The organism is Paenibacillus sp. FSL E2-0190 (assembly GCF_037992965.1).
Lineage (GTDB): Bacteria > Bacillota > Bacilli > Paenibacillales > Paenibacillaceae > Paenibacillus_AQ > Paenibacillus_AQ odorifer.
This window is the reverse complement of record NZ_CP150306.1, coordinates 5,651,309-5,708,979: the sequence shown is the minus strand read 5'-3', so window position 1 is coordinate 5,708,979 and position 57,671 is coordinate 5,651,309. Positions and strand designations below refer to the sequence as shown.

40 protein-coding genes, 2 tRNA genes, 2 pseudogenes and 1 other annotated feature (2 of these 45 running past the window's edge) are annotated in these 57,671 nt (G+C 46.2%); of the genes and pseudogenes, 30 read left to right on the top strand and 14 right to left on the bottom strand.

Going from position 1 to position 57,671, the window contains the following annotated elements; genetic code table 11:
- Both NST25_RS25105 and NST25_RS25100 read right to left on the bottom strand, forming a co-directional pair.
- Window positions 1-1,883 carry the 5' portion of a glycosyl hydrolase family 18 protein gene (locus NST25_RS25105; protein WP_340033587.1) on the bottom strand. The gene continues 508 nt to the left of window position 1, outside the view, so only the first 1,883 of its 2,391 coding nucleotides appear in the window; the start codon lies at window positions 1,881-1,883; its stop codon lies off the left edge, out of view.
- A 60-nt stretch (window positions 1,884-1,943) separates the two neighbouring features.
- Complete coding sequence (locus tag NST25_RS25100; protein ID WP_340033585.1) at window positions 1,944-3,905, bottom strand: glycosyl hydrolase family 18 protein; 1,962 nt, start codon at window positions 3,903-3,905, stop codon at window positions 1,944-1,946.
- A 601-nt stretch (window positions 3,906-4,506) separates the two neighbouring features.
- Between NST25_RS25100 and NST25_RS25095 the strand changes: the two genes are divergently transcribed.
- From NST25_RS25095 to NST25_RS25080, 4 genes are all read left to right on the top strand, one after another.
- The gene (locus NST25_RS25095; protein WP_076129202.1) at window positions 4,507-4,941 is read left to right on the top strand and encodes an NfeD family protein; all 435 of its coding nucleotides are present in this window, start codon (window positions 4,507-4,509) and stop codon (window positions 4,939-4,941) included.
- Window positions 4,941-5,876 carry an SPFH domain-containing protein gene (locus NST25_RS25090; RefSeq protein WP_076129203.1) on the top strand — a complete coding sequence of 312 codons (936 nt, stop codon included), beginning with the start codon at window positions 4,941-4,943 and terminating at the stop codon, window positions 5,874-5,876. Before NST25_RS25095 ends, NST25_RS25090 begins: the two co-directional genes overlap by 1 nt.
- Before the next feature lie 102 nt (window positions 5,877-5,978).
- Window positions 5,979-6,434 carry a cupin domain-containing protein gene (locus NST25_RS25085; RefSeq protein ID WP_036686965.1) on the top strand — a complete coding sequence of 152 codons (456 nt, stop codon included), beginning with the start codon at window positions 5,979-5,981 and terminating at the stop codon, window positions 6,432-6,434.
- A gap of 155 nt (window positions 6,435-6,589) precedes the next feature.
- Window positions 6,590-7,426 (top strand): aldo/keto reductase, encoded by an 837-nt coding sequence (locus tag NST25_RS25080; protein ID WP_036686969.1) that lies wholly within the window; start codon window positions 6,590-6,592, stop codon window positions 7,424-7,426.
- A 99-nt stretch (window positions 7,427-7,525) separates the two neighbouring features.
- On the opposite strand, the gene asnB is transcribed toward NST25_RS25080, so the two are convergent.
- Window positions 7,526-9,370: an asparagine synthase (glutamine-hydrolyzing) gene (gene asnB, locus NST25_RS25075; RefSeq protein ID WP_076129204.1), complete on the bottom strand. Its 1,845-nt coding sequence runs from the start codon at window positions 9,368-9,370 to the stop codon at window positions 7,526-7,528.
- A 144-nt stretch (window positions 9,371-9,514) separates the two neighbouring features.
- Between asnB and NST25_RS25070 the strand changes: the two genes are divergently transcribed.
- Both NST25_RS25070 and NST25_RS25065 read left to right on the top strand, forming a co-directional pair.
- Window positions 9,515-9,871, top strand: a complete 357-nt coding sequence (locus NST25_RS25070; protein WP_076305144.1) for a hypothetical protein — start codon at window positions 9,515-9,517, stop codon at window positions 9,869-9,871.
- A gap of 209 nt (window positions 9,872-10,080) precedes the next feature.
- Window positions 10,081-10,154: transfer RNA gene (locus tag NST25_RS25065), tRNA-Arg, on the top strand.
- A 2,377-nt stretch (window positions 10,155-12,531) separates the two neighbouring features.
- Here the strand turns inward: NST25_RS25065 and NST25_RS25060 are convergent.
- Entirely contained in the window at window positions 12,532-13,440 is a 909-nt protein-coding gene (locus tag NST25_RS25060; protein WP_340392717.1) for a serine hydrolase, read from the bottom strand.
- Between the two features lie 443 nt (window positions 13,441-13,883).
- On the opposite strand from NST25_RS25060, the gene NST25_RS25055 reads away from it, so the two are divergent.
- The 7 genes from NST25_RS25055 (at window position 13,884) to NST25_RS25025 (ending at window position 24,905) form a co-directional block, all read left to right on the top strand.
- Entirely contained in the window at window positions 13,884-14,897 is a 1,014-nt protein-coding gene (locus NST25_RS25055) for a LacI family DNA-binding transcriptional regulator (RefSeq protein ID WP_076129206.1), read from the top strand.
- Window positions 14,898-14,921: 24 nt separating this feature from the next.
- The gene (locus NST25_RS25050) at window positions 14,922-15,671 is read left to right on the top strand and encodes an alpha/beta hydrolase family protein (RefSeq protein ID WP_340033580.1); all 750 of its coding nucleotides are present in this window, start codon (window positions 14,922-14,924) and stop codon (window positions 15,669-15,671) included.
- Between the two features lie 62 nt (window positions 15,672-15,733).
- Complete coding sequence (locus tag NST25_RS25045) at window positions 15,734-16,657, top strand: ABC transporter permease subunit (RefSeq protein ID WP_036687012.1); 924 nt, start codon at window positions 15,734-15,736, stop codon at window positions 16,655-16,657.
- Window positions 16,658-16,674: 17 nt separating this feature from the next.
- A complete protein-coding gene (locus tag NST25_RS25040; protein WP_036686985.1) occupies window positions 16,675-17,574 on the top strand; it encodes a carbohydrate ABC transporter permease in 900 nt (299 codons plus the stop codon).
- A 57-nt stretch (window positions 17,575-17,631) separates the two neighbouring features.
- Window positions 17,632-19,236: an extracellular solute-binding protein gene (locus NST25_RS25035; RefSeq protein WP_076129208.1), complete on the top strand. Its 1,605-nt coding sequence runs from the start codon at window positions 17,632-17,634 to the stop codon at window positions 19,234-19,236.
- A 109-nt stretch (window positions 19,237-19,345) separates the two neighbouring features.
- Window positions 19,346-21,514 (top strand): beta-glucosidase BglX, encoded by a 2,169-nt coding sequence (gene bglX, locus NST25_RS25030; protein WP_076129209.1) that lies wholly within the window; start codon window positions 19,346-19,348, stop codon window positions 21,512-21,514.
- A 46-nt stretch (window positions 21,515-21,560) separates the two neighbouring features.
- The gene (locus NST25_RS25025) at window positions 21,561-24,905 is read left to right on the top strand and encodes a cellobiose phosphorylase (RefSeq protein ID WP_340392714.1); all 3,345 of its coding nucleotides are present in this window, start codon (window positions 21,561-21,563) and stop codon (window positions 24,903-24,905) included.
- A gap of 58 nt (window positions 24,906-24,963) precedes the next feature.
- Here NST25_RS25025 and argS read toward each other — a convergent pair whose 3' ends face one another.
- Window positions 24,964-26,829, bottom strand: coding sequence for an arginine--tRNA ligase (argS, locus tag NST25_RS25020; protein WP_340392712.1), 1,866 nt, complete (start codon window positions 26,827-26,829; stop codon window positions 24,964-24,966).
- A 40-nt stretch (window positions 26,830-26,869) separates the two neighbouring features.
- Window positions 26,870-27,088: a binding site (T-box leader), on the bottom strand.
- A 249-nt stretch (window positions 27,089-27,337) separates the two neighbouring features.
- On the opposite strand from argS, the gene NST25_RS25015 reads away from it, so the two are divergent.
- From NST25_RS25015 to NST25_RS25000, 4 genes and pseudogenes are all read left to right on the top strand, one after another.
- A complete protein-coding gene (locus tag NST25_RS25015; RefSeq protein WP_036687001.1) occupies window positions 27,338-27,697 on the top strand; it encodes a hypothetical protein in 360 nt (119 codons plus the stop codon).
- A gap of 45 nt (window positions 27,698-27,742) precedes the next feature.
- Window positions 27,743-29,389: a collagen-like protein gene (locus tag NST25_RS25010; RefSeq protein WP_340392711.1), complete on the top strand. Its 1,647-nt coding sequence runs from the start codon at window positions 27,743-27,745 to the stop codon at window positions 29,387-29,389.
- Window positions 29,390-29,772: 383 nt separating this feature from the next.
- Window positions 29,773-30,498 carry a collagen-like protein gene (locus tag NST25_RS25005; protein WP_179088797.1) on the top strand — a complete coding sequence of 242 codons (726 nt, stop codon included), beginning with the start codon at window positions 29,773-29,775 and terminating at the stop codon, window positions 30,496-30,498.
- Window positions 30,499-31,060: 562 nt separating this feature from the next.
- A pseudogene (locus NST25_RS25000) lies at window positions 31,061-32,610 on the top strand (exosporium glycoprotein BclB-related protein).
- Window positions 32,611-32,683: 73 nt separating this feature from the next.
- On the opposite strand, the pseudogene NST25_RS24995 reads toward NST25_RS25000, so the two are convergent.
- From NST25_RS24995 to NST25_RS24960, 8 genes and pseudogenes are all read right to left on the bottom strand, one after another.
- Window positions 32,684-35,566: pseudogene (locus NST25_RS24995) on the bottom strand (DEAD/DEAH box helicase).
- Between the two features lie 14 nt (window positions 35,567-35,580).
- Entirely contained in the window at window positions 35,581-36,024 is a 444-nt protein-coding gene (locus NST25_RS24990) for an SWIM zinc finger family protein (RefSeq protein ID WP_340392710.1), read from the bottom strand.
- 81 nt (window positions 36,025-36,105) lie between these two features.
- Complete coding sequence (locus NST25_RS24985) at window positions 36,106-36,612, bottom strand: TetR/AcrR family transcriptional regulator (protein ID WP_340392709.1); 507 nt, start codon at window positions 36,610-36,612, stop codon at window positions 36,106-36,108.
- Window positions 36,552-36,797, bottom strand: a complete 246-nt coding sequence (locus NST25_RS24980; protein ID WP_340392708.1) for a hypothetical protein — start codon at window positions 36,795-36,797, stop codon at window positions 36,552-36,554. The genes NST25_RS24985 and NST25_RS24980 overlap by 61 nt, the downstream gene beginning before the upstream one ends.
- 57 nt (window positions 36,798-36,854) lie before the next feature.
- Window positions 36,855-37,904: an ABC transporter permease gene (locus NST25_RS24975; RefSeq protein ID WP_340392707.1), complete on the bottom strand. Its 1,050-nt coding sequence runs from the start codon at window positions 37,902-37,904 to the stop codon at window positions 36,855-36,857.
- Window positions 37,901-38,632: an ABC transporter ATP-binding protein gene (locus NST25_RS24970; RefSeq protein ID WP_076129437.1), complete on the bottom strand. Its 732-nt coding sequence runs from the start codon at window positions 38,630-38,632 to the stop codon at window positions 37,901-37,903. The genes NST25_RS24975 and NST25_RS24970 overlap by 4 nt, the downstream gene beginning before the upstream one ends.
- A 658-nt stretch (window positions 38,633-39,290) precedes the next feature.
- Window positions 39,291-39,500 carry a hypothetical protein gene (locus tag NST25_RS24965; RefSeq protein ID WP_143762429.1) on the bottom strand — a complete coding sequence of 70 codons (210 nt, stop codon included), beginning with the start codon at window positions 39,498-39,500 and terminating at the stop codon, window positions 39,291-39,293.
- 25 nt (window positions 39,501-39,525) lie between these two features.
- A complete protein-coding gene (locus NST25_RS24960) occupies window positions 39,526-39,687 on the bottom strand; it encodes a hypothetical protein (protein ID WP_340392706.1) in 162 nt (53 codons plus the stop codon).
- A gap of 378 nt (window positions 39,688-40,065) precedes the next feature.
- Between NST25_RS24960 and NST25_RS24955 the strand changes: the two genes are divergently transcribed.
- From NST25_RS24955 to pstA, 4 genes are all read left to right on the top strand, one after another.
- Window positions 40,066-41,502, top strand: coding sequence for a stalk domain-containing protein (locus NST25_RS24955; RefSeq protein WP_340392705.1), 1,437 nt, complete (start codon window positions 40,066-40,068; stop codon window positions 41,500-41,502).
- A 54-nt stretch (window positions 41,503-41,556) separates the two neighbouring features.
- Window positions 41,557-42,417, top strand: a complete 861-nt coding sequence (locus tag NST25_RS24950; RefSeq protein ID WP_038573065.1) for a phosphate ABC transporter substrate-binding protein — start codon at window positions 41,557-41,559, stop codon at window positions 42,415-42,417.
- Between the two features lie 82 nt (window positions 42,418-42,499).
- Window positions 42,500-43,447 carry a phosphate ABC transporter permease subunit PstC gene (gene pstC / locus NST25_RS24945; RefSeq protein ID WP_036685038.1) on the top strand — a complete coding sequence of 316 codons (948 nt, stop codon included), beginning with the start codon at window positions 42,500-42,502 and terminating at the stop codon, window positions 43,445-43,447.
- Window positions 43,444-44,325, top strand: coding sequence for a phosphate ABC transporter permease PstA (gene pstA, locus NST25_RS24940; protein WP_076129433.1), 882 nt, complete (start codon window positions 43,444-43,446; stop codon window positions 44,323-44,325). Before pstC ends, pstA begins: the two co-directional genes overlap by 4 nt.
- Before the next feature lie 1,008 nt (window positions 44,326-45,333).
- Here pstA and NST25_RS24935 read toward each other — a convergent pair.
- A tRNA-Arg gene (locus tag NST25_RS24935) sits at window positions 45,334-45,407 on the bottom strand.
- 279 nt (window positions 45,408-45,686) lie between these two features.
- On the opposite strand from NST25_RS24935, the gene NST25_RS24930 reads away from it, so the two are divergent.
- From NST25_RS24930 to lon, 9 genes are all read left to right on the top strand, one after another.
- Complete coding sequence (locus tag NST25_RS24930; RefSeq protein ID WP_036685042.1) at window positions 45,687-46,532, top strand: hypothetical protein; 846 nt, start codon at window positions 45,687-45,689, stop codon at window positions 46,530-46,532.
- A 98-nt stretch (window positions 46,533-46,630) separates the two neighbouring features.
- The gene (gene tig / locus NST25_RS24925; RefSeq protein ID WP_076129431.1) at window positions 46,631-47,965 is read left to right on the top strand and encodes a trigger factor; all 1,335 of its coding nucleotides are present in this window, start codon (window positions 46,631-46,633) and stop codon (window positions 47,963-47,965) included.
- A gap of 386 nt (window positions 47,966-48,351) precedes the next feature.
- Window positions 48,352-48,942, top strand: coding sequence for an ATP-dependent Clp endopeptidase proteolytic subunit ClpP (gene clpP / locus NST25_RS24920; protein WP_076129430.1), 591 nt, complete (start codon window positions 48,352-48,354; stop codon window positions 48,940-48,942).
- Between the two features lie 12 nt (window positions 48,943-48,954).
- Entirely contained in the window at window positions 48,955-50,211 is a 1,257-nt protein-coding gene (clpX, locus tag NST25_RS24915) for an ATP-dependent protease ATP-binding subunit ClpX (protein ID WP_036685052.1), read from the top strand.
- A gap of 112 nt (window positions 50,212-50,323) precedes the next feature.
- A complete protein-coding gene (gene ispG / locus NST25_RS24910) occupies window positions 50,324-51,451 on the top strand; it encodes a flavodoxin-dependent (E)-4-hydroxy-3-methylbut-2-enyl-diphosphate synthase (RefSeq protein WP_036685055.1) in 1,128 nt (375 codons plus the stop codon).
- Window positions 51,452-51,656: 205 nt separating this feature from the next.
- Window positions 51,657-52,328: a BlaI/MecI/CopY family transcriptional regulator gene (locus NST25_RS24905; protein ID WP_340392704.1), complete on the top strand. Its 672-nt coding sequence runs from the start codon at window positions 51,657-51,659 to the stop codon at window positions 52,326-52,328.
- Between the two features lie 29 nt (window positions 52,329-52,357).
- Window positions 52,358-52,501 (top strand): hypothetical protein, encoded by a 144-nt coding sequence (locus NST25_RS24900; protein ID WP_179086850.1) that lies wholly within the window; start codon window positions 52,358-52,360, stop codon window positions 52,499-52,501.
- Between the two features lie 1,072 nt (window positions 52,502-53,573).
- Complete coding sequence (gene lonB, locus NST25_RS24895; protein WP_038573063.1) at window positions 53,574-55,283, top strand: ATP-dependent protease LonB; 1,710 nt, start codon at window positions 53,574-53,576, stop codon at window positions 55,281-55,283.
- Between the two features lie 234 nt (window positions 55,284-55,517).
- On the top strand, window positions 55,518-57,671 hold the 5' portion of the coding sequence (gene lon, locus NST25_RS24890; protein WP_076129428.1) for an endopeptidase La. 210 nt of this gene lie beyond the right edge of the window; the window shows 2,154 of its 2,364 coding nt (coding positions 1-2,154); the start codon lies at window positions 55,518-55,520; its stop codon lies beyond the right edge, outside the window.

Below are 57,671 nucleotides of genomic sequence, written 5' to 3'. Positions count from 1 at the left end.
ACAGTTGGCGTTGGCGTCACGGTTGCCGTCGGAGTCGGTGTCGGTGATGCAGACGGTGTTGGTGTTGGCGTAGGTGTAATGCCTCCGTACAGTTTATCGTATTCCTGTTGGGACGAGTTTCCGTTCAGGGTGATTCGCTGTGGACCGCCTGAAAAGTTCAGCTTCATCATACCCGGAATTTCAAGTGAAGCTCCATTCGCAATAGTTTGAGTAGCTGTACCTGTAATACGGTAGCGGTTGAAATCCCAGGCCGTGGAGATTTGCTCAACGCTACCGGCTCCCCATGCCGAGGTTAGGGTTGTAGTTGTTGGCAGGTCGAACTCCAGCTTCCAGCCACCGGAAATATCTGTGCCGGTATTGTTCGTTATTTTTAATGAATAGGTATAGTTCGGATGATCATAGGCGCCGCTGAAGCTGAGGTTGAAGTTTTTAGGTTCAGGCAACTGCGGCTTAGGAGCTCCGCCCGGCGGCGAGGCTGTCTTCAGCTGATCATAGGCAAAATCGGTCAGAGAATTGCCATACGTATAAGTGCCATCGCTCTGCTCAGAGTAATCGCCCGTTAGTTCCCAGAACATCATACCTCCCAAGCCTTTTTGCTTGATGTAATCCAGCTTGTAGCCAAGCGATTCCTTATCTTCATACGTAAGAAAAATCTTCTTGTCTGCGTTGAACAAGTACGGTGTTTTGGTAACAGGATCGAAGTAGCGCTTATTCGCTGGATCTTTGAGCAGATTTAGCACATGCCAGATCGGATTTGCACCAGCAGGCTGCTCTGGTGCGGGATCATTCCAGATCCCGTATTGGCCATCTGCTCCCCCACCGGTTGTCGGAGCTGTGCCGTAAAGGCCGGTATTGTTGATGCCTCCATTCACATTTTTCCAGCCTCGTGAATAATAAGGAACTCCGATCACGATTTTTTCCGGAGGAAGCGTTCCAAGATAGTATCGGACCGCCCAGTCGGTATTCAGAACCGGAGTACCCAGCGCAGCAGTTTCAGTATCGCGGGAATCCGGGTACAGTGCAGAATGCGGCCCAACATATCCATTCCAAGCCCCATGGAAATCATAGGTCATAAGGTTCGCCCAGTCTAAATACTGATTGGCTTCCCCAAGCTTCATGCCCCCAAGAATCCAGGAAGAGGCGGTGGCCGCAATGGTCAGGTCATATTTCTGATTGTCTTGTGAACCTGCCAGATCGAGCTTTTCGCGAAGTTTTTTCATAAGAAGAACATAGTTGTTGTAATTTACGGTACGCAGCGGTTCTGCCACGGCAAAATCGTTAGGATTACCGGACTGCCCAGTGCCAGAAGGGTACTCCCAATCGATGTCTACTCCGTTGAACTGATAGGTACGCAGAAAATCCACAACACTATTGGCAAAAGCTTCTCGCCCGGCTTCTGAATTCGCCATGTTGAAGAACCCTCCGGAACCCGACCAGCCGCCAACAGAAATCAGGGTGCGGACATCAGGATAGAGCTGTTTGTACTTAACCAGTTGGTTAAAATGCCCCTTAAAAGGCAGGGTGGTCAGCTGACCGGGATAGTCTTTTTCGATTGCAGCTGTACGGTCCATGAGATCAATCTTGTTCGTTTGAGGATTTACCTTGGCGAAGGCGTAGTTAATATGGGTAATTTTATCCCACGGAATCTTGTCTACGGTGTAAAATCCTTTGTTCTCCTGATCGCCCCACTCTGGGAAGTAAGCAACGATTTTACGAGGGTGATCAGCTGCTGGAGCGGGAGCGGAAGGTGTTGTTTCCGCGGCATGGGCCACTGGTAAGGATGCACCTGTCCCGGTGTAAAGTGGAACCAGAACGATTAGGCTCATTAGCGCAGCAAGGTAACTTATGGATATTTTGCGCTTAGCACGTGCTTTTGCAATCATATTTAATATACCTCCAAAGGGGGATAATGTTATTTCAGGAACGATGCTTCCTGCAAGTCTTTAATTGAGCTTCCATAGCGCAGGTGTGGTGGCTGGCTCCCAGCCCTGAAGTGAAGTGTGGGGCTGCAAGCAGGTATATGTTTTTCCGTTGTAAGCGACGACATCACCTGTTTTGTACGCAACGCCTGTTCCCCAGCTAGACCCTTCCGAAGTAGGCGTAGCGGTAGGTAAAGGAGTTTGTGTAGGTGCAACGGTTGCAGTTGGCGTTGGCGCTAAAGTAGGCGTAGGTGCAACGGTTGCGGTAGGCGTTGGTGCTACCGTAGGTGTTAAAGTTGGGGCCACAGTTGCAGTTGGTGTTGGTGTCGCTGTTCCGCATACGCTGATGAATTTCCAGACCCCATCAGTTCCGCTAAGATCAGGACGATCCCCTTGCGTCCACCATTTGGCTTCATAGACTGAGCCATTGTAGGAGACACGCTGTCCGCCAGTGTATACGGTTGTTGCACCCCAGGTCGCTGCAGAACATTGTCCCGGTGTAGGCGTTGGGGTTGGCGTCACGGTTGCAGTTGGCGTTGGTGTTGGTGTTGCAGTTGGAGTTGCAGTAGGTGTAGCGGTTGCAGTTGGTGTAGGTGTTGGTGATGTGGATGGTGTCGGTGTCGGCTGCACCACTCCGCCACCAAGATCGGCGTTTAGTTTATTGGTTAGTGTTTTGTTCCGGTCACCACTTGTTTCCCAGAACATAGCACCTGCAAGACCCTTGGACTTCAGGTAGCTGATCTTGTGGCCAAAGGATTCTACGTCGTCATAGCTGATAAAGGTTTGATTTGTTGGATTATAGAGATAAGGCACTTTGGATGTATCATTCCAATAGCGGATATAACCGTTTTTGTTGATATAATTGGCTTCGAGATCATAGAAATCATAGCTGCCTTTTTCCCATGTACCCGTTGGTGAGATGCCAGCGGACACCTGATATTGGCCGTTTCCTGAAGCAGGAGCTCCGCCCCAACCACGACCGTAATAAGCCATGCCAAGTACAAGCTTGTTCGCAGGTACACCATTCGCAAGATAGGAGGTTACCGCTTTATCGATGTTAAAATTTTGCGGTTCGGTTAAGCCCGAAGCGGAAGCTGCGGGATCATAGTACAACGGAGCATTATGTCCGGTGGTGGTGTTCCAGCTCCCATTAAAGTCATAGGTCATAATATTGATCCAGTCGACAACGGAAGCAATGCCGGCCAGATTATTATTGTTGATATACGTTGGGCCTGCCCCGGAAGCAATGGTCAGCAGATAGGTTTTTCCATCCGCCGCGCCGGCTGTATTCAGCTTTTCGCGAACTTTTTGCAGCAGCAGTACATAGTTTTCTTTATCTTCAGGACGGTAGCTATTGCCTGCGAGTCCACCACTTACTGGATATTCCCAGTCGAGATCCACGCCGTCCATCTTGTATTTTCGAATAAAATCAACCGCGGAATTGGCAAAAACCTCACGGGTCGCAGCTGTCGCAGCTACATCCGAGAAACGGTTCGACCAGGTCCAGCCTCCAACGGAGATTAGGGTCTTCAGGTTCGGGTTCTTTTCCTTCAGCTTCCATAGCTGCTTCAGGTTACCTTTGATGGGATCATCCCATTTGTCATCCCCGAAGCTTTTTCCAGTGTCAATCCACGGGTCACCAAGAACAATCGTACCGTTCGGAACGCTGATGGCTTGGCCTTGCTCATTCTGGCAAGACCAGGTCACCGGATTAGGGCCGGTGGGGTCGGGATTGCCATGGATTCCATTCCAACAAATATCCGCAAAAGCGTAGTTAATGACATTCATTTTGGTAGGATCGATATCAGTTACATTGTAAGAACGCCCGTAAGCGGCCCATGAAGCGTAATAACCAACCAGTTTGTAATCCTGTGCGGCGTTGGCTATTTTGGGACTGCCGCCCAGGGTGGAAAAGAGTGTCAGAACAAGCGCGGCGATCATCGCAATTGCAAAGGTTTTGCGTGAAGCTTTTTTCGTGAAGATCATTGAATTTCTACCTCCTAGATTCAAAGTGTAGTTCGAAATTCTTTTCGGCAAGATGTCCTGACCTTCACCTCCCGTCGGTTGTAGTGCACCATCACCCTTGGCGTTTCTATCATTCTATTGAAGATCAATTCGTAGATTCAGCAGCAAAAAAGCAGCGGTCCAAATCAAGCCTTACCCAATCAGTAAGCGCTTTCTTTTATGCTTTTTGTGTGCTGCTGTTTCATGGATTTTTAAAGATGTAACATGCTGTGTATGGTTTGAATGAATAGAGGAGGATGTTTGGAAGTTGGATAATTAGGATGAATTAGATATAAATGGGTGATGGTAACTCTTATTCTCAAGCATAGCTTGCAATTGCGCTAGGGATAAAATCAGGTGATATAGGGGGACAATTTTCTAATTTATAGTGACTCTTCAAAAAGTGAACCCTTTTGGATTTGTATACTCGCTTTTATCAAGAAACTCATGAAGAAACACATAACCACCGATGTAATGAATATAAATCATATACATGCCTGAGATATTTTTTTATGGAACTATGCAACGCATCGATGTTTCTTTTCGTTATAGTAGTATCATACGGAAGGTGGTGGGCTCACCGATGGTTGTGTGGGTGTTTTGGCTGATCGCAGCCGGTGTCCTGTTTGTTGTTGAGATGATGACGCTTACTTTTTATTTATTGTGGCTTAGTATTGGTGCTTTGGCCGCAGGTTTGGTGTCGCTGATTGTTCCCGAAGCCATTTTGTTTCAGGTGGTCCTTGGATCACTGGTCGCACTTGGTCTGACTATATTCTCGAAACCACTGGTTTCTAGATTTCGCCATTCACGTGGGTTCAAGGATACAGGTACAGAAATCATCGGTAGGCAAGGAGTAGTTGTTGAGCCGATAGAGCAGGGACGTTACGGGCAAGTGAAGGTAGGCGGAGATACGTGGAGCGCGAGCTCTGATCAGAATCTGGGCAAGGATGAGGTTGTAAGAGTAGTGAAAAGAGGCACGACGATTATCGAAGTAGAACGATGGGGGGAAATGAACTAATGCAATGGGCAATTATCGCAATTATTATTGTAGTGGTCGTAGTTTTTGTGGCATTAACAGTCAAAATCGTACCACAGCAACGGGTAGGCGTAGTGGAAAGGCTCGGTAAATTTAATCGTCTGCTGACACCGGGGTTGAACATTCTGATTCCTGTAATTGATCAGGTGCGCACGTACCATGATTTACGGATTCAACAAGCGAATGTACCTCCGCAAACGGTAATTACAAAGGATAACGTGCAGGTGCAGATTGATACGATTATTTTCTACCAGGTGGTTGGACCAGAGGAAGCTACTTATGGTATTTCTGATTATGTGTATGGGGTAAGAAACATTTCGACGGCAACAATGCGGCAAATCATCGGTAAGCTGGAATTGGATGAGACCTTGTCTGGACGGGAAAAGATTTCGACGGACATCCGTCTTGCTCTCGATGAAGCTACTGAGAAGTGGGGCGTACGGATCGAGCGTGTGGAAGTTATCGATATCAAACCGCCATTGGATATTCAGGAAGCGATGGATAAGCAGATGAAAGCAGAGCGGAGCAAACGTGCCATTGTTTTGGAGGCGGAAGCTGCCAAGCAGGATATGATCCTACGCGCTGAAGGGGATAAACAAAGTAAGATTCTAAAAGCAGAAGGCGATAAAGAAGCGCGTATCCGTCAAGCAGAGGGTTCTCGCCAGGCGCAAGAACTGGAAGCACACGGTGAGGCTAAAGCGATTCAAGCCGTGGCAGAAGCAGAAAAATCACGCATTGAGCTGATTCGTTCGGCAGGTCTGGATGAGCATGTTCTGGCTTATCGTTCCTTCGAGGCTCTGGCTGAGATTGCCAAAGGTCCTGCTAATAAAGTGTTCTTGCCAACAAGCGCTGTTGAAACGCTGGGAAGTCTTGGAGCGATTGCAGAAGTCTTCAAAGCGAGCAAGGACAGTAAATAGATTTTACAATTCGAGCTTATTCCGTTAAAGTAAAAAGCAAAAACAACCTTATGCATACGAAGCTATTGTTGTTCATGCTAACTTTGAAGGAGAGAAGCTACTGTGACGCAAAAAGAAATTTCACCGCTAGTTGAACTGCTTGGATTACAGCCTCACGTTGAGGGTGGTTGGTACAAAAGACTTTGGAATTCGGAATTTGAAATTTCGCAGGAAGTGTTAGGCGATAGCTATTCTGGATCACGTCATTCGGCATCTTCAATTTATTTTTTACTTCACGAAGGCGAACAATCTGATTGGCATACTGTATTGTCCGATGAAGTTTGGTTGTGGCATTCCGGTAGTCCAATCGTGCTAAGTCTCGGAGGTAATGGAGATAAGCCTGAGGATGTGCAGGAAGTTATTCTGGGCCTCGATATTGCTGCAGGCCAGCAGCCACAAGTGGTTGTTCCAGCGGGAGTATGGCAAGCTGCGCGCTCGTTAGGCAAAGAGCCGACGCTGGTATCCTGTATTGTTTCTCCTGAATTCCATTTTGATGATTTCAAACTAATTGAGAAATAAAGAAGAGCGGGGGCGCTTACGCCTCCGTTTTTTTATAAGGATTTGGGGAATGATGAAGCCATCTGCTATACTTTTTATGGTAGCGTTTGCTTCTTAAGTGGATAAATAGGTTAAGTATGTTTAACGAAATAACAATAAGCTTGGAGGGTTAAGCGATGAGTGAATTAAATGCACCGTTCTCGGGTGGTCCTACTTTAAATGACGGGGTGACCATGCCGTGGCTGGGTCTTGGCGTGTATAAGACTAAAGATGGCGAAGAGGTTATTCATGCGGTCAAAACCGCAGTGGAATTAGGATATCGCAGTATTGATACGGCAGCCGGATACAATAACGAAGAAGGCGTAGGACAAGCTATTCGTGATTGTGGAGTGGCCCGGGATGAGTTGTTTATTACGACTAAAGTACGAAATCCTGATCAAGGTTATGAGTCTACGCTAAAAGCGTTCGAGGATAGCCGGCGCAAGCTGGGTCTGGACTATCTAGATCTGTATCTCATACACTGGCCGGTGGCAGGAAAATATCGTGAGACATGGAAGGCCTTAATTCATCTGCAAAAAGAAGGCCTCATCAAATCTATCGGCGTGAGCAATTTTCAGGTTCATCATCTGAAAGATATCATCGAGGATACCGGAGTGGTGCCTGTGGTGAATCAGGTGGAATTCCATCCGCTGTTGACTCAGCGCGAGCTGCTGAAATATGCCAATGAACAGGGCATTCAGCTTGAAGCATGGAGTCCATTAATGCAGGGGAATCTTGATCTACCGCTCTTAAAAGAGTTGGCTGAGAAGTATGGCAAGACCCCTGCTCAAATTGTACTTCGCTGGGATTTGCAGCAAGGTGTCATTACGATACCTAAATCCGTACATGCGGATCGAATCAAGGAGAATGCGGGATTCTTTGACTTTACGCTTAGTGATGAGGATGTCAAAGCTATCGAGGGCTTGAACAAAGACCATCGATTTGGCCCGGACCCGGACAACTTTAATTTTTAAAGATCGTAGAGTAATTATTGCAAATACAAGCCAAACAGCAAGCCACCGGATACGGGGACTTGCTGTTTGGCTTGTCGGTTACCTCAGTTCTCTACGTGCTTATTGGATGGAGACGTTATATTTACGCAGCCAGAGATCCACTTGGGCGAGGTAAGCAAACAGCTGAGGACCGGACATGAGCTGGCCGAACCAAGGCAGATTGGTTGAGGATTCCGGGGAAGCGGCGATCTCACGGATTTTGGCAGCATCAATTAGCGGAAGTAGGGGGGAAGTGGAGTCATCCAGAATGTTTAATACCTGAGTTCGTACCGCATTTAAATAGGCAGGATTATGAGTTTTGGGGTAAGGGCTTTTTTTGCGGTAGAGCACATCGTCTGGAAGAATGCCTTCAAGAGATTTACGTAAAATCCCTTTTTCACGGCCCCCCAGATTCTTGATTTCCCACGGAATATTAAATACATATTGAACGAGTCGGTGATCACAATATGGAACACGTACCTCTAGCCCTGCGCCCATGCTCATTCGGTCTTTACGGTCTAGCAGAGTAGGCATGAAGCGGGTGATATTCAGATAGGACATGACGCGCATTTGTGCTTGTTTTCCCGTCTCTCCATCCAACTTCGGAACTTCAGCCACCGCATCACTATATCTGTCACCCAAATATTCCAGTGGACGAATCCACTCGTTAATTTCTGGGGAAAGTAGACTTGCACGCATTTTCGGAGCAACTGACCAAGGAAAAGTGCCTGAGGAGAGCATTTCCTCACGGTGGAACCAAGGGTATCCCCCAAAAATCTCATCCGCCGCTTCACCGGAAATAGCTACTGTCGCGTTCTTTTTAATCTCCCGGCAAAATAAGTACAAAGAAGAGTCCACATCGGTCATCCCTGGTAAATCCCTAGTGTACAAAGCATTATCCAGCGCTTCTACAAGCTCCGGAGTATCGAATGAGATGTAGTGGTGATTTGTATTCAATTCATCGACCATTCGTTTAATCCAGGGCCCATCTGCTCCCGGCTGGAAAGTATGACTTTTGAAATGTTTGTCGTTATCTACATAGTCTACGGAATAAGTATCCACTTGTCCCTGACCATTCCGGTTGTAGTAATCCACTGCAAGTGCCGTCAGCGCACTGGAATCCAGCCCTCCCGACAAAAGAGAGCAAACAGGGACGTCTGAGACCAGTTGGCGTTCGAGTGTATCTTGGAGCAGTTCACGCACCTTAGCGGCTGTCTCTGCTTCATTGTCAGTATGCTTTGCGCTCTCCAGCTTCCAATAAGCATAACTGCGCAGACCTTCACGGCTATAGATCATAGCATGACCTGGACGAAGCTCTTGCATATCCTTATAAACACCATGACCCGGTGTACGCGCTGGACCGATGATGAAGATTTCTGCGAGACCTTCAGGACCCACGATTGGTTGTACCTTGGGATGCTGCAGCAACGCCTTAGGCTCTGAGCCAAAAACTAGGACATCATCAACCTTGCTGTAGAACAGGGGTTTCACACCTAAACGGTCACGTGCAAAAAAGACTTGGTCCCGCAGACCGTCCCATACTGCAAAAGCAAAGATTCCATTGAGCTTCTCTGCGCAATCCGGGCCCCATTCGATATAGGAATGCAGCAGCACTTCTGTATCGCACTGGGTGCGGAATTGATGCCCTCGCTGCTTAAGTTCCTGTTTGAGTTCGAGGGCGTTATATAATTCGCCGTTGTAAACAATCGCGTATACCTGTTCCTCATGGCGGGTGATCATGGGCTGGGCACCGTTCTCCGGATCGATAACGCTAAGTCTGCGGTGACCGAAAGCACAGGGGCCTGAGATCCAGGTTCCGGCTGCATCGGGGCCGCGGTTTGCTAAAGTTTCAGTCATTTTGACCAGCAGCTGCGAGTGCTGAGTGAGATCTCCGCGCCACTGGATAAATCCGGTTATTCCGCACATGATGGTTCATCCTCTCTTTTGTGCGATTGTTGTCCTTACTTTTTTGCCAAGTAATACAGATATATGCCGAAGGAAGGCATAAAATGTATGTCCTTATCCGAACACTAGGGGAGAGGGGAATTTGCCAGGAGGGAAGGATGACAGGTGTATTATATTAAAGACGCCAAAATTCGCAGAATGATGGAGTACGATGGTGCGCCTTGTGCAGAAGTGGGTGTTTTGCCGGGTGCTGTTAGTGATCCTGCGCTTTTGGTGTATATCGTTGAGGATCGGCGTGAAGAAGGATATGAGATTGTCCGTATTCTGACTAATGATGCTGATACCTCCACCGATTGGTTTGATAACAATATGCATGACGCTTTTCAAGATGTGACCTCGAGTGCATTTACAGGCAGTAACTTCATGTCGCCAGAAGATGAGCATTCCAAGTTTCAACGAGAAGTACTCACTTTTGGGGATTTAAAAAAGCAGCTGGAGAAGCGTTTTCGAAAGCTGGAGTAAATATCGAAGGTTTGTAAAACGCACACTGGAATGGCTGAAAAAGACGGCAGAAATGCCGTTTTTTTCATTTCCTGTGGTTACGCTGATGTGTGAAAAAGCTGCACCGGAAACACTTTTATTATTTTTCTAAGTTGTTTTGACTTGAAAAATCCGCTGAATAAGGTATAATAAATATCGTTGCGTCAATACATAGTATTTATTTCTTATATGTCCCGGTAGCTCAGCTGGATAGAGCATGCGCCTTCTAAGCGCACGGTCAGGGGTTCGAATCCCTTCCGGGACGTCAATTAACAGCCTTCCTTCGGGAAGGCTGTTTTTGCGTGCGCGAGTTTTAGTTCGAGGTCACACACGGGGTGCTTTGTCTTCCTTCTTGATCTAAACGTCGAAATTCGATTCACCGTTGAACATCAAACTTCCAGCATCTAGCCCACATTTGTACATACGCAGCAACTATCGGACCCAGATGACCTTAAATGCTGAAAAGTGCCACATTTGCGATGTCATCGGACTCCATCGTCGCTATTGGTGCCAAACGTGCCCCAAAAGAGCCGCTTTCTCAAGAATAGCTGCTGTGGAGTCCGAAACGTTTCTCAAAAGGCGATAAATGAGTAAATAACGTCACCTGAGTCCGCGAGCCTCCTCGGTCTGAGTAATGCTGGTTACTTGGTGTGTTGAGCTGCTAACCATCATTGAACATCAAACTTCCAGCATCTAGCCCACATTTGTACATACGCAGCAACTATCGGACCCAGATGTCCTTAAATGCTGAAAAGTGCCACATTTGCGATGTCATCGGACTCCATCGTCACTATTGATGCCAAACGTGCCCCAAATGAGCTACTTTCTCAGCAATAGCTGCACTGGAGTCCGAAACGTTGTTCAAAAGGCGATAAAAGAGTAAATAACGTCATCTGAGTCCGCGAGCTTCCTCAGTCTCAGGAAATACTGGTTACTTGGTGTGATGAGTTACTTATTTTGCACATACGCAGCAGCTATCGGACCCAGATGACCTTAAATGCTGAAAAGTGCGGATTTGCGATGTTATCGGACTCCATCGTCGCTATTGATGCCAAACGTGCCCCAAAAGAGCTACTTTCTCAGGAATAGCTGCACTGGAGTCCGAAACGTTGCTCAAAAGGCGATAAAAGAGTAAATAACGTCATCTGAGTCCGCGTGCCTCCTCAGTCTCAGAAAGTGCTGGTTACTTGGTGTGATGAGTTACTTATTTTGTACATACGCAGCAGCTATCGGACCCAGAGGACCTTAAATGCTGAAAAGTGCGGGATTTGCGATTTTATCGGACTCCATCGTCGCTATTGGTGCCAAACGTGCCCCAAATGAGTCGCTTTCTCAGGAATAGCTGCACTGGAGTCCGAAACGTTGCTCGTAAGGCGATAAAACAGTAAATAACGTCACCTGAGTCCGCGTGCCTCCTCAGTCTCAGAAAGTGCTGGTTACTTGGTGTGATGAGTTACTTATTTTGTACATACGCAGCAGCTATCGGACCCAGATGACCTTAAATGCTGAAAAGCGCCACATTTGCGATGTTATCGGACTCCATCGTCGCTATTGGTGCCAAACGTGCCCCAAATGAGCCACTTTCTCAGGAATAGCTGCGCTGGAGTCCAAAACGTTGCTCAAAAGGCGATAAAAGAGTAAATAACGTCATCTGAGTCCGCAAGCCTCCTCAGTCTAAGTATTGCTGGTTACTTGGTGGGTTGAGCTATTTGTAGGCGGTGGGGACTTACGGTTTGAGCATTTATTGGTGTGAACGCTTGGGCGTGTTTAGTTACTTATCATCGTTGAACATCAAACTTCCATCATCTAGCCCACATTTGCACATATGCAGCAGCTATCGGACCCAGAGGACCTTAAATGCTGAAAAGTGCGGGATTTGCGATTTTATCGGACTCCATCGTCGCTATTGGTGCCAAACGTGCCCCAAATGAGCCACTTTCTCAGGAATAGCTGCGCTGGAGTCCGAAACGTTGCTCGTAAGGCGATAAAAGAGTAAATAACGTCACCTGAGACCGCGAGCCTCCTCGATCTGAGAAAGAAAGTGCTGATTACTTGGTGTGATGAGTTACTTATTTTGCACATACGCAGCAGCTATCGGACCCAGAGGACCTTAAATGCTGAAAAGTGCGGGATTTGCGATGTCATCGGAGTCCATCGTCGCTATTGGTGCCAAACGTGCCCCAAAAGAGCTACTTTCTCAGGAATAGCTGCGCTGGAGTCCGAAACGTTGCTCAAAAGGCGATAAAAGAGTAAATAGCGTCATCTGAGTCCGCAAGCCTCCTCAGCCTCAGAAAGTAATGGTTACTTGGTGTGATGAGTTACTTAAATTGTACACACGCAGCAGCTATCGGACCCAGAGGACCTTAAATGCTGAAAAGTGCCACATTTGCGATGTTATCGGACTTCATCGTCGCTATTTGTGCCAAACGTGCCCCAAATGAGCCACTTTCTCAGGAATAGCTGCGCTGGAGTCCGAAACGTTGCTCAAAAGGCGATAAAAGAGTAAATAACGTCACCTGGGTCCGCAAGCCTCCTCAGCCTGAGACAGCGCTGGTTACTTGGCGGTGTTAAGTACTAATCGCCGAAGAATGTAAATTACCCATTATGCGCACGCTAACCTCAAGTCATAAAAAAGACCGCTCCTAAAGAAGCGGCCGGATTTCCTCCCAGACGGTATCCAGGATTCCCTGCATGTTATCTTCCATGCTGTTAATTGCAATGACTGCTTGAGCGTCCGGCACCACAAGACAGAATTGTCCATGAGCGCCATCGGCACGATAAGCGTCGTGGGAGCAGAGCCAGAATTGACAGCCGTATCCTTCTCCCCAGTCGCCGTTTCCATCATTATCGATCTGTTTTTGTGTAACAAAATCGATCCATGCTGCGGGAATTAGTTGCTGGCCCTGCCACTTTCCTTGCTGTAAAAGCAGCTGTCCAAACCGGCTTAACTCTTCCGTGTTAATCTGAAGTCCGGCACAGCCAAGGGTTACCCCTTGAGGTGTTGTTTCCCAATCGACATTGTTTATGCCCAGAGGTGCAAACAAACGAGGTACCAGATAATCCTTTACGGTTTGCCCGACGCGGGCTTGCACCATTGCAGAGATCATAATGGTATCTCCGCTGCTGTATGTAAATTTCTCTCCGGGAGCTCTGTCTAAAGTCAGAGCCAAATAATGCTGCACCCAATTTTTATCCTTCAAGGCTAATCTCTCTTCAGCCCAAAATGGAGGGGAGTCGTGCCCTGTACTCATTCGCAGCAAATCGAACAAAGTTATATCTCCGGGCTGCATGGATGGAGGTGTTGGTTTAAGAGGAGAGGCATACTCCGGAAAAACATCTTTAAGCGTTGTTTCCAGTGTCAACTTCCCTTCATCAATGGCAAGACCTACTGCCATACAAGTAAAAGACTTGCTGACGGAATGCTGCAAGCGCCGAATATCCTCCGTGAGATCCAGTTTTCCCACAAGGTTTCCGTTTTGAAGCACACGAACATTGAAAATATTCAGGTTTCGTTCACGAGCCTTAGCTGCGAATGGAGCCATGTTCAACATAAAAAGAGTCCTTCTTTCTCTTGATATTCCTAGCTAGGATAGCGAAGTGACAAAAAGAAAAACTAGAAAAATGAGTGGAAACGTTTTCTGTTATTGCGATAAAAATCGCTAAATTGATGGTATTCCATTCTTATTTTAAAGTCAATAAAACAAGGAAAACTATTGTTTGATATATAAATACCAATTATTTCTAATTTATAGATTGAATAACTATAGACTTATTGTAATTTTAACCAAATAAAAAGTGATGAATCACAATTTTTTTTGCCTTTTTAGTTGACTTATAAAAATTACCTGTTCATAATGGACGAAGTAAGCGAAAAAACGCGCTAAGGACTCAAAATGATGTCGTGGGAAACGTTTCCCATCATTTCATGCGTTTCCACAACCTGATTTTCATCGGGTGAAGGGGGGACTCATCATAGGAGTGGAGCAAGGTAAATATGAATATCAAAGATATTGCAAGGCTATCAGGCGTGGGTATCGCCACAGTCTCCAGAGTAATCAATAATAGCGGTGTTGTAAGCGATACAACTAGAGCTAAAGTGATGGCGGTTGTTAGAGAACATAACTATATTCCAAACGGTAATGCGAGCAACTTGAAAAAAACGCGATCCAATACCATAGCGCTAATGGTAAAAGGGATCTCAAACCCGTTTTTTGCCGACATGATCAAAGAAGTTGAACGCCAGGTGAACCTGCGGGGATGTCCGCTAATGATCCAGCATGTAGAAGATGGAGTAGACGAGATCGATATCGCTCTACAGCTTGTAAAAGAAAAAAATCTATATGGCGTAGTTTTTATGGGCGGAACGTATGATCACTCCGAAGATAAATTCAAACAATTAAAAATTCCATTTGTTCTGACTACCATCACGACTACAAAAGAAGTCGATCCTGCTGTTTTTTCAAGCGTGATCATTGATGATCTTCAGGAATCTTATAAGGCTGTCAGCTATTTAATCTCATTAGGACATCGCAATATCTGTTTTTTAGCCAGATTTCCTCTGGTGCAAAATACAACAGGTAACCGGCGGCTTATGGGATATATCAAGGCGCTTGAGGAGCATGGAATTGAGTACGACCCTTCAATGGTAGAGGACTGTGAATATAGTCCGAGCTCAGGCTTTACAGCTACCAAACGTCTGCTCAATAAGAAAAAAGATATCACTGCTGTTTTTGCTGCATCAGATACGATTGCCATTGGGGCGGCTAAGGCGTTATTGTCCTTGGGCTTATCAATTCCAAATGATGTTTCGATTATCGGATTCGACGGGATTGAAATGGCAGAATATTATCATCCATCTCTGGATACGATCAGCCAACCCGGAGTGGATATGGCGAAGGCCAGTGTTGAAATTTTGTTTGACCTGATCACAGGTGATTCGCAAAACAAACATATGGTATTCGAATCTGTACTGGTTAAGCGGGGATCTTGCAAGAAAATAAACAAATGAATAAGAACGAAAAGGAGATAACTCATGGCATTATTAACAGTTGAGACAGGCTCTCCTACCTTGAGAATGACAACGACCATCAGTATTATCTCCCCCGTCGATTCAGGCAACATGTCTGGAGGAACGCTCTACCTGCTGCATGGTGCTGGTGATAACGCCAGTACATGGCACAGGATGACTACTATTGAGCAGTATGCAAGTCAATATGGTTGTACAGTCATAATGCCCCAAGTAAACAGGAGCTATTATACAGACATGGAGTACGGACTGGATTACTTCCACTATGTGACCCATGAGCTTCCCGAGCTTTGTGGCCGAATGATGAGGTTGGATGATAATCCGCAGAAGACGTATATCGCTGGTTTATCGATGGGCGGGTATGGCGCTCTGAAATGTGCACTTACCTATCCCGAGCGTTACAGCAAAGTGGTTTCGTTATCAGGAGTTACCGATCTCCAGAAACGATTAAACGATCCGCAAATGTCCAAGGACATGGCGAGGGAGATGGCGGGTACTTTTGGAAAACGCTTACAAATTAAGCCGGATCAGGATCTGTACGCTTTAGCCGCTAAATTGGTCGACGATAAACGTAACCTGCCTTCGATTCTGACTTGCTGTGGTTCGAAAGATCCGTTTGTGGAGATGAATCGGGAATTCGCAGCTTATCTGGAGACGACCCCTTATGAATTTCAGTATGTTGAGACCTCTGGAACTCATGAATGGCGATTCTGGGAGGAACATCTGAAGACAACCTTTGATTTCTTGTACAACTAAAAGACATAAGCAGAGTGAGGAGATGCAAATTGAAATCCGAAGTTGCAATACCGGCTAAAAAAATGAACGACAGCAGATTCCAACTGTTCCTAAGAGAAGTCTGGAAGAACAGAATGGTCTATACTCTGGTGCTTCCTGGACTAGTGTGGCTTTTCCTATTCGCTTATCTGCCGATGGGTGGTCTATCTCTGGCTTTTAAAGATTTTAAAGCGAACTTAGGAATTTGGGGCAGCCCATGGAGCGGATTCGAGAATTTCACCTATGTGTTCCGTGACCCAGCTTTTATTGACGCCGTATGGAGAACGTTAACCATTAACATCGGTAAGCTGATTATTCAGTTCCCTTTTCCAATCATATTGGCATTGCTGCTGAATGAACTGCGCATGAATCGTTACAAAAAAGCTTTACAGACGGTGTTTACATTTCCGAACTTCCTGTCATGGATCGTAGTATCCGGGGTTGTTATCAATGTACTTTCCTATGATGGTCTGGTTAACAGCCTCATTCAAATGTTTGGCGGGACAGGCATTAACTTCCTAGGTTCTGAAAAAATGTTCGTTCCGATGTTGTATCTTACGGATATCTGGAAATCAGCAGGTTGGGGAGCCATTATCTTTATGGCCGCTATCTCTGGTATTGATACAGACCAATATGAATCCGCACAGATTGATGGTGCTACACGCTTGCAGCAAATGTTCCGCATTACTCTGCCTAACATTCTTCCGACGATTACGATTATGTTTATCCTTTCTGTCGGTGGCCTGATGTCATCTGGATTTGACCAAATCTTTAACTTGAGCAACGCTGCAACGAAAAACGTCTCGGAAGTACTAGATGTGTATATCTACCGAATCACGTTCCAGTCTTCAACAGACTTTTCATTCTCCACTGCAGTCAGTTTGTTCCGTTCACTTGTTAATATGATTCTGCTGATTCTGGCAGACAGAGCTGCCAAACTTATGGGCGGAGACGGTTTATTCCGGTAAGAAAGGAGTGCAAATGTATGAGTAAAAAAAAGCTGACAATTATGCAAGACCATAAAAAAATGACCGCTATGGATTATGTGATTTTCGTAATTCTGAGTGTAGGCGCTTTGGCCATTCTTATTCCATTCTGGAATGTCATTATGATTTCTTTTTCTACGCAAAAAGAATACGCTGATAACCCTATGATGTTATTTCCGAAGAACCCAACACTGGAATCCTATCGGGCACTCTTTGCTGATGGGCGGATCGGGACAGGGTATTGGAATACCTTTAAGATCTTAATCTTAGGACTCCCGCTTAGCTTGTTCTTGACGACAAGTATGGCTTACGGCCTTAGCCGCAATAAATTCCCGGGTAAAAAGCTGATTTTTATGCTTGTCCTGTTCACAATGATTTTTAATGGCGGGATTGTACCTTTGTACCTGGTGATGAAGGATCTGCATCTGACAGGCAACCTTTGGTCAGTTATTCTGGCTGGAAGCTTCAGTGCGTTTAACCTGATTCTGATGTCGAACTATTTTAGCAGTCTGCCTGAGTCCCTGATGGAATCTGCGCGACTTGATGGTGCTGGGGAATGGAGAATCCTATTCTCTGTAGTCCTGCCATTATCTGCTCCAATCGTAGCTACCATCACACTGTTCTACGGAGTAGCCTTCTGGAATGGATGGTATGACGCCATGATCTTCCTGCGGAAAGCGGATCAGATGCCACTGCAGAACGTGTTGCGATCTATCATTATGGAAGCCCAAGTGAATGCATCGAATGCCACAAGTGTTGACGCAGTGGGTAAACAATCATTCTCCATGGGTATGAAAATGGCGGCAGTATTCGTTACCATGGTTCCTATTATGTGTTTCTTCCCAATGCTCCAAAAGCACTTTGCCAAAGGGGTACTTACAGGGGCTATCAAGACCTAGTGGTTTATGATTTATCCATATAAAAGAGGGTCAGTCACACAATTTAAGGAGGACAAAATGAATATTTTAAAAAGAAAATCTGTAAAGTCAATCCTTGCCGGTGTTTTATGTCTTACTCCAATCATGTTGGCAGCATGCTCAAGCTCAGACAACAATGCTAATAGCGGAAATTCAGGCAATCCAACAGATGGATATAAAGATGAGTTGAAGATTTCGTTAGCCAGTACCATTAAGACAACAGAATCTGATTTTGATAACGTGTATCATAAATATTTTACGGATAAGTTCAATATTAAATGGGATTACAACTATATTGAATGGGATTCATGGGCTGAGAAGCTTCGCCTATGGATTAACTCTGGTGATCTTCCTGACGTAGCAAGCTGGAACTATGTTCACGGTGATGCGCTTAATTACATTGATCAAGGGCTGCTGTACAAGCTGCCAGATGACTGGAAAGAACGCTGGCCGAATGTGGCAGCCGCTTATAAGCTGACAGGACTTGGCGATGAATTGGAGAAAGCGGTAGGTGGCACTTATGTTCTGCCAAGACCGGTATACTTTGAGAACAAGCCGGCAGATCCGCTCATTAACCAAATCGGAGTAATTGCTCTGCGTTCTGACTGGGCTAAAGCCGTTGGTTTTGAATTGAAGGATGCCTACACTACTACAGAACTGATGGAATTTGCTAGATTGCTTAAAGAGAAAGACCCTGGCAAGGTAGGAGATAAACTCATTCCTATTTCTTATGACATCAACGATGCTTTGACTAATATTGTAATGGCTAATAGCGTGCATTCCAGAGTAGAGTCAGCATTCTATAAAGATGCAGATGGCAAATACCAATGGGGTCCAGCCAACGATGAAACGTTAGCGGCACTGAAAGAACTTCAAACTACTTATAAAGAAGGATTACTGCACCCTGAGTTTTATACTTGGAAAAATGGTGAATCTGGCCAAAAGTTCACAGTTAACGGTGTTTCCGGTATTACGAGTCTAGGTGGTTTGGCTTCTTACAGAAAAGACATGGACGTTAAAATGAAAGATAACCTAGGTGTAAATAGTGATGACCTAGTACACACAGCTATTGTACTTGGCGATGACGGTAAATATCGTAACCTCGATCAAGTTAACTTCTGGTCTGCTGTAATCTTCTCGCCAGATATTAGCAAAGAGAAATTTGAACGGATTATGGACTTCATGGAATATACAACAAGTAAAGAAGGTCAATTGACCGTTAACTTGGGCTTTGAAGGAACAGACTGGAAAAAAGGCGAAAATGGCGAATTAATCAGCCTACTCCCTGAAGGAACAACATTGGATAAGAAATATCCGAACCGTTTTGAAGGACTGTATGTCTTGGCGGATGACTTTAGTGTCGTGAACCCTGCGATCAAAAAAGAATATCGCGATCGTTCTGTAGAACTGTTCAAGGAAAAAGCTGAGCTTGCGTTAAAAGACAAAGCAACGGCTGAATATGACTGGGACTACCAGTTGTATGATTCCAAGGCTAAAAATCAGGCTTCCTTTGACTATGCTACAGAATACACTAACCTGATTTTGAAACCAGGCGATCTAGAGGCGAACTGGAAAGAATGGGTTAAGAGCAAACAATCCCTCGTTCAGCCGGTTCTAGATGAACTAAACAATCTAAAAAAATAGCTTTCGCCCTATGCATGTAGGAATGAACCTACAGGACCCGCGTGCAATTCTTGCACACGGGTTTTTCCATTCATAGGCATCGGCAGAATTGAACAATGGAGGATTTGAAATGAATGAGCAGCAACTGACTACCTTGTTGAACCAGATGACGCTTGAAGAAAAGATTGCACAATTGCAGCAGCTAGCCGCTAATTTCTATGAAGGGGCAGAGGATGGAGGACAAATCACTGGCCCTATGGCATCCATGGGAATTACGGACCACATGATCGAGAGCAGCGGCTCTGTACTTGGTCTATCAGGTGCAGCGCAAGTCATTGCGGTTCAGGAAGCCCATTTACGCAAAAATAGATTGGGCATTCCCTTGCTGATGATGGCGGATATTGTGCATGGCTTCAAGACGATTTTTCCGGTCCCGCTGGCAATTGGCTGCTCTTGGGATATGGATCGCGCAGAGCTGAGCGCCGAGATTGCGGCTAAAGAAGCGGCAGTCTCCGGTGTGCACGTTACTTATGCGCCAATGGCGGATCTTGTACGGGACCCACGTTGGGGAAGAGTAATGGAATCTACAGGAGAAGATCCATATTTGAATGGTAGGTTTGCCCGTGCGTTTGTGCGCGGATTTCAAGGAAGCGACTTGACTGGTGATGTAGATCGTCTGGCGGCTTGTATTAAGCACTTTGCTGCCTATGGTCTATCCGAAGGCGGTCGTGATTATAATACGGTGGATTTATCGGAACGGCAGCTGCGTGAATATTATCTGCCGGCCTATCGTGCAGCACTGGATGAAGGTGCAGAGATGGTCATGACTTCATTTAATACGATTGATGGGATTCCGATAAGCGGCAACGTCAAGCTGCTTCGCCAGCTGCTTCGTGAAGAATGGGGATTTGATGGCGTATTGATTTCGGATTGGGGTGCAGTGAAGGAACTGATCCCACACGGTGTCGCTGAGGATGAGGCTGAGGCAGCACTTAAAGCCATCAAAGCTGGTGTAGACATCGAGATGATGACGGCTTGTTACGTTCATCAGCTTCCGGCACTTGTTGCAGATGGACAAGTAGATGAGAAGATTATTGATGAAGCTGTGCTTCGTATTTTGAAATTGAAGCAAAGATTGGGCTTGTTCGAGCATCCGTTCCGCGGAGCTGACGTCGAGAAAGAGCGTGAGGTAATCTTCTGTGAAGATCATCGAAATGCGGCGCGTGAGTTGGCGGCTAAATCCTGCGTACTGCTCAAGAATGATCAGGTTCTGCCGCTTGCTGCAGAGCAACGGATTGCGCTAATTGGACCGTTTGCTACAAGCGGAGATATTCTTGGACCGTGGTCGTGGTTGGGTTCAACGGAAGAGGCAAGCCGTCTTGCACCAGCACTTCAAGCTCGCGCAGGTGCGGGTAAGATTACTGTTGCAGAAGGTTCTGGAGTCGATAGCTTTACAGAGGAACAGTGGCTGGAGGCGGAAGCGGCTGCTAAGCAAGCTGATGTGATTGTACTGGCGCTTGGTGAACATTCAGAGATGAGTGGAGAAGCGGGCAGCCGTTCAGATATCCGTTTGCCGGAAGCGCAGCTTGAGCTTTTACAACGTCTGAAACAGCTGAATAAGCCTATCGTGGTGGTGTTGTTTAATGGACGTCCACTAGACTTGGCCGGTGTGTACGAGCATGCAGATGCTATTCTGGAAGCTTGGTTCCCGGGCAGTGAAGGCGGAGCGGCAATTGCCAGTCTACTTTATGGAGATGAGAATCCTTCAGGAAGATTAACGATGTCTTTCCCGGTATCCGTTGGGCAGATTCCAGTCTATTACAATCATTTCAACACTGGACGCCCACTTCATGCTCCGGGTGCCGACAAACGTTATGTCTCGCAATACCTGGATATTCCTAATGAGCCGCTTTTGCCATTTGGTTTTGGACTGAGCTATACGTCATTTAGCTATAGTGAACCAATTCTGTCCGGTGAAATTATGACTGAAAATCAGCCTATTGAAATAAAAGTTACGGTGACCAATACTGGAGAAGTAGATGGGGAAGAGGTAGTGCAGCTGTATATCCGAGACATTTCCGGAGAGGTCGTCAGACCGATGAAGGAACTGAAGGATTTTGCCAAAATCAACCTCTCACCAGGGGAAAGTCGTGAAGTGACCTTTACACTTACCGAACAGCAGCTTCGTTACTATCATAGCGATCTAAGCTTTAGCAGCGATCCGGGACGATTTAAATTATTCGTCGGTTCGAACAGCAATGAGGTTAAAGAACGGGATTTTTGCTTAACATTAGCATAAGTAGAATATATGCGGCAGTAACGCCGTAATGGAGGAAGTGTATAATATGACTACTAATTTGAATACTAACATCCGTTTAAACGCCGGGGATCTATCCTTCACTTTTACAAACAGCGGGGACTTGTTCCAAGTCCTCTACGAACGGACAATGATCAATCAATTGCTGCCAAGCATTGTGGATGGTTCATTATCCAATCTATATTTGCGAGTGCACAATGATGGAAACATTCAAGCCATTCCTTTGCTGGGCATTCATTCTTCAAGCACTGTACGTAAGGCTGGAAACCGTTTGGTTTGGGAAGGTACTGCGGAAAATATTGAATATCAAGTTATTTTCACCCCTACTGCAGGAGGAGCTTGGTTCTGGGATGTGAAGCTTACTGGACAAAATGCAGAGGTAGATCTCGTGTACGGACAGGATGTAGGGATTGCTGATATCGCTGCTGTCCGCAGTAATGAAGCTTACCTGTCACAGTATATCGATCATGCGGTATTTGAGGATCAATCCAACGGGTACGTTGTTTGCTCTAGACAGAATCAGCCGCAGGGCGGGAAATTCCCATATCTGCAACAGGGTTCACTTACCAAGGCAACAAGCTTCTCAACAGACGGTTTTCAATTCTTTGGACTGTCCTATAAAGAAACCAACCAACCAGAGAGCTTGGGTCGTGAGCAATTAAGTAATGAAATCTATCAATATGAATTCGCATATACTGCGCTGCAATCGGAACGGGTGAAGCTGAGCGGGGAAACACGGTTTGTGTTCTACGGATTGTTTAAGCAAGATCATCCAGAAGCGATCACTGCGCTAGAATTTGCTAATGATATTGCTGCGGCTTGGGATGCTGTTAAAGATTTACCTTTAGAAGCTGAAGCAGCACTTGAACGTTCTTTCTTCTCGAAGGAGCTGGGAGCACCGCTGGCTGCAGATTCGCTGACAGAGAAAGAGATCGAGGTCTTGTTTCCGGTTCGTTATCAGGAGGAGAGAGAAGGAGACACACTACTTTCCTTTTTCACTGAGAATTATGAGCACGTAGTATTAAAAGAGAAAGAAATGCGCGTAGAACGGCCACACGGCCATATCCTGATGAGTGGGGATAACGCTCGACTTAATGATAAGGTCATCACAACAACTTCTTATATGTACGGGATCTTTAACTCCCAAGTGGTAATTGGAAATACCAATTTCAACAAGCTAATGTCCAATCCAAGAAATGCGCTTAACATTCCAAAAGCTTCAGGACAACGCATTTATGTAGAGTGGAACGGTGAATATCGTTTGCTGACCATGCCTTCTCTATTTGAGGTTGGTTTCAACTATGCTCGTTGGTATTACAGAACAGATGGTGAATGCTTCATTATTACGAACTACACCACCGAAGATTCGCCAGAGATATTCCTGAATGTGCGTTCGGAAAGCGGACGAGCTTATCGTTATTTAGTCACTAATCAAATCACCATGAACGTTAATGAATACGAGCTTCCATATCAATCTAAGCAAGAAAGTGGAGCAGTAATCTTCTCCGCTGACAGAAGCGCACTAAGTGCTGGTGAATATCCTGACTTACAGTATAAATTACAGGTACAGGGTGCGGTGTTAACTCTGCAGGATGAAGGTAGACTTGTCTCTCCTGTTCAACCAACTGAAGCGCCGTTAGCAGTTCTGGAGCTGTCTGCCAGCAGTGAATGGACCTTGAATATTCAAGGGCTTCTGGATGGTAAGTCACTTGCTCCAAGAAATCGTTCAGCTGAGGAAGAAATTTCTGCTTATCGCGCGTTTTATGCTGGTGTGATGAATGGCTTCCGCCTGACGCTTGGGGACGGAACAGAAGGTGAACTGTTTAAGGTTAACGCTCTGACTTGGTGGTACACACATAACATGCTGGTTCACTATTCGGTTCCACATGGTTTAGAGCAATATGGTGGCGCTGCTTGGGGAACCCGGGATGTATGTCAGGGACCTGTGGAATATTTCATGGCTACGCAAAAATACGAACAGGTTCGGGAAATTTTGCTGACGCTGTATAGTCATCAATATGAAGATGATGGCAACTGGCCACAGTGGTTCATGTTTGATAAATACACGAAGATACAACAAGAAGAAAGTCATGGAGATATTATTGTATGGCCGCTTAAGGTGCTTGGAGACTACTTGGCAGTAACTCAGGATTACAGCATTTTGGGAGCAACAGTACCGTATACCCGTAAGCACAGCTTTGACTTTACAGAAGAAAAGGCGACGTTGCTGGATCACGCACGGAAGGAAATTGCTTATATTAAGGATCATTTCCTGCATGACACACATCTGTCTTCTTACGGTGATGGAGACTGGGATGATACGCTCCAGCCTGCAAATCCACAGCTGAAGCAGTATATGGTCAGCAGTTGGACAGTGGCACTTACCTATCAGACACTTAATCAGTTCTCAGAGGTACTTCGTTCAGTTGATCAAGCTGAGGCAGAGGAACTGAAGGCGATGGTGGAAGGGATCCGTAAGGATTTCCATACTCATATGCTTCAATCCGAAGTGATTCCTGGCTTCCTGTATATGGAAGACCCTGAGCAAATTAAACTTATGGTGCACCCAAGTGACACAGAAACAGGTATTCAGTACCGTCTGCTGCCTATGACGCGCAGTATGATCAGTGAGCTGCTTACTCCGGAACAGGCCGAAGCACACTATGATGTCATTCAGGATAAACTATTCTGCCCTGACGGTGTGCGTCTGATGAATCGTCCAGCTCAATATGTTGGCGGGGTCAGCACTCATTTCAAACGTGCGGAGCAAGCGGCTAACTTTGGCCGGGAAATTGGACTTCAGTATGTGCATGCACATATCCGTTATGTAGAGGCTATGGCTAAGCTCGGTAAAACCGATCAGGTCTGGAAGGGTCTGGCAGCGATTAATCCGATCGGAATCCGCGATGTGGTGCCAAACGCTGAACTACGTCAAGCTAACTCCTATTTCAGTAGCTCGGATGGTAAATTTAACACCCGTTATGAGGCACAGGAGAATTTCGATAAACTGCGCAATGGTGACGTAGCTGTTAAAGGTGGCTGGAGAATCTATTCCAGCGGTCCTGGGATCTATATGAACCAGTTAATCTCGAATGCACTGGGGATCCGTACGGAAGGTGGAGACTTAATTGTTGACCCTATTCTGCCGGAATCGCTGGATGGAATGCACTTTAGTTTTGAATATGCAGGCACTAAGGTAGACTTTATCTATCACCTTACAGGTCGTGAGATTAGTCAAATTACTATCAACGGTACGGAAGTGCAAACAGAAGGTACACCTAACCGCTATCGTAGTGGTGGTGTTCGCATCAAACGTGCGGACTTTGATCGTCTCAGCACGGAAGCTGGAAATGTGATAGAGATTTATAAGTAACATATATATAGAAGGGCAATCTCCGCGTTAAGCGCGGAGATTGCCTTTTTTGTGTTTTTTACATTCGGCTCGGTGTCGGTAACCCAAGCACTTCGAGCACATCTCCCAAGATGTCCTTGAATCTTGAAGTGAGCCAGAGGCGGAATTCGATCGTAGCTGGATCGCCTTTTAGAATCGGACATGCAGAATAGAAGTTGTTGAACAGTGTAGCTAAGGTATGTGCGTAAGTGCAGAGCGTATTTGGCGTTAACTCTATACTTGCTGAATGTAATATCTCGGGCCAGAGGCTTAGCTGTCTTAGCAGCGCAAGCTCTGCTTTTTCCAATTCGGAAGGGAACTGAAGCTGTGCGGCAGCTGTAAGGATTGGGATCGTAGCTTTACTCAAAACGCTTGTCGCACGCGCAAAAGTATACATCAGATAAACTCCGGTATTGCCGGATATTTCGGTAGCCTGTTTGAAATCAAACACGATTTCCGTTCCTAAATTAAACCGTAGCAGATAGTAGCGAATCGCAGCAGTGGCAATCAATCGGCTGGAGAGGCCGTCTTTATCGGAACGTGAGTGCTCAATGTTCTGTTCCATAAGCTCCACCAGATCGCTTAACTTAATCCCGATTCCCTGACGTCCGGACATAGCATAAGAAGATTTGCCTTCTGAAATATCTATACCCAGCTCGGCCGCCGAAGCGGGACTAAGAGATACAACACCATAGCTCACATGATGGAGTTTGTCTGCTTGCTCGTTATAACCTAGTGCCCCTAAGGCTTGCTTAACCATCTGTTGTGGATATTCCTGTCTGTAATCGATCACATTGATGACTCTGTCCGCCTGCCCATAAGATTCTTGGGTTCCAGTTAATCCAGTTGTCCATAAACCGGACGAGAATTCGCTATAGGAAAAATCTTTGGTCAAAAGACCAAATTTCCAGAGATGATAGGCAATATCTTTGGCTGTATACGTTAAAATCCCATTCGAACGCACCAGCACCTTATCGAGCTGATGCTCCTCTGAATCCGCTCCAATGTTAGCCTCTGTTCCTTGCTTCAGCACCCAGCAGCCTGCGAGTTTACCTTCAGTCTCTTGTACAAAAACGGCTGTCTGCTTCAGTAGCTCAGCTGCGGCTGCCCAAAATCCCTCTTTTAAAATACTGCTCTCCCATACCAGCAAATCATAATAAATCCCAAAATGTTTCATTTCCTCTACATGCTCTCTAACGATGCGTTCAGCTACAAGGTTGCCCAGCCAGGCTTCGTTACCGCCCCCTAGTTCAAGTGAGTGGAGTATATCAGTGCGCTTGTGTGTCATCTCTGGGTTCAGCGCATATTCTTTGTTCACTTTGGCATAAAGATCCCAGCAAAAATCACCGAAACGTTGGTGTTCCCCTTCTAAAGGTATATTTAATAATCCAACAACTGTATCCGCCAGCTGATTGCCGAGATCATCAATGTAGTTATGGACCTCTACGTTATACCCAGTTCTTTTCATAATTCTGACTAGAGTATCGCCGATACAGGCGTTTCTTAGATGACCTACGTGAGCGGCTTTGTTGGGGTTGATAGAAGTGTGCTCGATGATGACTTTTTCGCCAGTGCTGGCAGGCAGTTCAAAGGAATGTTCAGCCCAGCTTTGCCAATTCATATACAAATTGATAAATCCGGGAGCAGCGACTTCAACTTTTTGTAAAAGACCGGCGAAGCGCCCTTGGAATTGAAGTTCTGCTTTCACTAATTCTGCTATGACCATTGGGGATTTTCGTAAAGTTTTGGCTAGCTGCATAGCGATATTGCATGAATAATCACCATGTTCTAGATTTGCTGGCTGTTCGATCAGAATGGCAATGTCCTCTGGATAGTCAGCTCCTAAGGTATTGAATACACGTTGTACACTGTGCTCGATTCCGTCTTTGATGATTTGATTTAACATGGTATACCCTCCTTTGAAAATACAAAAAAGCCCTCGTCTCAAAAGAGACGAGGGCTTTAGCGCTCGCGGTACCACTCTCGTTGCTGAACAAGTTGTTCAGCCACCTTACGGGATAACGGCCTTCAGCCGGGACTTCCTACTAAGGTTCAGAAGTCCATCTCACGGGTGCGCTTCATTAAAGGGATCTGTACCGGCTTACACTCTCCCGGTTCGCTGAGGACTAGATCTCGTTAATTACTCTCCCGCTCATCGATGCTTAATTAATTTTTACCAGTATACCTAATATTTCATAAAAAGCAATAGTGGTTAGCTTCTTAACAATCTTGGTTGCTCTTTGTTGTTAGATTATCAGTTTAGTAGATTATAAATTTGGAAAAAGAAGGCTGTCTTGTTATAGGACTAGCTGTTCCTTTGCACAACAGTCCACACGCTAACTCAAGCCAAGGAATATTACTATACGGAGCCACTAATCTTTCAATTTGTAGTGGAAGGGAGGAGTGAATAAAACATGGCTATTTTTTCTACTGGACCTATAGATAACAGCCCGATCCTAGGGGTCAGACCGTCGCAACTGGTAACCGTAAAAGTAGTTAATCGGGATTCTCTTAATCCTTATAATCTAGTTATTCAAGGTTTCCTTCTTAACGGATCAAGAACGATGTATGTGAATGAAACAGTAAATCTAGCACCTAATCAAGTTTTAACTAAGAACTATTTTGCCGACTTGGACGCATTTGAATTTGTGTTTACAACAGTAGAAGCAGTTGAAGCAGAGGTTGGGATTTCAGTCTGGGGAAAACAGAACTCGGGGGCATTGGTAGATCCTCATCGCATAGTTGCGTGGGAGAAGCAGGCAGTATTAATTTAATAATTATTTTTGTGACACAGTTAACGTTAAAGGAGTGATGAGAAATTGAGTTATTTATCTACCGGACCGATAGACAATAGTATGGTAGGGGGTGTAAGACCTACTCAGCATGTTACTGTCAAAATTGATAACCGAAGTGACATTGATTCATCAATGGCTCTTGTTCAAGGATACTATATGGATGGGACAAGAACTTTATATGTAAGCGAGCTGATAAATGTAGCACCTAATGAAGTTATAACACGTGATTATTATGGCGATTTTGATGCGTTCGAATTTATTTTTACAACTACAAGTCTGGTAGATGATCCGATTCAAATCTCAGTATGGGGAAAAAATAGCGTTGGCCAGATTGTGACTGCCCATCGACTTGTACATGCAGAATTGCTTGGTGTAACGCAAGGAATAACTGGCGCGACCGGGGCGACTGGTGCAACGGGAGCGGATGGAGCAACAGGAGCAACGGGAGCGACCGGCGCAGGAGAGACTGGAGCTACTGGTGCAGATGGAGTGACTGGGGCGACTGGTGCAACGGGAGCGGATGGAGCAACTGGAGCGACTGGAGCAGGAGAGACTGGGGCAACAGGTGCCGATGGAGCTACAGGTGCAACAGGAGCCGATGGAGCAACGGGTGCAACAGGAGCGACCGGAGCAGGAGAGACTGGGGCGACAGGAGCCGATGGAGCTACAGGTGCAACAGGAGCCGATGGAGCAACGGGTGCAACAGGAGCGACCGGAGCAGGAGAGACAGGTGCAACAGGTGCAGATGGAGTGACTGGTGCAACGGGAGCGGATGGAGCAACGGGTGCAACGGGAGCAGACGGAGCAACCGGGGCGACCGGAGCAGGAGAGACTGGGGCAACAGGAGCAGATGGAGCTACAGGTGCAACAGGAGCAACGGGAGCAGACGGAGCAACGGGAGCGACTGGAGCAGGAGAGACTGGGGCAACAGGAGCGGATGGAGCAACGGGTGCAACGGGAGCAGACGGAGCAACCGGGGCGACCGGAGCAGGAGAGACTGGGGCAACAGGAGCAGATGGAGCTACAGGTGCAACAGGAGCAACGGGAGCAGACGGAGCAACGGGAGCGACTGGAGCAGGAGAGACTGGAGCTACAGGAGCAAACGGAGTAACTGGTGCAACGGGGGCGACTGGTGCAACCGGAGCGGATGGAGCAACAGGAGCAACGGGAGCGACCGGAGCAGGAGAGACTGGGGCAACAGGAGCAGATGGAGTAACTGGTGCAACGGGGGCGACTGGTGCAACCGGAGCGGATGGAGCAACGGGTGCAACGGGAGTAGACGGAGCAACCGGGGCGACCGGAGCAGGAGAGACTGGGGCAACAGGAGCAGACGGAGTAACTGGGGCGACTGGTGCAACGGGAGCTGACGGAGCAACGGGTGCTACAGGAGCGACCGGAGCAGGAGAGACAGGGGCAACAGGTGCAACAGGAGCAGATGGAGTGACTGGTGCAACCGGAGCGGATGGAGCAACGGGTGCAACGGGAGCAGACGGAGCAACCGGGGCGACCGGAGCAGGAGAGACTGGGGCAACAGGAGCAGATGGAGCTACAGGTGCAACAGGAGCAACGGGAGCAGACGGAGCAACGGGAGCGACTGGAGCAGGAGAGACTGGAGCTACAGGAGCAAACGGGCGACTGGAGCGACCGGAGCAACCGGAGCGACAGGAGTAGCTGGAGCAACCGGAGCAACGGGAGTAGCTGGGGCAACCGGAGCAACGGGTGAAGCTGGAGCGACTGGAGCAACGGGAGTAGCTGGGGCAACCGGAGCAACAGGAGTAGCTGGTGTAACCGGAGCAACGGGTGAAACAGGAGTAACCGGAGCGACTGGAGTAGCAGGAGCAACGGGGGCAACAGGAGTAGCTGGTGTAACCGGAGCAACGGGTGAAACAGGAGTAACCGGAGCGACTGGAGTAGCAGGAGCAACGGGGGCAACAGGAGTAGCTGGTGTAACCGGAGCAACGGGTGAAACAGGAGTAACCGGAGCGACTGGAGTAGCAGGAGCAACGGGAGCAACAGGAGTAGCTGGTGTAACCGGAGCAACGGGTGAAACAGGGGTGACCGGAGCAACGGGAGTAGCTGGAGCAACGGGAGCGACTGGAGTAGCTGGTGTAACCGGAGCAACGGGAGTAGCTGGGGCAACCGGAGCAACGGGTGAAGCAGGAGCGACTGGAGCAACGGGAGTAGCTGGGGCAACCGGAGCAACAGGAGTAGCTGGTGTAACCGGAGCAACTGGAATAGCTGGTGTAACCGGAGCTACCGGAGCTACCGGAGTAACTGGAGCTACAGGTCCGAATATTCAACAAGAAGGGTTTTCTGCTTTCAAGCCCTCATTGGCAATTTCCACATCTACACAATTAACTGGCTGGACTGTAACAACACCTTTTTATGATAGCCCGTCTTTCGACGAAGTTGGCGGAAATTATACCATTCCGACAACTGGTAGATATTCGATTGAAGCGACTATCAATTATTCTACAACTGCCTCACTTTCTATCAGTCTTGGTGCTGGAGTTAATCCGGCTTTCGTAGTTCAGAGAACTTCTCCTACTGCAACAAATCTGGTAAGTGGGTTGTTCCCAGTACTTGATGTGAATGTTGCACTTATATTAGATTTGAGAGCAATTTTGGGAAGTGGTACTGTGACGCTGGCTGGAGAATTTGCATTAACCGCAGGTGATGTGATTGGCTTGTTCTATGTGGCAAATGGTTTGACGGTTCCTTTGAATTTGGGTGGAGCGAACTCAGCAGGTATCGTCTGGTCTGTTCATGAATTAACTTAAGCTTATTTATCTTCAAGTTCAGTGTTTATAACAGGGGTAATTCGGTAGCCGTTAGTGTGGCTCTCGGGTTACCCCCTGTTTTGTTGGCATATGTTATAAGTCGACTGGAATGTTGCTTATTAGATTCTTATTCTATTAAACCAGTACGGATTTTCAGCTTATTTTAATAAATCAAATATGTGTAATAGTAGTTTTTAAATGGATGTCCACACCTTAATTCAAAACAAGAATAATACTATAAAGAGCCAAAAAATATGAACTAATTTTCTAGGCTCATAGATTATCAACTTAGAGTAGGTGGGAGGAATGATTATAGATAAAAACACATTTTATACAAAGCTATTGAGGAGAATCTTGTTCGATTGATTTGATTTTTGAAATTCAAATAATACGAGTATTTTAAAATCTATACAAAATGAGGTGTTGAAAATTGAGTCAACTATCTACTGGTCCCATAGAAAATAATCTGGTAGGGGGTGTAAGACCTACTCAGCTTGTTACTCTTAAAATTGTCAATCAGAGCGATGACACTCCGTCAACAGTTCAAGTCGAAGGTTATTATATGAATGGGACAAGAACTTTATATGTAAGTGAGCTGGTTAATGTAGCTCCTAATCAAGTAATTACTAATGATTATTATGCAAACTTTGATTCATTTGAATTTTTATTCACAACACCAATTATGATTGATGATCCCATTCAAATTTCAGTTTGGGGGAAAAGCAGCACAGGTCAATTAGTGACTGCTCACCGCCTTGTCTACTCTGAATTATATGGAGAAAATATAGGAATTACAGGTGCTACTGGAGCTACTGGAGCTACAGGAAGCGTTGGTGCAACGGGAGCGACAGGTGCTGGCGTAACCGGAGCCACAGGTGCTGGAGCTACTGGAGCGACAGGAAGCGTCGGAGCAACGGGAGCAACAGGAAGCACTGGAGCAACGGGAGCGACAGGTGCTGGCGTAACCGGAGCAACAGGAACTGCTGGAGCAACGGGACCGACAGGAACTGCTGGTGTAACGGGAGCGACAGGAAGCACTGGAGCAACGGGAGCGACAGGAAGTGCTGGTGTAACGGGAGCAACGGGAACTGCTGGAGCAACGGGAGCGACAGGAAGTGCTGGTGTAACGGGAGCAACGGGAACTGCTGGAGCAACGGGAGCGACAGGTGCTGGCGTAACCGGAGCAACAGGAACTGCTGGAGCAACGGGAGCAACAGGAAGCACTGGAGCAACGGGAGCGACTGGTGCTGGCGTAACCGGAGCAACAGGAACTGCTGGAGCAACGGGAGCAACGGGAGTAGCTGGTGTAACGGGAGCAACAGGAGTAGCTGGTGTAACCGGAGCAACAGGAACTGCTGGAGTAACGGGAGCAACGGGAGCAACGGGAACTGCTGGTGTAACGGGAGCGACAGGAACTGCTGGAGTAACGGGAGCAACGGGAACTGCTGGTGTAACGGGAGCGACAGGAAGCACTGGAGCAACGGGAGCGACAGGAAGTGCTGGAGTAACGGGAGCAACGGGAGCGACAGGAAGTGCTGGAGTAACGGGAGCGACAGGTGCTGGTGTAACTGGAGCAACAGGTGCTACTGGTTCAGGTGCAATTATTCCATATTCTTCTGGTCTTCCAGTAGCAATGACCACTGTATTAGGGGGCTTTTGAATACTTCAAGTGCAGTTGGTTTTGGTAGCAGTGCAACCAATATCAGTATTACAGGCGGTACTATAGATCTCACCGGAGCGGCTGGAACCTTGCTGAACTTTGCGTTCTCGGTTCCTAGAACTGGAACGCTTACTTCTATGGCAGCCTATTTCAGTGCGACAGCTTCCGTTAGTTTAGTGGGGACTACGGTAACAATCACGGCTCAATTATACAGATCTACTACACCTAACAATACCTTCACAGCAGTACCTGGGGCTTTAGTTACGTTAAGTCCTCCGCTTACAGGATTAATTGCTCTTGGAACTATTAGCAGTGGTAATACCACAGGTTTGAGCATCCCTGTAACTGTGGGAGAACGCTTGTTGTTGGTCTTCACTTCGACGGTCACGGCTGGCATTGACGTTGCAACAACTGTTGCTGGCTATGCTAGTGCAGGAGTTACAATCGCATAATCTGAAGAAAAAGGGATATCCAGATAGCCCTATGGGCTGCAGGATATCCTGATTTTTTCTCCAACGTTGTTATTTAGATCATTAGAATCTCCCGGATGTCTTGCTCTGTAAGGGTAGACAGGCTTTCTTGACCTGGCTGGATGACCTCATCGATCAAGTTCTTTTTCTTCTGCTGCAGCTCATACATCTTGTCCTCTACGGTGCCTTGGGTGACGAGACGAATTACTTGCACTACATTTTTCTGCCCGATACGGTGAGCCCGATCCGCAGCTTGCTGCTCGACGGCAGGGTTCCACCAAAGATCGTAAAGGATTACAGTGTCTGCCCCAGTTAGGTTGAGCCCGGTCCCGCCGGCCTTTAAGGAGATTAAGAAAATATCACGCTCTCCTTCATTAAATTTATTACATAAATCTACTCGTTGAGAAACAGGCGTTTGACCATCTAAATAAAAGTATGGAATGCCCTGATATCCTAGTTCACGTCCAATCAGGCCGAGCATCTCTGTGAATTGTGAGAATACTAACATACGTTTACCCGAACTGCGACATTCTTCTATAATTTCGAGCAGCTGCTCGAATTTAGCAGAGCTTCCTTCATATCCATCGACAAAAAGAGCAGGGTGGCAGCACAACTGTCGCAGACGAGTTAGTCCCGCCAGAACTTTGATCCGATTATTATTGCCGAAGCTATCTTGGGTCAAATGCTTAAGCGCCTCTTTTTTCAAACGGGCGAGATAAGCTACATATAACTTTTTTTGCTCCGGCAGCAGTTCACATGCTTGTACGGATTCGATTTTGTCCGGAAGTTCCTTTAACACATCACTCTTTAAGCGCCGCAGCAAAAAGGGACGCGCCCGCTTCGCAACCGTTTCTCTTGGTAAATCATGAAAAGCTTTTTTGCCTGGAAACAACCCAGGAACACGGTGCCGAAAATGGACCATAAATCTTCCAACGCATTCTCCACGGGAGTACCCGTAAGTGCAAAACGGTGCCGGGCTTGAAGCGCCATTACAGCTTGGGCTGTCTGTGTAGTATGGTTTTTTATAGTTTGTGCTTCATCGAGAATCAGGGTATGAAAAGACTTTTTAGCATACAGCTGAACATCTCTGCGAAGCAACGGATAAGAAGTGATGATTACATCAGCTTTTGCTGTATTTTTTAAAATCCGCCCGCGCTCAATTAGACTACCGTCTGCAATGACAGCTTTGATCTCTGGCGTGAATTTTTTAAGCTCATTAAGCCAGTTATAAGTGAGAGACGCAGGAGCGACAATTAGGGCAGGAAGTCCATTCTGACGGATCTCTGGAAGTTCTGACAGGAGAAAAGCGATACTTTGCAGCGTTTTGCCTAACCCCATATCATCCGCCAAAATACCACCAAAACGGTAATAGGCCAACGTCTTCAGCCACTGAAAACCATACTGTTGATAATCCCTTAGCACAGGAACCAGACTGTCAGGTATAGGAAAATCAAGATTCTCAGGATTCCGCATGTTCGCAAGTAACCTTTTAAAGGATCTGCCCAGCTTAATGGAGTCACTCTTAGCATCCGTGGAGGTCAAATGTAGCCCGCGAACAACGGGCAGAGAAAATTCCACCCCTTTGATCTCACCTTCCCGGATGCCTATATCATTCATAAAGGTAATGATTTCTTGAAGCTCCTCGCTCTCCAGTGGTAGCAGGGCCCCATCAGGCAAGCGGTAGTATCTGCGTTTTTCCTGCAGGGATTTCAGAACCATAACAATCTCAGCTTCTGGAATCCCCCCATATCGAATTTAAAATCAAGCCAGTCCGTCTTTTCATTCCAACTAATGCTCACCTTAGGGGTGTAGTGCTCGTAAACAGTCTTGCTTTGACTGCGGAGGTCGCATAGACCGAAAGCAGCGGTTCCAGCAGCGGAATGGTATGGTACAAAAAATCGTACTCGCCCTCTTCGTCTGTCATAATATATCCGCCCTCAGTTTTAGCGAAGGATTCGTGTTCCATCAGCTCCAGAATGCGAGCTTCTCCCTCCCCGTCTCGCAAAAGAATCAAATTCGTCCCGCGAACATGGGCTTTTTCATCTAAAGGGTTGATCACAATGTCACCATATTGGAACTCTAGTCCGGCGAGCAGCCGATCTCTCACACGGTCCAGATAAAGCCTCGCGATAAGCCTATGTTGAACAATTCGATCCGCAATGGAGTCGGCGATATGGACGTTGCCCAGCTTTTTCAGACCAGGAATAACCTTGTCCATAAAAGACTCCATTTGCTCGGGGGCAATATCGATACCATTTCGGCGGGAGGAATCCAGCATTTTTTTCATTTCAGCAAGGCGTATGCATTCTTGAGGGGATAGCTTCAGCAACTTACCTTCCGACAGTACTATCCCGTAATCTTCTAAGACCGAAATCTGCTCAAGTCCTTGAATATCCAGATGATATCCATCCTCTTCTGCCTGTTCAAATTCAAAGCTGAGTGGAGGCGCCTCATTGGACACGTGGATGCCTTCGTATAGCACCTCTTCTTGTTGCAAAAATACCGACGAGACCTCTGAAAGCGCAGGTTGAAGCGACTCCCAGAAAAAAGGAGGGACGGCCAGCAACCGATCTCCCCCAATACTCCCCCCATAAGGTGAGTAAGGAGTGACGTTATCGCGGTACATTTTTTCATTTAATACAATATCAATCAGCTTCTGTAGAACAACATTATCTTCCTTCCGGAAGCTGTAAATGGCAGGATCATAAATAAAATGTTTCGTGAACTCAAAGGATTCTCCGCGGTGTACACTTTCTAGAAATCCCCTTATTTTCTGAACAATATATAGACGTTTTGGACCGACTTTCATTTCTATACCCAGCATGGTGTGGCTGTAACTATAAGTGAACGGCTTGCATGTAAACTCTATATTTAGAGGAAGTCTGTTATCTACAAAAGCCCCCGTACCGCTAGGACGCGGTGTATGGTTGCTGAACATCCCCAGTAGGCTGCTCACGAGCTGTTGATCTTTGGACTTTCCCCCTTGTCTTGCGCAGTATCTGTAAAAATACGTGGGGTTAGAATCTCAGTATCTTCTATAGAAGACAGGTGCGAAGTATCGGTAAGCTCTGAACGATCTCGGCCAGTTTTAAGGGCGTCAACGTTGATCATTACAGCCGCGATATGTTTACAGAATGGCCCCCCATGGGAGTAGGCTGGACAATTACACTCTGCCTGGACATCCCCATCAATATCAATGACCACCATAACTTCATAGTCGATCGCCCCCTGAACAATGGCTTCATATCGAGAGCGGGGTAAATCTGGAATGGAGTCATTGTATTCTTCAACTTCAATTATATCGACACTTTCAGTTTGGTAATAAGCTAATCCTTTTTCAAAAATAGACTTGCCGCACAGCAGTTTGATTACCCGTTCTGATACACTAAAGCCCATAACATAATTCCTTCCTCATAACTTGATCTCGAAAAGTCCGAATTTAATATAGTACTTATGATAACAGAACGGGCGTGCGCATCAAATAGGGGGTGTTGCTTTACTTATTCCATGCATGATAAAAGCGATCGTCAGGTTGATTTCTTCCTCGTCGTTCCAGTCCTTATCTGGCTGCAGCAGCAAGCGATTCATCAAATAACCTACGACAGATGAGAGTGTGAAGCGTATAAGTGTGGGTGTAGGCACCTCTATGATTTCACCCTTTTCCTTAAAATGTTCAACAATATCAATCACGCGCTCCAGTATTTTGCTAAGAATATTCTCTACAAACTGCGCTCTAACTGTTGGCTGAAAAGGAATCTCCTGAATAAGAATCTTAAGAATTTTAAAATTCTTGCGGGCGAAATCCAGCCGATTGATCATAAATGCCCGCAGGAACTCCTCGAAGCTGTCGTAGGGCATATCGAGCACGCCGTTGAAATTCCGCAGCACAAAAGGCGCAAGCATGCGACTCATGGTAGGACCTACTATGGCAAGCAGCAGATCATTTTTAGTCTTGTAATAGCGAAAAATCGTTCCCTCGGCCACGCCCGCCTTCTGAGAAATTTCACTCGTTGAAGTCGCAGAGAGTATCCTTTTTCGGAGAATACCTCAATCGCCGCTTGTAGAATAGAAATCTGCTTCGGTGTCAGTTTCTCGTCTTTGCTAAGGGTCAGCAGCTCTTCTATCCACTGCTCTTCTATATTTTGTTCCGTAGAAACTTCCTCTTTCATTACAATAATCCTCCATGCTTAATTCATTTTGTTTCAATGATAATAGCTTTTGTGAAGTTACATTTTGCGATGCTTGCGCAGTGCCAATACATTCAGCAGCATAAATAGCAGCGAAAATCCTATAAGTACATAGACATCCAGTGCAATTGCGCTCCATCCTTTGCCACGGACCATAATGTCCATCAGAGCTTCTGATCCGTAATAGATCGGTGTAGCGAGGCCAACGCGCTGGAGCCACAGTGGGAGGGTATCGAGCGGGAATAATCCACTGAGGAAGATTTGTGGCACTATAATGAGCGGAATGAACTGAATCATCTGCAACTCATTGGCTGCAAAAGCCGACAGCAGTGTGCCCAACGTCAGCGCTGTCATCGATAGGAGTAATGTGATCAGCAACACGTAACCAAAGCTGCCTGTCATCATAATGCCAAGAATCTGTATGGAATACCATGAGATCAATAGCGCCTGAAAAACGGTAAATATGCCGAAACCACATACATACCCGATCACAATCTCCCATCTTTTTAATGGAGTCGAAAGTAGGCGTTCAAGCGTGCCTGTGGTTCGTTCCCTTAAGAAGGATACACCTGCAATCAAGAATACGAAAAAGAAAACAAATACGCCAATCATAATGGGACCGAAACGGTCGATCGTCTTCATATTCTCAGAACCGTAAAGATAGCTGATCTGCGGCTGTAATTGTTCCTTTGTGCTTGGAAGAAGCTTCTGGGAGATTTGTTGCAGCGTCATGATTACTGCCTTGTTGGCTGTAGGGTTGCTACCTTCTAGCAGCACTTGAGGCGTAACTTGCGAATCTCCGGCGGTTCCGTTCAAAGTGATCAAAGCGTCAATTTTTCCTTCTACTAAAGCGCCTTTTCCCAGCTCTGCGCTGGCATATTCTTTGATGGTGGCATTTTGTTCTTTTAACGCAGCTGACATATTTAGAGGTACACCGGACACACCGATTTTTGGTTCATAGGCGTCACCGTTGAAGACCAAGCTCATTAAGCTTAGAACGAGGAGTGGTGCAATGAACATTAATGCCATTGTTCTTTTATCATGAATGAATTGTCGCAAAATCCTTAAGGTGATCGCTCGGATTCTCATGAACGCACACCTCCATAATATAAAAAGGCTTCTTCAATAGAAGCTGAACCGGTGGCTTGCAGCAGTCCGGCAGGCGTGTCGGCAGCAAGCAGCTTGCCATCACGGATCATTCCGAGCCGGTCACATTTTTCAGCCTCATCCATGACATGCGTGGTCAGCACAATAGTGGTGCCTTTCTGGTTCAGCGCTTTTAGTTCCTTCCAGATGGATAGCCGCAATACCGGATCTATGCCAACTGTAGGCTCATCAAGAATAAGCAACGGCGGTTCATGCAGCAGCGCGATCGCCAATGATAAGCGGCGTTTCATCCCGCCGGAGTATTGGTCTACTCTTTTTCTTAAATGATCTTGTAAATTAACGATCTCCATTACGGCTGTGATGCGTTTGGAGCGTTGCTCCCCCTTTAGTCCATATAGCGCTGCAAAAAACTCCAGATTCTCCTTCGCGCTAAGCTCCGTGTACAAGGCATCAGACTGGGCCATATACCCAATCTGTTGCAGCATAGTCAGCTTCGGCATCGTCACGCCAAGTATTTTCACCTCGCCGGAGGTTACCTCATCGATACCTGTAAGCAGCTTCACTAATGTTGTTTTTCCTGAGCCCGATGGCCCTAATATGCCAAAGGTTTCCGCACGTTCCACTTGAAGCGAAATATCCTCGAGCACCTGTTTCTCTCCAAACGCTTTCCCGACATGGCTCACTGAAATAACTGGAACCTCTGAACCCATGTTTATCTCCTCGATTCTGAATGTTCTAGGATACTTACTTAAGTTGAAGATGTTGCTGGTGTAGAAGGTGTAGAAGGTGTAGAAGGTGTAGAAGGTGTAGATGGTGGTGATGGTGATGGTGATGGTGATGGTGATGGTGATGGTGATGGTGATGGTGATGGTGATGGTGATGGTGATGGTGATGGTGATGGTGATGGTGTTGAACTGCATTGCGTTAAACACTCTAAGTACATAATGAGTGAGTACTCACTCATTACTCTGCATCAAAAGTTAGGAATTGTAAACCATATATTTTATACAAATGTATCCCACAGTATAAGCTTAATCCCGATTGAGGTTTGTTAATTCAACTTGTCCTTTTACTATGTATATAGAGATGATTTGAATGACAGGCAAAAGTGCCACTAAATAGTGTCAGTCCGCCTAAACTAGGTAATAGAAAGGCATAAATGCCCTTAAATGGCGTCGATCCACTTAAATCAGCTAAAAGAAAGGCATAATTGCCTCAAAATAGCACGGGTTTACCTAAACCAGACAAAAGAAGGGCATAAATGCCACTAAATAGGCATGATTTAGATAAATCAAGCTAAAGAACGGTATAAATCCCGCACAATGTAACCAATCCCGCTAAAGTTAGCAAAAGAACGGTATAAATCCCTCACAAAGAGCTCAATCCGACTGAAGTCAGTAAAAGAACGGTATAAATCCCGCACAATGAGCCCGATCCTACTAAAGTCAGTAAAAGAACGGTATAAATCCCGTACAATGTACCCAATCCCGCTAAAGTTAGCAAAAGAACGGTATAAATCCCGCACAACGAGCCCAATCCTACTAAATTCAGTAAAAGAACGGTATAAATCCCGTACAATCAGCCGAATCTCCTACGATGCCCCTTACGCAGAAAGCGCCCCAACAGACCAGTTAGTTTTTAAATCGTAAGCAGCAGCCACATAATTGATAGCAGACTCTCGCCAGTAACAAGCTTCCCCCACCCGCCAAGTGATCTCCGTAATACGCTCCCCACCCGCCCAAGCGACCACCGCAATATACTCCAAGTGCCCATCGACCTCCTCAACAAGCTTTCCCACGTGCCCAAGCGAACTCCACATATACTCACCGTGCCCATCGACCTCAGCAACAAGCTTCCCCCCACCCGCCTGCAATCTCAAATTAGTCCCTAAGTCACACCAAATCCCAAACAATTCTCCAACTCAATAAGGTAACCACACCAAGCACCTTTTTACGAAAAGAGGCTGTTTTGCTCTTTAGTTCATTTGGTTTAGAGCAAGAAAATTGTTAAATGAGCTAATATACCTGATTTTTTTAAAAAAAGAATACTAGTTAATATTTCCATTACATTCCTCTGCAACAGAATTGACAATTGTAGACGAAAATGACATTAGCAGTTACCTATACGAAAAGGGTGAATCTAATTGAAAAACAGTAAATGGATTAGCGCAACGTTGGCTTCAGCACTTCTTGCAACAGTAGGCGTTGGAAGTGTATCTGCAGCTAGCACCGGCAGTAATGTAAAATCTGTAGCTACCAATCAAGTCGCTGCTGTTACAGCAGTTAAAGAAGGTACAACTACTTGGAATGTAAACGGAACGCCGATTGTGTTTAACACCATTAACAGCAGTGGTTACAAGCTTTACTCGCTGACTCAGGTAGCTGGTGAAATTGGGGCTAAGGTAGTACTGGGAACAAGCGGGTTTGAACTTAACGACAGCAAAGGACTACATAATGTGCAACTCAAAACAGGCTCAAAGAGCTATCAAGTAGATGGTAATTCCGAATCGTTCACAGTGGCTCCAGTGTTTTATAACGGTAAAACCTATGTAGAGCTGACTAAGTTAGTTATTGCATTAGGTGGAGAGCTGGACGCTGATGCTAGCACGATTTTGAGCTTTGCACGTCCGGAAGGATTGTTTGATACTTTGCACTGGACAGCAGCTGGTAACCTGATTGCGAACAAAAGTGATGCTGAAACTACTCAGCTTATCAAATTCAGTACAGAACCAGGTAACTATGAAGTGTTTTCGTCAAATGACAGTGCGGTGGACTTTGCAGTATCGCCGGATCAACAGTGGGGAGCTTTTAATGATGAGAAAGGTTTGCTGAATCTGATTAACTTGTCTAGCGGAGCTGTTAAAACACTAGGCACCGACAATAGCGTGAAGACAGATCTGGTTTGGTCCAAAGATGGGAAAAGCATTTATTTCATCCAAGGAGACAAGCAAGAAAAAATCGCTAAAATCTCAGTAGAGACTGGTGATGTTAAATCCGTATTGGCTGACAAGGTTGAGAATAAATCCGAACTGCGCATTTCTGCTGACGAAAAAAGCACCGTTTATATCGTTAATTTGACGGGTGTTGCTAAAAATGATGCAGACAGCACAGAAGATTCTCTTACGGTAGACTTCAGCTCGGCAGGAGAGCAGCTTTACAAGCTTGATCTGGCTACAAAAGATGCTAAACCAGCTGCATTAACAACTACAGCGGATAACAAGCTTTACCCAGAGATTTTGGCTGATGGAAATGTGGCATACCTGAGCGCAGATGCAGACGGCAATGCGAAGAATACCCTGAAGCTTGTAAAAGCGGACGCAACCAGCACTAATATTGCACTTGATATCGAAGTGAATTGGTCCACTGGCGTTAGCAATGGTTTGGTAGTGGCAGGTACTACGGCAGACGGAAGCACAGTGATCTATTCTATCGATGGTAGTGGTGCAAAGACCGAACTGTTCCGTACGACTGAAGATGTATCTGAAGTATCTGTATCTAAAGACGGAAGCAAGCTTGCGATTGTGAGCGGCGACAGCGTATGGGTTATCCAAGGCGGTAAAGGGCTGCAACTGACTAAATAATGATTATCCCAAACATATTTTAACGGCCTAGAGCCGAGAGGAGAAAATAGTACAATGAAAATCTTCAAGAAATTAACAGTAACGGCTTTAACAGCCGTAATCGCGGTAACCGCATCTTTTGCAGGGATTGCAGCAGCAGCAGATTCACTTAGTGGCAAAATCACCGTTAACGGTTCAACCGCACTTCTTCCATTGACCTTGCAAGCGGCAAAAGAATTCCAAAAGCTGCACCCTAAAGTAAAAATCGCAGCATCTGGTAAAGGTTCTGTAACTGGACCACAAGCTGTGAAAAAAGGCATCGCTGATATCGGCGCTTGCGACTGGGATGCTAGCATCGACGTACCAGGCTTCAAAGCTTTTGACGGACAGGTAGCGAACAAAGTAGCTGTCATTCCTTTTGCAACGATTGTAAACAAAAATGTGGGTGTAGATAACCTTACAACAGAACAACTTAAAGGCATTTTCGCTGGCAAAATCACCAACTGGAAAGAAGTAGGCGGCGCAGATGCAGATATCGTTGTCATCACTCGCTCTTTCGGTTCTGGTACCCGCGTTAACTATCAAGCTAAAGCCTTGGATGGCGGAGATATCGTTAAAAAAGCTAAGAACTACAAAGAAACAGGTTCATCCGGTGACATGAAAACAGCAGTAGGAACTACTCCTAACTCCATCGGTTATATCGACCTTGTTTATGTAAGTGGCGACGTAAAAGCAGTGAAACACAACGGTATCGCAGCTACTACAGACAACGTAATTAACGGTTCTTATAAGATTTGGGCTTATGGTTACTACATGACTAAAGGCCAACCTACTGGTGCAACTAAAGAATTTATCGAATACGTACAAAGCAAAAAGTTCCAACAAGGTTCTCTGAAAAAGCTTAAATTCATTCCGATCGCAGCAATGAAGGGTTAATAACATCTGAAGATCATATTGAACGGTAACAGCGGCCAGCCCCGATTTTGATACGGGGTTGGCCGCTTACAGGAGGGAAAGTATGGGGGCACCAGTCCACAACCTGGCAACTAAGGTTAAGGAGGGCGTTACAGAAGTTAGCGCCAACTCCAAACGTCACAGTAGACATATGTTTAGCAACCGATTATTCCGCTTTTATTTCTTATTCAGCATTCTTGCACTTTGCTTCGTGCTTGGACTTGTAATTCTATTTATCGGCAAAACGGCGCTGCTTCTGTTTGGTCATCTCTCGCCTGCGGACTTTTTCTTTTCTTTTAACTGGACGCCTGAAGAGGACTCCTTTGGGGCTGCTGCCTTCATTGTAAATACACTTTCACTGACGGCTTTGACCCTGCTGATCGCAGTACCTATTTCTGTGGGTATGGCCGTGCTCTGTGCGGAGATTGCTCCAAAGTGGATGAAGACCTTCATTCGCCCGGTGCTCGATTTGCTCGTTGGTATTCCTTCTATAGTATATGGTTATTTAGGCTTAACGGTATTACTTCCTTTTCTGCGTAGAGTTAGTGGGGAGAGCTTGGGCGATGGATTACTGGCTGCGGCCCTCGTGCTCGCATTAATGGTCCTGCCAACAATTTGCCGAATCAGTGATGATGCAATTGTCGCTGTTCCACGCAAATATCGGGATGCTGCGTACGCTCTTGGATCTACCCGTCTGCAAGTTATTATGCGTGTTGTTTTGCCTGCGGCTAGCAGAGGGATTATCTCAGCAGTCATCCTCGGGATGACTCGTGCTGTGGGGGAGACAATGGCTGTAGTTATGGTTATCGGAAACACACCACAGTTGGCAAAAACCTTATTTACACCTGCCTCGGTCTTGACTAGTAACATCGTTATGCAAATCTCGAATGTAGAGTTTGAATCAACCTGGAATTATGCCCTACATATGATGGCCTTTCTTCTGCTGGTGATTTCATTTGTACTGATTCTGATCATCCGCGTGCTGGGTAGAAAAAGGAGGGATGCAGCGTGAACGGATTCGCAAGTACAAAGCATACAGCGCGTGCTCAGAGACGCAATAAGCTCGCGACTATTGGGTTTTATACGCTTGGGGCTTTAGTTATGCTGCTAATCTTCTGGCTGCTCTTCACGATTCTTAGTAAAGGTCTGCCAGCACTGCGGCCTGACTTCCTGATTAAACAGCCTGAAGAGATTGACATAGGTGGCGGGATCGGTCCTGTACTTTTCAACTCTTTTTATATTTTGTTCATCTCGCTGCTTATTTCCGTCCCTATCGGTTTAGGTGCGGGGATTTATATGGCGGAGTATGCTCCGGATAATGCTTTTACAGGCGGCCTGCGTATATGTGTAGAAGCTCTCTCTTCGGTTCCTTCAATTGTATTTGGTATGCTTGGACTTGCGATATTTGCTGAATATTTTGGAATCGGCCTGACGATTCTTGGCGGTGGGGTAAGCTTGGCGCTTTTGAATCTGCCTATGCTTGCACGTGTGACGGAGGAAGCGATTCGTGCTGTTCCTGGGGAGATGCGTGAAGCTGGATATGCACTGGGCATGACTAAATTCCATGTGATCCGCACAGTAGTTCTACCCGTTGCAATGTCAGCCATTGTTACTGGGATTTGTCTCGTTGCTGGGCGCGCCTTCGGGGAGTCTGCGGTTATTATCCTTACCGCTGGCCTCAGTACCTCGGGCGAAATGTGGGACTTTAATCTGTTCTCGCCGGGAGAAACCCTGGCAGTGCATCTATGGTATGTACAATCTGAAGCAATTGTAGAAGATGCGCGGCAAATCGCTGACAAATCAGCAGCCGTACTCGTATTTGTAGTTCTGTTTATTAACTTTGCTTTCCGTTTTCCGCTCTGGCTCGGAAATCGCCGAAAAGGGCGCTGATTCGCTTATATAGGAAGAACATGCATAAAAAACTGTCTCTCGGCGAGAAATCGCCGTGAACAGTTTTTTTATTCCCGATTAAATAAGCAAAGGTACTCACATCCTTCGATAAAATTGCTAATGCGCGTGTCTTTTGAGTAATTGGATTGGCCACGCTTATAGAGAGCTAAAAAAGTTTCCATATTTAAAAATCAGAAATGGGAATGTGAAGAGTAATAGTCGATGAGTAGTGAGCGATGAGTGGTGAGTAATGAGTAGAGAGTGATGAGTGGTGAGTGGTGAGTGGTGAGTGGTGAGTGGTGAGTAGTGAGTAGTGAGTAGTGAGTAATGGTGATAAGAGTGGTTTTTAATTGCACTTTATGCATTTATTTTTGATGGGGATAGGTTTGTTTGGGTTTAATTGTACTTTGTGCAGTTAAAAATGGTGAAAAGGCCATTCTAGGCGTAAATCTGAGAATATAAGTGTATGAAATGCAATTAAAGCGAGTTTTGGAGGTAAAAGGGTACTTTTAGTTGCAGAAAATGCAATTAGATAGCATGTAGCGGCGTTTCTCCGGAAAATTAGCCGTAATGTTCTAATGCGGCGGGGGATGATGTGGAACTGACTCATAAAAACTGATCAACGATTGCTAAGCTCACATAACCCTGAGCCCCAATGAGTTCTAAGTGTGACCAAGTCCGAGCGAGCATCAAAAGTTAAGCTCCATCGACTCATAGCCCGACGAGGCATGGGTTTTCACTGAATTCTAAGCTTCGAATGCTAAGCTCTATCGGATCCTGAGCTCCGACAAGGCTAAAGTTTTCATCAAGTTCTGAGCTTGGAATCCAAGCTCCATGAACCCCTGAGACTCGGCTAATCTAGAGCCGCGAATCTTTAAGCTCAGTCGTTCAGTCGTCTATTCGTCCCAGTGACTCCCTGAGCCCCGCCCATTCCTTCTCCTGAGCTCCGCCCAACCCCTCCCCTGAACACAGAAACAGCCTTCCCGAAGGAAGGCTGTTTCTATATGACGTCCCGGAAGGGATTCGAACCCCCGACCGTGCGCTTAGAAGGCGCATGCTCTATCCAGCTGAGCTACCGGGACATGGTTGCTGGCAGAAAAGCAAGCAGGAATTATCATATCATATGGGGTGTTTTTTTTCAAGCTGTTTTTTAAAAAGAGTACGGGGTATGCTATAATCTACAATTATTAAGTTTCGGAAGAAGCTTAAGGTATTAATAACTTTTATAATGGTTAGGATTCCATTCACATAAGTAGACATAAGGAGGTGCCCTCATTAAACATTCGGATTCCCCCGCCACCAAAGAGAATATCGTCCTGTTCCCCAAGACACTGGACTATTATCAAATCCAGCTGACGGTGATGCTGGAAAGTGAACGCTACGGGGAAGCGATGGAGCTGCTTCGTTTTTTGCTGCAGTGTCAAGGACAGGAAGAGCGAAATTACGAGGAATGGCGGTCCCTGCTGGAATGGCTCGAAACGGCATTTCCTTACGCGTCCCAGAATGGAGATGCGGAGGGAGCTGTTCACCCCGAAGACGAAGATTTAAGGGAAGAGGATATGGCCCGCTTTTTGGCTAAATCTAAAATGAACGAGGATACGGGGTATCCCAAAAAGCTGCTGCAGCGGGTGATGAATGAGCCACTGTCTGAGGCGACAATACTTGCACTAGAGCAGCTATCCTATCTGGAAGGTGGCGGCGTTGACGAGGAGCTGACCACTTGGCTACAGGGGGATAATGTTCATCCACTGCTGCAATTTCGGACCTTGCAGACGCTTAAGCGGCGTGGGATGCAGGGAACAGTGAAGCTGATTCGCGGACATGAAAAGGTACTTGTAGAGATCGAGAGCGTGCCACTGCAGACGGAGGATTTTCCTCCGCAGGTGAGTCATGTGCTGGAGCGGGTAGCCGGGCAGGCTGAGGTGCATGAGCCTACGCTGTATTATTTTGCACAAGAGCTCTGGGGTCAGTTCATCATGTCGATTTATGGGTCGGATGAATATCGGAAATTGCTGGAAGGCGAAGACGTTTTGCTGGATATTTGGGCAGGAGCGTTGCACCAATTTGTTTCTGAGAGTTTAAACGGCTCCCGACAAGAGGAAGAGACACGTGGAATGTATGGCATCACAGACGGCATGCGCTTTCAATTTGAGGGAGCTTATCGTGCTCTCAAGGGTTTTGTAAAGACTTCTCTACTTGATAAATAAAGTAATGTTGTATATAATATAATGGTTATTCTGTGCGTGGATTGTATCATTATTTGAAGTAAACTTGTGAACCTATATTTTGGAGGGAAAAGTATAATATGAAAGCAACATGGGAAAAAATAGAGAAGAACCTTGGAGTTCTTGAAGTAGAAGTAGACGCAGAACGCGTAACAGCAGCACTTGATAAAGCTTTTAACAAAGTCGTTAAAAAAGCTAACGTACCAGGCTTCCGTAAAGGTAAAGTACCTCGGCCGATCTTTGAATCCCGTTTTGGTGTAGAAAGCTTGTACCAAGATGCAATCGACATTCTTCTTCCTGAAGCTTACGGTGAAGCAGTTGAACAGACTGACATCTTCCCTGTAGACCGTCCTGAAGTTGATATTGAGCAATTTGCTAAAGGCCAATCCTTTATCTTCAAAGCGAAGATCACGGTTAAACCTGAAGTGAAGCTCGGCGATTACAAAGGTCTGGAAGTTCCAGTACAAAAAGCTGAAGTGACTGAAGAAGAGTTGAGTGCTGAACTTGCTCGTCTGCAAGAACGTCATGCTGAGCTTGTAGTAGTTGAAGAAGATGCAGCAGCTAACGGCGACATCGCTGTAATCGATTTTGACGGATATGTTGATGATGTACCGTTTGAAGGCGGAAAAGCTGAACGTCACTCTCTTGAGCTTGGCAGCAACTCCTTCATTCCAGGATTCGAAGAGCAAGTGGTAGGAATGGCTACTGGAGATTTCAAAGATGTTGAAGTTACTTTCCCTGATGAATACCATGCAGAGAACCTTGCGGGTAAAAAAGCAGTATTCAAAGTGAAGCTGCACGAAATCAAACGCAAACAACTTCCTGCATTGGATGATGAATTCGCTAAAGATGTAAGTGAATTCGAAACTTTGGATGAGTACAAAGCAGATCTGAAAGCTCAGCTCGAATCCCGTAAAGAGGAAGAACTGAAAGGCCTTCGTGAGAATGCAGTTGTTGATAAAGCAGCAGCTAACGCTGAAGTTGAAATCCCTGAAGCTATGATCAACAGTGAAGTTGAGAATATGGTTCGTGACTTCGACACTCGTCTTCGTCAACAAGGTATGAACATGGATATGTTCCTTAGCTTCTCCGGCCAAACTCGTGAAGACTTGCAGAACCAAATGAAAGGCGATGCTGAAAAACGCGTTCGCAACAACCTGGTATTGGAAGTTATCGCAAAACAAGAGAACATTGAAGTTTCCGAAGAAGAAGTTAACGAAGAGTTGGCTACTATGGCTGAAGCTTACAAACGTACTCCAGAAGAAATCCGCAGCATCTTGGCAGCTAACGGTTCACTGGGCAGCTTGAGCGAAGAGCTTTCGTTGCGTAAAACCATTGATTTCCTTGTTAGCAATAGTGTAGAAGTTGAAGCAGTAGAAGAAGCACCAGCTGCTGAAGACACTAAAGCTGAGTAGGATATTTTAAAATTATAAGAAGGTATAAGTTTCACTTTATACTTTATTCTTATAATTCTCGCATAAACGCTTACCGTCCTTAAAAGGACGCCGAAGGCGTTTTAGCTTGACACTACCTAGAACGGCCAAGTTACACGGCCTCCATACAGATATGATAAGGCACGTAAGTTTCGTTACGTGCCTTATTTTTATCCTCGGCCGCAAATATATGTGACTACATAGGTATCCGTATGAACGTATGGCAATAAGGTAATAGGGGCGGTAACGTCACAATTCACAAGCAGCGGACTGTCCACTGTAGTGAAAAAATGACATCGCGCCGTGAACGTGTTAAAATATTTCTGAAACGATAAGACTAATCTGTACAGAGAAAAGAGGTTGGTGGCATGAGTCTGGTACCAATGGTTGTGGAATCAACAAGTCGTGGAGAACGTTCGTACGATATCTATTCCAGATTGCTCAAGGATCGCATCATTTTCTTAAGCAGTGCGATTGACGATGATGTCGCCAATCTGGTTATTGCTCAATTGCTGTTTTTGGCAGCAGATGATCCCGAGAAGGACATTCACTTGTACCTCAACTCACCCGGTGGTTCAGTAACAGCCGGCATGGGTATATACGATACGATGCAATATATCAAACCGGATGTTTCAACCATTTGTGTAGGGATGGCAGCAAGCATGGGATCGCTCCTTCTAACAGCTGGGGCGCCGGGCAAAAGATATGCGCTGACCAACAGCGAAGTTATGATTCATCAACCGCTCGGCGGTGTTCAAGGTCAAGCGTCTGATATTTGGATTCACACTGACTGGATCCTCAAGACGAGACAGAAGCTGAATCAAATTTATGTAGATCGCACAGGTCAGCCCCTTGAAAAAATCGAACGGGACACAGACCGCGATAACTTCATGAGCGCGGAAGAAGCCAAGGAATATGGGCTTATTGACCAGGTTCTTTCTTCACCGATGAAATCTTAAAGGGGTGGTTAGATGTTTAAATTTAATGATGAAAAAGGGCAATTGAAATGTTCTTTTTGCGGTAAATCACAAGAGCAGGTTCGTAAGCTTGTAGCAGGACCGGGCGTTTATATATGTGACGAATGTATCGAGCTTTGCACGGAAATTGTGGAAGAAGAGCTCGGTCATGAGGAAGAGCTTGATCTGAAGGATATTCCAAAACCAAAGGAAATTCGCGATATTTTGGATCAATATGTAATCGGTCAAGAGCAAGCGAAGAAATCTCTTTCTGTAGCGGTTTATAACCACTATAAGCGCGTGAACAGCCAAAGCAAGATCGAAGATGTTGAGCTGACGAAGAGTAATATCCTTTTGCTCGGTCCAACAGGTTCTGGTAAAACCTTGTTAGCACAAACGATGGCGAAGATTATCAACGTTCCTTTTGCTATTGCAGACGCTACTTCCTTAACGGAAGCTGGTTATGTTGGCGAGGATGTTGAGAACATTCTGCTCAAACTCATTCAAGCTGCAGATTACGATGTGGAGAAAGCCGAACGCGGCATTATCTATATTGATGAAATTGATAAAGTAGCACGTAAATCCGAGAATCCGTCCATTACTCGTGACGTTTCCGGCGAAGGTGTACAGCAAGCGCTTCTGAAGATTCTGGAAGGAACTGTTGCTTCTGTGCCTCCGCAGGGCGGACGTAAGCATCCTCACCAGGAGTTTATTCAGATCGACACGACGAACATCCTGTTCATCGTTGGCGGTGCCTTTGACGGTCTGGAGCAAATGATTAAACGCCGTATCGGTAAAAAAATCATTGGCTTCAACGCAGCAGTTGAAGGACAAAAGGATCTTAAGCCTGGCGAATATTTGTCGATGGTATTGCCTGAAGATTTGCTCAAATTCGGTCTTATTCCTGAATTTGTAGGCCGTCTGCCAGTCATCTCGACTTTGGAGCCGCTTGATGAGAATACGCTTGTACGTATCCTTTCCGAGCCTAAAAATGCACTCACTAAACAATATATCAAGCTGCTGGAAATGGACAACGTAGCGTTGAAGTTCGAACCATTGGCACTCGAAGCAATTGCCAAGGAAGCGATCAAACGTAATACGGGAGCCCGTGGACTGCGCGCGATTATTGAGAGCATCATGCTCGATGTGATGTATGAAGTTCCTTCACGCGATGATATTAAGGATTGTGTGATCACGGAACAGGTCGTTCAGGAGAAAGCTTTGCCTGAGCTCAACCTTAAGAAAGACAAGAAGAAAGAGGAAAGCGCGTAAGCCGCTTTTCCTTAACAATACATGTCACAGTCTCCACCTTTCTTCCGCTTATCCCGCTTCACATTAGCGGGAGCGAAGGGGTGGAGCTTTGGCGTTATGGGGGAGAAAAATCATGTTCTTGAGACACCAAACCCGTCCTGTCAATGTTGGCGGGCTCATTATTGGGGGAAACAACGAGGTTGCGATTCAAAGCATGTGTACAACCAAAACCGCTGATGTAGAGGCTACTGTAGCTGAAATCTTGCGGCTTGAGGAAGCAGGCTGCCAGCTAGTACGTGTAACTGTCAACAATGAAGAGGCGGCTGCCGCAATCAAGGAGATCAAGAAACAGATTCATATCCCACTCGTAGCGGATATTCATTTCAACTATAAGCTAGCGTTGATGGCTATCGAGAACGGCATCGATAAGGTACGGATTAATCCGGGGAACATTGGTCGTCGCGAAAAGGTAGAAGCGGTAGTTAAAGCATGTAAAGAAAAAGGAATTCCGATTCGGATTGGTGTAAACGCCGGTTCTTTGGAGAATCACCTTTTGGAAAAATACGGATACCCAACCCCAGAAGCTATGGTAGAAAGTGCGTTATACCATATTGGTATTCTGGAGGAACTGGATTTCCACGACATTATCGTTTCTCTAAAAGCATCCGATGTGCCAATGGCCATCGAAGCTTACCGTCAGGCTGCGGAAGTCATCCCTTATCCACTGCACTTGGGGATTACAGAATCTGGCACATTGTTTGCTGGTACAGTGAAGAGCTCCGCAGGTATTGGTGCACTGCTCTCTATGGGCATCGGCAGCACACTGCGTATCTCGCTTAGTGCCGATCCAGTTGAAGAGGTTAAGGTGGCGCGTGAGCTGCTGAAGACGTTTGGTCTGATCTCTAACGCGGCGACGCTGATCTCATGTCCAACTTGCGGCCGACTGGATATCGATCTTTTCTCCATCGCTAATGAGGTGGAAGAATATATTTCGAAGCTTAAGGTGCCTATTAAAGTTTCTGTCCTTGGCTGTGCTGTTAACGGTCCTGGTGAAGCACGTGAAGCAGATATCGGTATTGCTGGCGCTCGTGGGGAAGGTTTGCTTTTCCGCTACGGACAAATGATCCGTAAAGTGCCTGAAGCTGAACTAGTGAACGAGCTGAAGAAGGAAATTGATGCGATTGTGGTGGCTTACGAGGCAACGGGCGAAATCCCAGGCCGCGCCCACGCTAACCTTGCACCTCCGGTGCAATCGAAGTAACTTGGTTTGAATGGTATTTATAAAGAAATTTTCAATCTCATAATATTATAAACACTTCTTAGCATCGTATAGTAATTTTGGGCGACGTTAGGTAAGTAGTGATCTAAGTGGCGAAGAACGTCCTGTGCAGTTCCGGTATATCCGGGGCTCATGGGGCGTTTTTTTTTGCGTTTATTTCCTATTTTGGAGGAAGGGATGAGTAAACATGAACTATGAACAAGCCCATGAAAAATTTATTGCGCATCATCTTGCAAGCAGAACGGGCGAACGGCGGGGAAGGCTGGAGAGAGGTCATGGCCACGCCGAGAAATTATTTTTGCAGAATGTCTGGTGGCCGCTTCGTGGTGATTTCAATAATCTTCATCCGGAGTATGAGGTGCTGGATTTACAAAGACGAGCTTATTTTGCTGATTTTGCTTTTTTGCCGGGGCCGATCAAGCTCTTGTTTGAGATCAAAGGGTATGCAGCTCATGTAAGAGACATGGATAGGCTGAAGTATTGTAATGAGCTAAATCGTGAAACTTTTCTGTACGGAATGGGTTATCAAGTAATTTCATTTGCCTATGATGATGTTGAACAGCGCCCTGAGTTATGTGTTACACTGCTGCGTTTGGCGCTAAGCCGCTACCAAATTGTAGATGCACCGCGTGGCAGACTGCTAATCGCTGAGAAGGAAATCATGCGTTTAGTGGTGCGTCAAGCTGGGGTGATACGCCCTAAAGAAGTCGCTGATTATTTCACGCTAGATCCCAAAACAGTACGCATGATGCTAAAGAATCTCTGTGAAAAAGGCTGGCTTACCCCTGTGAACAGGGGGATCGGCGTCAAAAATGTTGAGTATAAGCTGGCTCGTGATGTTCTTTATTACTGGGATTGATATTTGTAAAGGCTGGTGGTTGATGGCTGATGGCTGATGGAGCAGGTGTAGCAGAAGTGTTTGATGGGGCTGATCATATAGGCGTAACAATGTTGGCCATGGCTTTTGCTGAAGGTGGAAATTTGAAAAGAAGGTATGTGAAGGAGCTTGATGTGAAGTCCGTTATGAAGTAAAACGCAACAATTAGGGAAATTCTCCCTGAAATAAGCCGATTATGGCTCAAATCAAGCTTATTAGGGAAAAACTCCCTAATAAGAGGAGCATTTCTCCCATTTATGTGTGATTCGTCCAATAATCAGGGAGGATTTCCCTAATTGGCAGCTTTGAGGTCGTGAATCAATGATAAATAGGGAGGATTTCCCTAATTATTTGGCAGGGTACCAATGATACTTAGATTTTTGTACTAAATAGGATGTTTCTACGGGCATAGGAGATACAAAGGGATATGTTCAGCAAATTAAGTTAACTCTGCATCTTAGAGGTAAACTGACGTAACTTCTAGAAGTAACCCACCGTCCCTAGCTAACTCAACTTCTAAAAGTAGCTCACCATGCCCAGCTGGCTTAGCCTCTAGAAGTAGCTCACCGTCCTCAGCTAACTCAGCTTCTAGAAGTAGCTCACCATCCCCAGTTAACTCAGCTTTTAGAAGTAACCCACTGCGTTCAGCTGACTCAGCTTCTAGAAGTAGCTCACCATCCCCAGTTAACTCAGCTTTTAGAAGTAACCCAATGCGTCCAACTGACTCAGCTTCTAAAAGTACCTCCTCGAACTCAACAAAATAAACGTCTACAGGAAACTCCAGACGCCCTTACCCTTTGCGCTACGCACAACTAGGTTCCTTACCCCCACGTAGCACCGATCACGATCCTCAGTTACTAAGTATGACGATTCCCCTTAACACCACAGTTACTCAAATTCCCTTTCCACTAATCTCTCCCTCATTTCTCCGCATTTCTCCTTCATTCCTCTTCATCTCTTCATCTCTTCATCTCTCCTTTACTTCCGCACTCCTCCGCATTCCTTCCTCTCTAACCTCCTCAACAATCTCCTTTTTTTTAAAAATTACCTAAGCTACATTCACACTCCCACACTCATTAATGCCCTTATAGTTAATTATCAGAGTCTATCCTACTGCAACAATTCAACAAATCCTTAAATTCGCGTTTACTAATTACCGAAACGGCTATACTACCTAATAGTAGCCAAGGGTGGAAAGGTAGACTGAACGAAACAGGAGGATGACCTATGGAATTAAGTATAGTTGTGATGATCGTGCAGCTCTTTTTCGCGCTGGTTATCGGCGTATACTTTTGGAATCTGCTGCGGGGTCAGAAGACAAATAAGACAGCGGTAGAACGAGAGTCGCGCAAGGAACTGGACAAGTTACGGAAAATGCGGATGATTACATTAACTAAACCATTGTCGGAGAAAACACGTCCGGCTTCTATTGGAGATATTGTCGGGCAAAAAGATGGGCTGCGCGCCCTCAAAGCCGCACTTTGCAGCGCTAATCCGCAGCATGTGATTATTTATGGTCCGCCGGGAGTCGGCAAGACTGCGGCAGCACGTGTTGTCATGGAAGAGGCGAAAAAGAATGTGCTTTCTCCTTTTAAAAGTGACGCCAAATTCACAGAGATTGACGCCACTACCGCTCGTTTTGATGAGCGTGGTATTGCTGACCCGTTGATCGGCTCTGTGCATGATCCTATTTATCAAGGTGCAGGGGCCATGGGTGTGGCGGGTGTGCCACAGCCGAAACCGGGCGCGGTGACTAAGGCGCATGGCGGGATTCTTTTTCTGGATGAGATAGGAGAGCTTCACCCTATTCAGATGAATAAGCTGCTTAAAGTGCTTGAGGACCGGAAGGTCCTGCTAGAGAGCGCTTATTATAATTCGGAGGATAATAATACTCCGGCTTATATTCATGATATTTTTCAAAATGGATTGCCTGCCGATTTCCGTCTAGTTGGCGCTACTACGCGCTCTCCGGATGAGATTTCACCTGCGCTGCGATCGCGCTGCATGGAGATTTATTTCCGCCCGCTGCTGCCGGATGAGATTGCCGTCATCGCGCGTGACGCGATACAGAAAATTGGGCTTAAACCAAGTCCGGAAGCAGTCACTGTGGTGCAACAGTATGCAACCAACGGCCGGGAGGCAGTTAATATGATTCAGTTGGCTGCCGGATTAGCTTTAACTGAGCAGAGAGATACACTAAATGCTGCTGATGTGGAATGGGTGGCAGGCAGCAGCCAGCTTCCGCTGCGTACGGAACGCAAGATTCCTTCGGCACCGCAGATTGGATTAGTCAATGGTCTTGCCGTGTATGGGCCAGGGATGGGTACTCTGCTCGAAATCGAAGTTTCCGCAGCGCCTGCTGTGAACGGCCAAGGCAGATTGAACGTGACAGGTGTGGTGGATGAAGAAGAGATCGGTGGAGGCTCCCGCACGATTCGGCGAAAAAGTATGGCAAAGGGCTCAGTTGAGAATGTATTGACCGTACTGCGTACGATGAATCTGGAGCCCGATCGTTATGATCTACATGTGAATTTCCCAGGGGGTACACCGATTGACGGACCTTCTGCTGGAGTAGCGATGGCAGTAGCAATTGTCTCCGCTATTCGTGGACTTCCCGTGGATAACACGGTAGCGATCACAGGTGAGATAGGCATCCATGGTCGAGTTAAGCCAGTGGGTGGTGTAATTGCCAAAGTAGAAGCTGCTTTTCAAGCTGGAGCCACTACAGTGCTTATTCCAAAAGAAAACTGGCAGTCGCTCTTCGCTGACCTCGCACCATTACGCGTTATTCCAATGGAAACAGTAGAAGAGGTGTTCCGTCACCTGTTCGGTGCCGATACAGCTGATGTAAGGCTGCCTGCAGTTGCTGGAGAGCTGTTCTCCGCTGCACCTTCACTCCTAAAGGCCGATGCGGCTGGTGAATCTGCAAAGGGTTAAACTAAATTGATCCCTAATTCGAAGAATAAGGTGAGATTTGTCGCTGTAAAATAAAGGAGGCTGCAGGCAATTCTGCTGCTTCCTTTTTAAATGCTACAAGAAACGTTGTCTCTATTTATGGAAAAGCAAGTCGGTTCTTCTTGAAATCTAAGGACTCTGTTGGTGTTTTGAGGCTGCTTTTGTTAGAATGAATGCATATGAGATTAATTGAGAGCCATGGGAGGTGCGAAAGCGATGATGACAAATAAAACAAAAGGTCGTCGTTTTCCTTTATTGCCGCTAAGAGGGCTTCTTGTGTACCCAAGCATGGTTCTTCACTTGGATGTGGGCCGTGAGAAGTCAGTTCGGGCGCTAGAGAAAGCTATGGTTGAAGATAATTTGATTCTTCTTTGTTCCCAGTCGGAAGTGAATATTGAAGAGCCAGGTCAGGACGATATTTTTCGGGTCGGTACTGTCGCCAATGTGCGGCAAATGCTGAAGCTTCCAAACGGTACGATACGTGTACTGGTTGAAGGTGTAGAACGGGCCGAAATTATTAATTATATCGATAATGATGAGTACTATGAGGTTATGGCGCGTGAGCTGCCGGAAGATGAAGATAGCGATCAAGAATGTGACGCGCTGATGCGTACAGTACTCAATCAGTTCGAACACTATATTACGTTATCCAAAAAAGTGACCCCAGAGACCCTCGCTGCTGTATCCGATATAGAAGAGCCTGGTCGACTTGCGGATGTCATTACGAGTCATTTATCGCTAAAGATTAAGGATAAGCAAGAAATTCTCGAGACGATTGATGTCAGTAAACGGCTGGAGAAGCTTCTTGATATTCTTAATAATGAGCGTGAAGTGCTGGAGCTTGAACGTAAGATCAATCAACGTGTCAAAAAGCAGATGGAAAAGACGCAGAAGGAATATTATTTGCGTGAGCAAATGAAAGCGATCCAGAAAGAACTCGGCGAGAAGGAAGGCCGGGTAGGAGAAGCGGAAGAGCTGCGGACGCTAATGGAAGAGAAAAATGTTCCAGAACGTGTGAAAGAAAAGATGGAGAAAGAAATCGATCGGCTGGAAAAAATGCCAGTCAGCTCTGCGGAAGGCGGCGTTATTCGCAACTATGTAGATTGGCTGCTCAGTCTCCCTTGGAGTGAACAGACAGAGGATGATCTTGACATCAAAAAGGCCGAGCAGGTACTTGATGAGGATCACTACGGTTTGGAAAAACCGAAGGAACGGGTATTGGAATATTTGGCCGTTCAGCAGCTGGTTAAGAAGCTTAAGGGTCCGATTTTATGTCTTGTAGGTCCTCCAGGGGTGGGGAAAACCTCACTGGCTCGTTCCATCGCCCGTTCGCTCAATCGCAAGTTCGTCCGTATCTCGTTAGGCGGTGTACGTGATGAGGCGGAGATTCGAGGTCATCGCCGGACTTATGTAGGTGCGATGCCGGGCCGGATTATCCAAGGCATGAAGACGGCGGGTACGATTAATCCGGTTATCCTATTGGATGAAATCGATAAGATGGCTGCGGATTTCCGTGGAGATCCATCTTCAGCGCTGCTTGAGGTGTTGGATCCAGAACAAAACAACACGTTTAGTGATCATTTTGTAGAGCTGCCGTTCGACTTGTCGAACGTAATGTTTGTAACAACAGCGAACGTAGTGCATAATATTCCGCGTCCTTTGCTGGATCGAATGGAAATGTTGTTCATTCCGGGATATACGGAACTGGAGAAACTGCAAATCGGCAGCCGTTATCTATTACCTAAGCAGAAGAAAAACCACGGTCTTGCAGAAGATCAACTGATTATCGAAGACGATAGCTTATTACGCATTGTCCGCGAATATACCCGTGAATCCGGTGTTCGTAATTTGGAACAGCAGATTGCAGCATTATGCCGCAAAGCTGCGAAACAAATCGTGTCTGAGGAAAAAGAGAAAGTGGTCATTCTTCCTGACGACATCAAGGATTATCTTGGGGCTTCTAAATATCGTTACGGTATGGCTGAGCTTGAAGATCAGATCGGTACGGTCACTGGGCTAGCTTGGACTGAGGTCGGTGGAGATACACTGTTGATCGAAGTTACGGTTGTGCAGGGAACAGGTAAACTAACCCTTACCGGACAGCTTGGCGATGTAATGAAGGAGTCGGCACAGGCAGCATTCAGCTATACTCGTTCGAAGGCGGAGGAGCTGGGGCTCCAGCCCGATTTTTATGAGAAGATTGATATTCATATCCATATCCCGGAAGGTGCAATTCCGAAGGATGGTCCGTCTGCAGGGATTACGATTGCAACCGCATTGATCTCCGCGCTCACGAAACGTTATGTTTCGAAGGATGTGGCGATGACAGGTGAAATCACCTTGCGGGGACGTGTACTGCCCATTGGTGGA

Coding starts and splice junctions, on each gene's coding strand:
- argS (WP_340392712.1), bottom strand. CDS start 26,829: ATGTTAAATCAAATCATCAAAGACGGAATCGAGCACAGTGTACAACGT.
- NST25_RS24930 (WP_036685042.1), top strand. CDS start 45,687: ATGCTGGAAAGTGAACGCTACGGGGAAGCGATGGAGCTGCTTCGTTTT.
- lonB (WP_038573063.1), top strand. CDS start 53,574: ATGGAATTAAGTATAGTTGTGATGATCGTGCAGCTCTTTTTCGCGCTG.
- NST25_RS25050 (WP_340033580.1), top strand. CDS start 14,922: ATGGCATTATTAACAGTTGAGACAGGCTCTCCTACCTTGAGAATGACA.
- asnB (WP_076129204.1), bottom strand. CDS start 9,370: ATGTGCGGAATAACCGGATTTATCCAGTGGCGCGGAGATCTCACTCAG.
- NST25_RS25095 (WP_076129202.1), top strand. CDS start 4,507: ATGGTTGTGTGGGTGTTTTGGCTGATCGCAGCCGGTGTCCTGTTTGTT.
- NST25_RS24975 (WP_340392707.1), bottom strand. CDS start 37,904: ATGAGAATCCGAGCGATCACCTTAAGGATTTTGCGACAATTCATTCAT.
- NST25_RS24970 (WP_076129437.1), bottom strand. CDS start 38,632: ATGGGTTCAGAGGTTCCAGTTATTTCAGTGAGCCATGTCGGGAAAGCG.
- pstC (WP_036685038.1), top strand. CDS start 42,500: ATGGGGGCACCAGTCCACAACCTGGCAACTAAGGTTAAGGAGGGCGTT.
- NST25_RS25060 (WP_340392717.1), bottom strand. CDS start 13,440: ATGTTGAACATGGCTCCATTCGCAGCTAAGGCTCGTGAACGAAACCTG.
- NST25_RS25045 (WP_036687012.1), top strand. CDS start 15,734: ATGAACGACAGCAGATTCCAACTGTTCCTAAGAGAAGTCTGGAAGAAC.
- NST25_RS25080 (WP_036686969.1), top strand. CDS start 6,590: ATGAGTGAATTAAATGCACCGTTCTCGGGTGGTCCTACTTTAAATGAC.
- NST25_RS25015 (WP_036687001.1), top strand. CDS start 27,338: ATGGCTATTTTTTCTACTGGACCTATAGATAACAGCCCGATCCTAGGG.
- clpP (WP_076129430.1), top strand. CDS start 48,352: ATGAGTCTGGTACCAATGGTTGTGGAATCAACAAGTCGTGGAGAACGT.
- NST25_RS24980 (WP_340392708.1), bottom strand. CDS start 36,797: ATGAAAGAGGAAGTTTCTACGGAACAAAATATAGAAGAGCAGTGGATA.
- NST25_RS25040 (WP_036686985.1), top strand. CDS start 16,675: ATGAGTAAAAAAAAGCTGACAATTATGCAAGACCATAAAAAAATGACC.
- NST25_RS25025 (WP_340392714.1), top strand. CDS start 21,561: ATGACTACTAATTTGAATACTAACATCCGTTTAAACGCCGGGGATCTA.
- NST25_RS24990 (WP_340392710.1), bottom strand. CDS start 36,024: ATGGGCTTTAGTGTATCAGAACGGGTAATCAAACTGCTGTGCGGCAAG.
- ispG (WP_036685055.1), top strand. CDS start 50,324: ATGTTCTTGAGACACCAAACCCGTCCTGTCAATGTTGGCGGGCTCATT.
- tig (WP_076129431.1), top strand. CDS start 46,631: ATGAAAGCAACATGGGAAAAAATAGAGAAGAACCTTGGAGTTCTTGAA.
- NST25_RS24905 (WP_340392704.1), top strand. CDS start 51,657: ATGAACTATGAACAAGCCCATGAAAAATTTATTGCGCATCATCTTGCA.
- NST25_RS25100 (WP_340033585.1), bottom strand. CDS start 3,905: ATGATCTTCACGAAAAAAGCTTCACGCAAAACCTTTGCAATTGCGATG.
- bglX (WP_076129209.1), top strand. CDS start 19,346: ATGAATGAGCAGCAACTGACTACCTTGTTGAACCAGATGACGCTTGAA.
- NST25_RS24900 (WP_179086850.1), top strand. CDS start 52,358: ATGGCTGATGGAGCAGGTGTAGCAGAAGTGTTTGATGGGGCTGATCAT.
- NST25_RS25055 (WP_076129206.1), top strand. CDS start 13,884: ATGAATATCAAAGATATTGCAAGGCTATCAGGCGTGGGTATCGCCACA.
- NST25_RS25090 (WP_076129203.1), top strand. CDS start 4,941: ATGCAATGGGCAATTATCGCAATTATTATTGTAGTGGTCGTAGTTTTT.
- clpX (WP_036685052.1), top strand. CDS start 48,955: ATGTTTAAATTTAATGATGAAAAAGGGCAATTGAAATGTTCTTTTTGC.
- NST25_RS24950 (WP_038573065.1), top strand. CDS start 41,557: ATGAAAATCTTCAAGAAATTAACAGTAACGGCTTTAACAGCCGTAATC.
- NST25_RS25035 (WP_076129208.1), top strand. CDS start 17,632: ATGAATATTTTAAAAAGAAAATCTGTAAAGTCAATCCTTGCCGGTGTT.